Source organism: Cohnella lubricantis (genome assembly GCF_014212015.1).
Taxonomy (GTDB): domain Bacteria; phylum Bacillota; class Bacilli; order Paenibacillales; family Paenibacillaceae; genus Cohnella; species Cohnella lubricantis.
The window spans coordinates 1-56,667 of the sequence record NZ_JACJVN010000012.1 but is presented as its reverse complement, the minus strand read 5'-3'; the positions used below and the strand labels follow the sequence as shown (position 1 = coordinate 56,667).

Sequence of the window (56,667 nt, the reverse complement as noted above, 5' to 3'; positions counted from 1 at the left end):
GAGCGTCTGGCCAAGACGAACAACTTCCCCGAATTCACGGGCCGCGTCTGCCCGGCGCCTTGCGAAGGCTCCTGCACCGTCGGCCTGATCGGCGATCCGGTGACGATTAAGACGATCGAGCAAGCGATCATCGACCGCGCCTTCGAGGAAGGCTGGGTCGTTCCGCAGCCGCCGAAGACGCGCACAGGCAAGAAGGTCGCCGTCGTCGGCTCCGGTCCTGCGGGACTAGCTGCCGCAGCGCAGCTGAACAAAGCGGGACATACGGTTACCGTCTATGAACGCGCCGACCGTCTAGGCGGCTTGCTGACGTACGGCATCCCGACGATGAAGCTTGAGAAGGACATCGTGCAGCGCCGCATCGATCTGCTGGCTGAGGAAGGCATCAAGTTCGTGACGAATACGGAGATCGGCAAGGACATTTCCTCGCAGCAGTTGAAGGACGAATTCGACGCTGTCGTCCTGTGCGGCGGCGCGACGAAGGCACGCGGTATTGGCGATGTGGAAGGCGCGAACCTGAAGGGCATTTATCCTGCGATGGATTTCTTGAACTCGACGATTAAGAGTTATCTGGACAATGGCTTGCAGGAAGGCACTTATCTGTCAGCGCAAGGCAAGCATGTCATCGTCATCGGCGGCGGCGACACCGGCACCGACTGCGTCGCAACGGCGCTGCGCCACGGCTGCACGAGCGTATCGCAATTCGGCACGCACCCGAAGGCGCCGCTCACGCGCGACCAGATCAACAATCCGTGGCCGGAGTATCCGAATGTGTACACGCTCGATTATGCGCACGAAGAGGCGAAGGCGCTGTACGGGGAAGATCCTCGCGCGTTCTCCGTCCTGACGAAGAAGTTCGTCGGCGACGAGAACGGCAACGTGAAGGAGCTGCACACGGTGCAGATCCGCCGCTACGTCGACGAGCAAGGCCGCAAGATCTACGAAGAGATCCCGGGTACGGAGAAAGTGTGGAAGGCCGACATTGTCCTCGTCGCCGTCGGCTTCGAAGGGCCTGAGCGCACGATTATCGACCAGCTGGGTCTCGAGACGGATCGCCGCACGAATGTCAAAGCCGCTTACGGCAAGTATAAGACGAGCGTCGACAAGGTGTTCGCAGCCGGCGATATGCGCCGCGGCCAGAGCCTTATCGTCTGGGCGATCAACGAAGGACGCGAAGCGGCCCGCGAGGTTGACAAGTATCTGATGGGTTCGACGATGCTTCCGTAAGCAGGGAGCGAATGGAAGATGTTTAGATGAGCGCAAAGGCTGTTCCCGGATCAGGCGTAGACCGCCGCCGGGAGCGGCCTTTCGTTGCGAGAAGAGCGTGCGTGGGAGAGTGTGGAGAGCTCACGATAATACTATTAGCGTGAACAAAGCGAGGGCAATTGTGTGCGCAAGAGTATGTACGTAGAGAAGTACGATGTGCGCACAAGCAGAGAGGATGAGGGTTATGATCAAGTACGGAGATGATCAATTTACCGAATTGAAGTTCGTCTCATTCGAGCCGCGTGTGGAGCGGCGCAACGAGCATTGGGTCGACGTCTACTTAAAGTTCGAGACGGACCCGGCGCCGCCGGCGCCGACCGATCTGATCGAGCTGACCGCGCTGGTCGTCTGCACGCCTGCCGGCGCGCCGATTGAGATCGAGCCGCTGGACGAGGGCTGCGACTGCGAATACCAGTTCACCTTCTCGGAGAAGGAGCAGATTAAGGCGTACATCGGCAGTGACCGGATGCAGCAGTCAATCTCTTCGCTGTGCTGCGATTAGAGCATGCGCCTGACAAGCCCGTGCTGAAGCCGCGGTTCACCACCGTCTACATCGCCGATCTTGGCGTTGACGAGAATCGGCGCGGACAAGGGCTGGGCTCCCAGCCGCTGCAACATATCGTAGAATTGGCGAAGCAGCGGGGAGCCGACGACGTGGAACTGCAATCGTCGGAATTCAATGAAGGTGCGATTCGCCTCTACGAGAAGTTCGGCTTCCGAACGAAGACACGCAAGATGGAGCTGCTGCTCTAAACGCACAGTAGATGAACGACAAGCAATGTCTGGAACTGCCTGCAATCAACGGCGTTTGACATGAAGCGAGTATGCGCCGTTAGTCGCTTCCCCCAAATCTTTCCTCTGTGATACACTGATGAGAGTGTTCTTGCCACGGGGAATGGAATTTGGGAGGCAGGGAGTGTCGTATGGAGAACGCCGTGTTGCTGACGCCGACTGACGTTAATGTTATTCGCAGGTATGTCCATACGAAGTACGCGCCTCTGCCAGGCAGCCGTAAGGCTGAGATCGTAGCGGAAGCAGTCCGATCCGCGTTGGAGCGCCGCCTGCCTGAGTTGCCGGCTGCAGTTAAGACGCGAATGACGAACGAGCTCATTCGCCGCTGTCTGGTTACGGAGCAGCGCGAAGTGATCGCGGAGGATGTCCTGACGGTCTATGAATCCGAGCAATGGCCGGAAGAGATCGATTCGGAGCCGCTGGCGCGATGGATCGAAGAGAAGACGCTCGGCAGGTGGACCCGTCAGCAAGTTGAATCACGGATCCGTCGAAGCAGGAGAACGGAAGTGTCAGTCGCCGAGAGCGCAGAACAACGCGAAGCGGCTGAAGTAGCGTCCATATCGGCGGCGGTAGATGGCGCGACAGAGATTCTTGCGACGGAGTTGGTCCAATCGAATGCCGGATCGGAGCCGATGGCTTCGGCATCAACCTCGGCCTTGACCTTAACCTTAACCTCTGTCTTTGCGTCGCCAACCGGTGACACTATCGCCATAGACGCAGACGCGATCTCCGAGCCAGCACGGCCGCCAAGCGGCTGGAGACGTCACGCCGCTTGGCTGGCGCTTGTCCTCTCGCTTGGCGCCGGCGCGGCCATCGGCCTCGCGACAGACGATCGTGCACCCAGCGCGGACCTTGATTCCGGCACGGCAATTCAGGAGGTCGTGACAGGCGAAGAAGAGCAGAAGCCGGATATCGGAATGCCGAAGGAGCTCCGTTACACCGACATTGACGAAGAAGCTGTGAAGGCTTACATGCGCAGCCGCGATTCTATACTGGTGGACGAGCCTTACTTTAGCGCAATTGTCGATAGCGCACACAAGTATGACATCAATCCGCTGCTAATGTTCGCGATCACGGGCCAAGAGCAAGGGTTCGTGCCGCGATCCGGCAAGAACGCTAAGCAGATCGCGAATAATCCGTTTAACGTGTTCCACAGCTGGCAGGAGTACAACACGGACATCGCCGACTCGTCGGCTGTTGCGGCCAAGCTGATCGCGAAGCTCGGCGCTTCACGGCCCGAAGGGGAGGAGCCGTTCACTTGGCTGAACCGCATTTACGCCGAGGACCCGGCTTGGTCGGACGGCGTCAGGCAGCTTTTCGACAAGCTTGCAAATTTGCCTTCTGGACAATGATGACATCAGGAGAGGCGTTGAACGCCTAAGCAACTCAAGATCACGGAAGCAAAACGAAGGAACCCGCGCACTCAAACGCCGGGTTCCTTCGCTTTAACTAAATATTCGTCGATGGCAGGAGGCACATCCGCAAGCTCGGTTAACGTTAGCAGGGCGCCGCGGGGCGGTGTGTCAACGTTCAGTATGTTGAACTTCCATTCGTCCTCGCGCTTCAGGTAGATCGCATGAAGGCCGCATTCGAGAGCGGGGAGCACGTCGGTTCGCAGTGAATTGCCGATCATCCACGTATGATTCTTGTCAAAGCGTCCGTCGTTCAGAATGCCCTTCAGCGCGTCCGTATTCTTGTGCATGCGAATGTAGATCCGATCCTGGAAGTAACGTTCCAGATTCATCCGCTCGATCTTGCGCTGCTGGACTGCAATGTCGCCCCCCGTATATAAGTGCAGCTGATGTCCGTCCTGCACCAGCGAATCGAGCGTCTCGTTCATCGCCGGGTAAGGCTCGACCTCGTGATCGTATACGCTCATGCCCAATTCCCACAGAAGCTTCTCTTCCTTCGGCGACATCGAACGTCCCGTCAGCTTGCTGTAGTACCGGTACGTCTCGACGAACGATTGCGGGAAGTGATCGCTCTTGAAGCCGTGAATCTTGACGCCGGCAATGTCGATCTCCAAATGCTTGGACGCCAGCTCCTCGCGCGTAACGCCGAATGGCGAGAACCAGTCGGTCATCATGTCGGCGAATTGATCGGATACGAGATTGAAATATTTGTTGCAATAGATAAGTGTATCGTCCAAATCAAAAAGAATATTCTGCTTCATCCATTCGAACTCCTTGAACCAATAGTTGTAATCTACATTATGGCTGTGAAAATAACGTTTGTAAATGCGCGCGATGTGGCAAGCTGAAAAGAAAAAGCCTTCGCAGCGCTGCGAAGGGCATAGGGGGTGAATCGATCGCCATGCCGAGGAGCAATAAAATCGACGACCAACAGAACCATTCCCGCAACAAGTCGGAATCCCATTCCATTCATCTGGGGAAGATGTCCCGACTGCCGCCGAGCTTAAATAAGATCAATAAGAACCTGCCTTAACTTAAGCGTACTTCGCCCGCTTAGCCGCCAAGTCCCGCTTAATGAACGCAATGCGCTGCCTCACGTAGAAGTCGTAGCTGCCCCCGCTTAACTCGCGGGGGCTTATCGTATGTCCGGAATCGTTGTCCATGATAATGAGCTTCCCGTCGTTGTAGAATTTGAAGGTTAGATCTCTTGACGGGCGGGCTCCCCTGGAAGGTTCCACAAATCGGAAGTGTTCGCAGTTCGCCATCCCAATCCACCTCATCTTCAGAATAATCGGAACAGGTGTTCTCGTTCTCATTATAGCAAACATTCGTTCGTATGGAAAGGTATTCCGGAATACAATAAACTAATTTAGAATAGAAATTATAATTTAGAGCTGCGAGTCGATAAGGAGCCGGAGTGCGATGATAACGATATCGGGATTGACCCGCAAACTTCCGCAGGGCAAATCGGTGCTTCAAGACATTCATGGACAGCTGGCGCCCGGAACGTTCACGGCGGTCGTCGGCACAAGCGGGAGCGGCAAGTCGACGCTGCTTCGCTGCTTGGCGTTGAAGGAGCCATGGGCTCAAGGGGAATACCGGTTCGACGGCAAGGATCTGATCAAAGGCGGACCGCTCGTTCGGTTGAAGGTTCGCCGCAAGATCGCCTATCTGGAGCAGAAGCCGATTCTGCATGAGAAGAAGACGGCGCTTAAGAATGTCCTCATCGGCGCGATCGGACAAGTGTCCTGGCTGCGGCGGATGACCGGCATGGTGCGCAATGACGATTATATGGATGCGATGGATACGCTCGAAGCGGTCGGCCTGCTCGATTCCGCCAAGAAGCAGCCGGTCGAGAAGATGAGCGGCGGCGAACGCCAACGGGTTGCCGTCGCCAGGGCGATCGCGCACGGCGCGGAGCTGCTCGTGGCGGACGAGCCGGTATCGGGCCTTGACCCGCACTCGGCGGAGGAGATTATGGCGATGCTGAAGAAGCTGTGCCAGGAGCGCGGCACAACGGTCGTCGTCGCCCTGCATCGACTGGAGCTGGCCGAGAAGTTCGCCGACCAGATCTGGGGGCTGGACGACGGCCGCCTCATCCTGGATGTGCGCGGACGCAGGCTGACCTTGGCGGAGAAGATGCGGCTCTCCTGAGCCCCATCCGCGTAGCGCTTGAAGTATGCAAGAGCTAAGCTAAACTGAGCAGCAATACCGCTACATCGCAACACAGCTAGCTACGCCCGGGCATCATCTGACAACGCCCAGCTTCCCGGCCATTGCCGGCGAACGCTGGGCGCTGCTCAGGCCTAGCATTTTACTGAAGTGACATGCCCAATCAGGCGTTCCAGCTGGCAGAGAAGCGTTAAGGCGTAGTGTCCGATGGATTGTCGGCAGTGTTCTCCGCCAGCTGATGGAGCGACGAGATCTTGCCATGAGGCTGCTGGGTTTGCTTGCGCATCTTCCAAGCGTTCTCGCGGCGTCGTTTGGATGTGGTCATAAGCGGCCTCCCCGACTATTAGAATGTAGAGCGCACCGGAATGGGCTCGGGTATAGCGTGAAGCAAGGCCGTCAGACGTATGCGCGGAAGCGAAATGGGAAGGAATGGGGAAGAAGCCATGACGAGAACGACGGAGAAGATAGCCATGGAGCCGAGGCTGCTGGCGGTTAATACGGGTATACCGCAGTCAGCGATGTACAAGGGCAAAGAAGCGAAGTCTGGCATTTTCAAGCAGCCGTCGGACGTGCCTGTAAGACTCGGCTTAACCGGTCTTGAAGGCGACGACCAAGCGGACCAAGTGAATCACGGCGGTCCGGACAAGGCGGTCTGCGTGTACAGCCATGAGCATTATGCCCGCTGGGAGCGCGTGCTGGAACGGAGCTTACCGTTGGGAGCATTCGGGGAGAACTTCACCGTCGCCGGCTTAACGGAAGAGAGCGTTCATATCGGGGACGTCTTCGCAGTCGGATCGGTGAAGCTGCAGGTGAGCCAGCCTCGCGTGCCGTGCTGGAAGCTGGCGATGAAGTGGGGGCTGGACGAGCTGCCCGCGCTTGTCACGCAGTCAGGTGCGTCCGGCTTCTACTTCCGAGTGCTGGAGCCCGGCATCGTCAGCGCTGGCGACATCACGCTGGCGGAGCGGCATCCGGCGCGGGTGTCCGTGAAGGAAGCCAATCGGATCATGCACTTCGACAAGAACGATGCGGAAGGCATCCGGCGGCTGCTCGCTGTGGATGCGCTGGCCGACAGCTGGCGCGGCACACTGGAGCGCCGGCTGGCGAAATGGGAAGCGGAAGGGTGATCTTAATCCATGTTCGGCGATCTAACGGTGGTCATTACCGGCGCGGCCGGCGGAATCGGCCGTGCCTTGTCCCGCGCCTACGCGGAGAACGGCGCTTCGGTGCTGCTGACCGACCTGCCCGGCGAGACCGGCGAGGCGTTGGCGAGAAGTTTAGAGCAGGAAGGCGGGCGAACGAGGTTCTTCGGCGCTGATCTGAGCGAGCCGGAATCTGCGGCGCGCATCATGGCGGCCGCCGTGGATACATTCGGCGGCGTCGACATCTTGATCAACAACGCCGGTCTCGGTATTTGGAAGCCGCCTCTGGAGCTGAGCCTCGATGAATGGGACAGCGTCCTGAACGTTAACCTTCGCGGCACGTTCCTCTGTTCCCGCGAAGCGGCCAAGGTGATGAAGCGGCAGGGCAGAGGCGGCTCGATCGTCAATCTCTCCTCGACGCGCCATCTGCAATCCGAGCCGAATTCCGAAGCATATGCTGCATCCAAAGGCGGCATCGCGTCGCTGACGCATGCGCTGGCGCTATCGCTTGGGGCCGACCGGATTCGCGTCAACGCGATCAGCCCAGGCTGGATTGAGACAGGCGACTACACCGCGCTGAAGCCGGAGGATCATAGCCAGCACCCGGCGGGACGCGTCGGCATGCCGGAGGATATTGTGCGGGCATGCTTCTACTTGACCGACCCGAAGAACAACTTCGTGACAGGCATCAACTTGACCGTTGACGGCGGCATGACCCGCAAGATGATCTACGTCGAATAGCGGATTCAAGGAAGAGTCAACTCTGCCTGCAATCGGAGAGCCAAACCGTCATACAATGTTCTTATCAGGACATTGGGATGGCGGTTTTTTCTTGACGTCTGCCGTCTCGCCGAGCCATGCCGATGCGAATGAATCGAAAGCGTTTTCTCAGAAATGGATTTCTTTGGCAGGAAACGGCGGGACGATGGCGAAATCTAACCATATTTGCATCATGTTCGCTGCATACTCTCCGGCTTGGTCATCTCAATCGATGCGAAAGGGGATCGGACAGCACATGGTCACATTGCCTAAAGTGAATGAGCTCGGCTTCTTTGAACTTCGCTTGGAATCAATCGGCGGTCTCGGCGCCAACTTAGCGGGGAAAATGCTGGCGGAAGCCGGCGTCATGGGCGCCGGGCTTAACGGTGTCAGCTTCAGCTCCTACGGCTCCGAGAAGAAAGGCTCTCCCGTCAAAGCGCACATCCGCTTCTGCGACATCAATGTTCTGATCCGCGACACCTCGCCCGTCGAACGACCGCATGTCATCGGCATTTTCCACGAGAACCTGTCCCGCACCGTCAACGTTATCTCCGGCATGTATGAGGACTCGATTGTCCTCGTCAACTCCAAGAAGTCCCCCGAAGAGCTCAAGTCGCTGCTCAAGCTGAAGAGCGGCACCATCGCCGTCGTCGACGCCACGGGCATTGCCTTGGAGGAGAACAACCGGGTGAACATGGCGATGCTCGGCGGGCTGTTCCGATTGTGTGATTTCCTGGATCCGGAATTCATGAAGGGCGTCATACGCAAGTCGCTGGAGAAGAAGTACCCGCTCGCGGTGCAGCCGGCGCTCAGCACATTCGAACGGGGCTATCAAGAGGTGCACTTCCAATCGTTCGAGCTGCCCGAAGGGGATACGATGCCTTCCTTCGTGCGGATGGACACCCCCGTGCTCGGGTACGAGACGCAGCCTCTCGGCGGCCTGATCGTGAACCCTGGCAACAGCATTCTCAAAGACCTCAGCATCTCGCGCGCGGGGCGGCTGCCGCACTTCGCGGAGGAGAAATGCATTCACTGCGCCGCCTGCGACAATGTCTGTCCGGACTTCTGCTTCGTCTGGGATGAGCAGCCGGACAAGAAGGGACGTCCCCAGATGTTCCTGCAGGGGATCGACTATCAATATTGCAAGGGCTGCCTCAAGTGCGTGCAGGCATGCCCGACCGACGCGCTGTCTTCCGAGCTGGAAGTTGACGGCTACGCGGACGGACACCGGACGCCGCATCGGTTCCGGTTGGCGACGTAATCAGCTCGCTTCAGACCGCACAGCGGCGTACCAGCGAACACACTCCTACATGCAACAATACCCCCGCGCCGTCCAGACGGTCCGAATCTCGTTATCGAAGATACGGAAGAAGGGTGGGTAATGGACTATGGCCATTGATTATCGCAAGGAGCAAGGATTACAAGGCACCGTAGAGCAGCGCGTCGTCTATGAATCCGGCAACGAGATGGCGGCGTATGCGGCGCATCAGATCAATTATCACATTATGGGCTACTTCCCGATCTCGCCTTCGACGGAGGTCGCGCAATTCCTCGATCTGATGAAGGCGAACGGCCAGCACGACATCGTGCTCATCCCGGCGGACGGGGAACACGGTTCCGCCGGCGTCTGCTATGGCGCATCGACCGGCGGCGGCCGCGTCTTCAACGCGACGAGCGCGAACGGCTATCTGTACATGCTGGAGCAGATGCCGGTACAATCCGGCACGCGCTTCCCGATGGTGATGAATCTCGTCTGCCGCTCGGTGTCGGGACCGCTCGACATTCATGGCGACCATTCGGATCTGTACTTCGCGCTGAATACCGGATGGCCAATCGTGCTGTGCCGCGATCCGCAAGCGGTGTATGACATGAACATCATTGCGCTGAAGCTGGCGGAGGATCCCGAGGTGCGGCTGCCGGTGCTGGTGGCCTCCGACGGTTACTTCACGAGCCATCAGAAGCGGCGGGTGATGACGTTCGCGAAGCGCGAGGACGTGCACGCGTTCGTCGGCGAGAAGCCGCCGGAAGGGTTCGCGCATGTGCTCGACCGCGACAATCCGATTACAGTGGGACCGTACATGAACGAGCCGGACTATATCAACAACTGCTATCAGCAGTCGATGGCGATGTATCGGGCGGAAGGCGTCTATGACCGGATTCGCCAGGAATACGCCGCACTGACCGGACGGGATTACCCGGTGCTGGATCTGTATCGGATGGAGGACGCCGAAGCGGCCGTCTTCCTGCTGAACTCGTCCGCCGAGATCGTCAAGGACGTCGTCGACCAATTGCGCGAGCAAGGCGTGAAGGCGGGGGCGATCTCGCCGAACTTGATCCGTCCCTTCCCGGCGAAGGCGATCGCCGAAGCGTTGAAGGGCGTGAAGGCTGTCACGATCGGCGACCGCGCGGATTCGTACGGCGGACACGGCGGCAATATGACAATCGAAGTGAAAGCGGCGCTGCAAACTTACGGCAATACGGAGACGCTGGTCGTCAGCCGGATCTATGGCCTGGGCGGCAAGGACTTCTACGCCGAGGACGGCTTTAAGCTGTTCGAGTATGCGATCGAAGCCGCCGAGAAGGGCTTCGTGGAGAAGCCGTTCGATTACCACGGCCATACGCCGGGCGATCCGGCGAAGGCGCCGAAGCGCGTGCTCGAGCCGATGCGCTACGAGGATCTGAAGACGGGGCTGATTACCGTCACGCCCGACGAGACGACGGGCAAGGTGAACGTGCGTGTCCCGCCGCTGCGGGCGCTGACGAAGAAGCCGAAGCGGATCGCGCCGGGTCACGGCGCTTGTCCGGGCTGCGGCATTTTCTCCGGACTGGAGCTGTTCTTCAAAGGCATCGAAGGCGACATCGTCGCGCTGTTCCAGACAGGCTGCGCAATGGTCGTCACGACGGGCTATCCTTACTCCGCTCACAAGGCGACGTATATCCACAATCTGTTCCAGAACGGCGCGGCCACGCTGTCCGGCGTCGTCGAGATGTTCCACGAGCGGAAGCGGCGCGGCGAGCTCGACCATCTCGGGCTGAAGGACGACTTCACGTTCGTCATGATCACCGGCGACGGGGGCATGGACATCGGCATGGGACCGGCGATCGGCGCGGCGCTGCGAGGCCACAGGATGATTATTCTCGAATACGACAACGAGGGCTACATGAACACCGGCGCGCAGCTGTCTTACTCGACGCCGCTCGGCCACCGCACATCGACGTCGAACGTCGGCAAAGCGCAGACCGGCAAGGTGTTCCACCACAAGGACACGGCGCAGATCATGGCAGCGACGAACATTCCGTACGTGTTCACGGGCAGCGAAGCGTTCGCGCCGGATCTGCTGCGGAAGGCGGCCAAAGCCCAGTGGTACGCGCAGAACGTCGGACTCGTCTATGGGAAAATATTGATCACCTGTCCGCTCAATTGGCTGTCCGAGGACAAGGACGGCTCCACCATTATCGATTACGCGGTGAATACGTGCTTCTTCCCGCTGTACGAAGTGGAGCGCGGGCTTACGAACATCACTTACAATCCGGAAGAGAAGGGCAAGCGGGTCCCGATGCTCGAATGGCTGAAGCTGATGGGCAAGACGCGGCATCTGGCGAAGCCCGAGAACGCGGAGCTTCTTCAGGAGTTCGAGGCGGAGATCGAACGCCGCTGGAACATGCTCAAAGCCAAGCACGAGAGCCCTTATCTGTAAGGCGGGTGAGCGGATATGCCATATGCGCTGATGCATTCGGCGACAGGAGAACTGCTGTCCTGCCCGCAAGTGAATCTCTATCAGCTGAAGTATTACGGCATTATGCTCTGGCACGAGATGCCGGAGGCGGAGGAGAGGCTGGCGGCGCTGCTGCGGGCGGAGCGCTATCGCCTGGAGGAGCTCGAAGCCGGGGCTGCGCCGGCTGCCGGGCTTCACATGGAGGCTGGCGCGGAAGCAGGCGTCGGCGCCGGGCAAGGGTCGACCGGCGAGGCTGCTGACGCGAAGCCCCGCCGCCGCGACCGCCACGAGGCGGAGTGGGAGCAGGTGCTCGAGCTGTCGCGCTGGCAGCCGGTGCTGCTAAGCGAGCATGAAGCGAAGCTGGCCAACGTGCGGCTGCGCGGCGATTCCGGCGTGCGCGTGTTCCTGCGCGAAGGCCGGCTGGAAGCGGAAGCGATACGGCGGGAGCCGTAGACGCGCGACAATCCCCAGAACGCCGGCTTCGGCGGGCTGGGGATGCTTTTTTGTAACAAGCGAATATCCATTGCTTTGAGTTAACCCTTGTTGGAGACAGCTGCCGCCGGCGGACAAGTGCACATTCTTTCGCTGGCGGGGCGCTTTGGCTGACATCTTGACAACCGTTTTATGCTATAATGGTACTCAACTACAAAGAGTGATCCGCTGGAATGTCTCCGGGAGGGAAATATCATGAGTCGACGTTTTGTCATCGAGGCGGTTATGATCGCCACCTATGGCCAGCTGCTTCTGCCGAAACGTCCTGTCGAATACAGGATTCCATACTCCACGATCATGGAGTTGTACGATATGAAGGATAGCCCGGAGCCGATCATGCCGGAGCCGGATGACGACCGTTATGTCAAAGAGAAGATCGCCGAGATGATCCGCTATTTCGAGGATCCGTTCAACAAGAAGAAGCTGGAGCGCGCGTTAATCGCCCCTTGGCGGGAGAGCCCGCCGCTGCCGGTCAACGATCAGGTGACGCTCGTCATCGTGAACGCGGTGGAGAGCATGCAGTACGGCGAGTTGTTCGATCCGATCGAGACGGAGATTCTGCTCACGTCGCTGCGATTGCAATGTCCGGTTCTGACGGATCAGATCGAATTCCAGGACAAGGTCGTGCAGAACAGCATTCCGGTCATTCTATACGATATCGATGATTATGAATTCGCGTTGGAGGAAGATGTGCCGACCTCCGACGGCTATTCGCAATAAGGAGAAGAAGCTGCCGGTCGCCCGGCAGCTTCTTGCGCAAGGAGGGGCCTCATGCGTATTCGTTCGTCATGGTCCAGATGGATGGCTGCCAGGCAGCGCAGGCGGGGCCGTTCCCGTCAATCGCTGCGGTGGTATGAACGGCTCGGCGAATCGCGGATGAAGCCGGAGGAGAAGATCGATTACGCACGGCTGCTGCAAGAGCTCGACCGGCCGGGAGCGGCGCTCCGCATGCTCGACGATTGGATTGCGGACCATCCGCATCCGGATGCTTATGCCTGCCGAGCCGCCATCTATCAAGATATCGGCAGGGATCGGGAGGCCGTGCTTGATCTGACGGAAGCAATCCGCCTACATCCGGCGCCCGGCATCTACTGGTACAGGCGCGCCTTGGCCCACAATGCGCTAGGCGATGTCGAGCAAGCCGTCTTCGACATGCAGGAAGCTGTGAAGCGCGCAGAGGGAGCGCGGATGGCTTCTGCTTATTACGAGCTCGGCTGTATATATCTGCGCGCGAATCGAAGCGAGGAAGCGATTGAAGCGTTCGACCGCGTCCTATCCATGACTGAATATGCGCTCCCGCTCCATCGCTTCCGGCTCGGCGAAGCGCTGGAGGACGCCGGCAGGCGGACGGAAGCGCTGGCGGCCGTCCGCACCGCGGCAGAGGAACAAAGTCTGATCCGGCGTTCCGGGGACCTCGGAGAGGCCTTCTTGCGCGAGCGAACGAACTATTCGGAGACGGCCGTTCATACGCTCATGGCCGTCATTGACTCGGAGTACGGCTTCCGTATGAAGGAATCGCAGCTCCTCGAGGAGGCCGGCAGGACGGAAGAGGCTATCGGGGCGATTGCGCTCGCGCTTCAGGATTATCCGGAGGAGGAGGATCTCCTCCTCCGTCAGGGAGCGTTGCTGCGTCTCGCGAAGCAGCTCGAAGCATCCGCCAGCGTCTTGAAGAGCTTGAATCGCCGCAATCCGGACCGTCTCGCGGCGTATCTCGAATTGTTCGCAACGTACCGCGCCCAGGAGAAGTGGCGTGAGGCGATCGAGACGCTGCGCACAGCGCTGGAACGCCATCCGAATCAGACAGTCATTCACTTCTGGCTAGTGGATGGCTATCGCGACTCGGGCGCGCTGACGGAAGCGTGGGCATTAAGCCTCGAGCTGACGAGACTGGAGCCGGAGGATCCGATGAACTGGCGCCAGCAAGGGGAGCTAGCCATCGATCTGCATCAATTCGCGGAAGCCGACGAGGCTCTCACGAAGGCGCTGGCGTTGGCTGAATCCGCCGAATGTTACTTGAGACGCAGCTTCGCGCGTTACATGGCGGATCGATTCGAGGAAGCCCATATGGATCTTCAGGCTGCCATTGAGATGGACCCCAAACTTCAGGATCAAGCCAAGACCGCTTATGCGGCGGCCGAGATCTACATGGGAATGGACAATCGGGAACTGGCGGAGCAGGAATACGGACGCGCGATTCGGCTGGAACCCGGCAATCCGCATCTCTTCGAGAGGAGAGCGCAGTGCCGGTTCGGCATGAAGCGTCTCCAAGAGGCGCTCGACGATTGCCGCGCGGGACTGGCGCTTGATCCGGGCCACCTGCGGTTAATTCGGCTGCAGGGGTTCATCCATTGGCGGCTGGATGAATATGAGGCTGCTCTTCACGATCTGCAGCATTATATACGCAAGGCCCCGAAGGACGAACAAGGCCATCGGGACCTCGCCACGATCTACTCCCGGCTGAACATGTATGACGAAGCCGTCTCGGCGTTGAATCGCGCACTGGAGATCAGCCCGTTCGAAGCGCCGCTCTACCTGGATCGGGCTTCCCTGTTCTATCATCATCTGTTCGAGCGCGGAAGAGCCTCTGATGATCTGGCGCAATGGCTGTTGTATGCCGGAGGCGACAAGCCGCAGAACGACCGGTTCACGATGCTAGGCGAGCTGGCCGGATTCGACGATGATCTGCGCGAGGACGCGAAGGAGAAATATTTGAACGGATACGGTTCGAGCCGCTACTTATCCTAGTCATTCGCGGACGCAAGAGGCATCGTGGAGCCGGAATGGCAGTTGTGGTAGAATGAGGACGAAACTGAAGGCGACCTTCGGTTATCCATTGGATCGGGAGGCTTACCGAATGCTGGTGACGACGACGAATAACGTGGAAGGCTATCGCATCACGCAATATTATGGCATCGTGAACGGCGAGACGATTATGGGCGCGAATATTTTCCGGGATTTCCTCGCTTCGATTACCGACGTGGTTGGCGGACGTTCAGGCTCTTACGAGAACAAGCTGAAGGAAGCCCGCGAGATTGCCATCGGCGAGATGACGCAGCAAGCTCAGCGGATCGGCGCCAATGCGATCGTCGGCGTAGATGTCGATTACGAAGTCGTTCGCGAAGGCATGCTGATGGTCGCGGTGAGCGGTACCGCTGTCAGAGTCGAATAGGCGGAGATGAATAATTCTGGCAAACTGGAGGATACTGGGACGAGACTAGCTTTGAAGGCGGTGCTCTCCCATGTGTCAACGGTTCTCCCTTACCGCGGAACTCGACGAGCTCGTCCGGCAGTTCCGGATCGGGCATGTCGCGGCTCCCTATGTTCGCAAGTATAATATTTCCCCGACGCAGCCGGTTCCCGTGATCTATGAGTATCGCGGACAGCGAATTCTCGACGACCAGCGCTGGGGACTTATGCCTTACTGGTCCAAGGATGCGGTCAACGCCGATTATCAAGGCATCGGCGGGCGTCCGATCTTCCGCCGCATCGTGAACAAGCAGCGCTGCGTCATTCCGTGCAGCGGCTTCTATGGTTGGCTGAACAATGGCAAGCTGCATCAGCCGATCCGGTTCGTGTTCCGTGACCGAAGGACGTTCGCTGTGCCCGGATTCTATGAGGTCTGGCAGCGCGCCTACGGTGAAGAGACGCGGGCATTCACGATGGCGACGACCGCGCCGAATCGGGTGGTGGAGGGCTATGCGGATCGAATGCCCGCCATGCTGGATGAGGAAGGGATTGACGCCTGGCTTCACGAAGGGAACGTCGAGTACCGGACCATCTACCATCATGTGCGGGAGCTGCCCGCGGACGAGTTGGAGATGTACCCGGTCGGCGGCTATGTGAATGACAGGAACAAGGAATCGCCGGAGTGCGCGGAGCCGATCCGCATCGCCTATGCCGCGATTCGAAGATGATGGAATGGCGAGCCTCCGCGGGCACGACTGCCGCGGAGGCTCTCATGTTTAAAAAGGAGGCTTCGTTCATGGAGAAGGAGAAGGAGAAGGAGATGGGGATGGAGCTAGAAGCGGGGAACGTGATAGGAGCTGAATTCGAGTTGAGCGCGGGGAACGAGAACGAGATCGCTCAAGCAAACGAGAAGACCGTCGCTGTCTACTTGCTGACCGGCTTCTTAGGAAGCGGCAAAACCACGCTGCTGCGCAGGCTGATCGCCGCAACGCAAGAGCGCGGTTTGGAGCCGGCTGTGCTCATGAACGAGGTAGGGGACGTTAACCTGGACGGCATGGCAGTGGACGCCGAAGTGCCGATGGCCGAACTGCTCGGCGGCTGCATCTGCTGCACGATCAAGTCGGACGTCGCGCTGGAGCTCGTTCAGCTGATCAAGCGATACCATCCAGACGTCGTATTCATCGAATCGACCGGGGTGGCGCAGCCGCTGGAGATTCTGGACGCGGTATCGGAAGCATCGCTCTACGCCCGCGCAGAGTTAAGCGGCGTCGCAACTGTCGTCGATGCCCGGCATCTGCTGGACCGGCTCCGGATCGGGACAGGCAAGACGTTCAAGCTGATGCGGGATCAGATTCGGGTCTCGTCGTTCATCCTGCTGAACAAGGCGGATCTGGTTGGGCCTGCAGAGCTGGCCGAATTGAATGAATGGCTGAGAGAATGGAACCCGGCGGCGAGCATCCAACAAACCGTTCGCTGTGAAGCCAAATGGTCGGCGCTGTGGAACAAACTGCAGCAGAATAGCGCAGCCCAGGCGGCGAAGCATCACGCCGGTCCTAGCGTATCTTCTACAGGACAAGCCGTTTCCAAGAGCGCTGACGAGGAAGCGCACGTGCATCACCATCACGACCATGACCACGTCCATGTCATGACCCGATACCTGCCCGGCGCCGTTAACAGCGAGCGGTTCGAACAATTCCTGCGCGATCTGCCGAGCGGCGTCTACCGGGCGAAAGGCATCGTGACGTTCACCGATACCGCGAGCCGATTCTTGTTCCAATACGCCTACCGCGAGAGCGACTTCATGCGCATCACGCCGCAGAAGACAGTTCACGATGTGGCTGTGTTCATCGGCGAGGACTTCTCCGAAGCAGAGCTGGAGTCTAAGCTGAACGTCTTGTTCGCAGACGCGGTGTGACAGCGCAATTGCATAATGCTTCCATTCCCAGGACATCGTATAGGCTAGGCTTGTCCGAGCGATACCAGGAACTGCCTATGAGAGACGCGCCGCTAGGAGACTGCGATGCCCGCTTGCTAGATGAGAATTAAATAAGAAAATCCTCAGATACGGATCCACTCGAGAGATGGCATCTGTTAATATAGGAACAGATCAAATAGGAGACAGGTTAGAAGAGAAGCTGGCAGGGAGGATCATTATCGGTATGAGAATCAACATTCTCGGAGCCCGCACGACGCGCGATGACGCGAACGGGTACGTCGCCCACATTCAATTCGAGGTGGAAGGGCATCGCCAGCCTTATGAGGCGACACTGCAGAGCGACAAAGGCAACGAGTGGAGCCATTCGCTCTTCTTCCTGAACGAATCGGGAAGCGAAGAGGAGATCGACGCGGTGGAAGAAGCGCTCGACACCGACGACGAGCTGTTCGGAACCTTAATCGACGCGGCGGAGGAAGCTTGGGACAAGTCGCAGCAATAACGAGGCATCCGCGCGCGATATCGCACCAAAGCAAATCGGCCGCTCTCTGGATGAGAGCGGCCGATTCCTATTATTTTCATTTCACGATAAGCACGGGGATCTTGGCATGCTGCGCGACATTATGGCTGACGCTGCCGAGCACGAATTCACGGATTGCGCCCAGTCCGCGGCTGCCCATCACGATCAAGTCTGCTCCGGCTCGCTCCGCGCAATCGAGAATGACTTGGGCCGCGTACCCTTCGACGGTTTGGAAGTCTGCGTCGATGCCAGCAGGCACGAGCGTCTTCGCGCTATCGATCTGCTTGTATGCATAATCGACATATTCCTGCGTCCAATTGGAAGGGGCGGTCAGCAGCATATCGCCCGCGTTCAGCATCGGCGTTGCATAAGCGTGTATGACGGTCAGCTTGGAGTTGAACGCTTGCGCGAGCCGAGCGGCATGCTGGAGCGCTTGCTTGGATAGGTTAGAGCCGTCGTAGGCGACAGCAATTTGTTTGTAGGACATGATATCGCACCTCTCTCGTGTCATCTAAATTAGAATCGCCAACATTTACACTTCAAATGTATCGCATTTTGACTTGGCTGGATAGGGTATAGATCATTGACAACGAACGAACAATCTGCTATATTATCTGGCCTGCTGGTAATTAGATCCTATACAATGATCGGGCGAACGGGAGGTACTTAGCGAGTGGCTTCAGACATTGTAGTGCAAGAAGAGAGGCAGCGGCTGAATGAAGTGTTGGCTCAAATTCGGTCGCAGCTGGCGGCGATTGGCCCGCGCTATACAGGCAACGATGTAGCGGAGCAGGTGATTGATGACCTCCGCCAAGAACGCAAGAAGCGATTGGAGGTATCCGAGCGCGAGCCTTACTTCGGGCGGCTCGACTTCCAAGAGGACGGGCACCCGGCGCCAGCCGCGCTCTACATCGGCAAGTCCGGCGTGAACGACGAATCGACGCAGAAGCCGCTCGTCATCGACTGGCGCGCGCCGGTGTCCAGTCTGTTCTACTCGTTCAGCGGAGGGAACCCGGCCGTCGAATATATATCGCCGGAAGGTCCCATTCAAGGGATTGTCTCGTTGAAGCGGAATTTGCTTGTTCGCCAAGGCTCGCTGCAGCGGGTGGTCGACAGCTACACGGAGGGGCAGGAGAGCGGAGAAGCGGTGGCTGACGAATTCCTGCTGCATCGGCTCGGAGAGAGCAAGGACAACAAGCTTCGCGATATCGTCTCCACGATTCAACAGGAGCAGGATGCGATCATTCGAACGGAGAAGAACAAAGCGCTGTTCATTCAAGGGGTAGCGGGCAGCGGCAAGACGACTGTCGCTCTTCACCGTCTCGCTTATTTGCTCTATCAATACCAAGATAAAGTCCGGGCTGATCGGATGATGATCTTAGCGCCTAACCGAATGTTCCTCGACTATATCTCCGGCGTGCTGCCGGAACTCGGCGTCGGCGACATCCGGCAGACGACGTTCGCGGAGTGGGCGCTCGAGCTGCTTGGAGGCTCGGTTGCTCTTCGAAGCTCGTCGGATACGCTGGCGAGATGGTTTGAGCGGAAGGTCACGGAGGAAGAGAAGGAAGAGTCGGCCGGTCGGAGAAAAGGCAGCCGGCGCTTCCTCGCGCGATTAGAGGAAGCGCTGGACCTTGCGGAACGGCACCTTGTTCCGGAGGAGCCGTTCTCACCGGAGCCAGGACTTGTGCTCCGCGCTGAGCAAATTCGCGCTTGGCTTAGCGAAGAGCCTGCCGGGGAGCCAATCATGAAGCGCAGAGAGCGGCTGCTCAATCGGCTCAAGCGCTGGATGGAGATCCAGCTTGGCAAAGCGCGCTGGAGCGACAAGACGATTCGTTCGCGCGCGACGGCGAAGTGGAAGGCTTACGCAGAGAAGCTGCCCAGCCTTAGCGCAGCCGAATTCTACGCGAAGCACTTCCCGGAGGAATTCGCGCTGCCGAAGGGCAAAGGCTCGTCTAAGCGCAAGCGGACGATCGCGGCGCCGGAGGATCTGCCCGTGCTGGCATATATCCATCTTCGGCTGTACGGGGCGGATGAAGCGATGTATGACCACATCGTCATCGACGAAGCGCAGGACTATTCGCCGCTGCAATTGGCTGTGCTTAAGCTGCGGCAGCGCGCGCCTTCCATGACGGTGCTCGGCGACCTGCAGCAGGGCATTCACGATTATGCGGGAATCCGCCGCTGGCAGGAACTGATGGAGCTGTTCGCGCAATCCCAGACCGCCTATTACGAGCTGGATCGCAGCTATCGTTCGACAACCGAGATCATCGAGTTCGCCAACAAGGTTCTGGCCGGTATGGACGGCGGGGTGAAGCCCGCGCAGCCGGTGTTCCGGAGCGGAGACCCGGTCGAGACGGTCGCGCTTGCGGGACGGAGCCGGGGCGATGCGGCAGCCGAGACGCTGAGGCAGTGGAGAGGCGAAGGCGGCTTCGCGACGATCGCGGTGCTCTGCCGGACGGCCGAGGCGAGCGAGCGCATGCATGCCGAGCTTCGAGAGCAGGGGATTGAGGCGGATCTGCTCACGGCCGACCTGCAAGCGTATGGCGGCGGGCTAACCGTCGTGCCCGTCTATCTATCGAAGGGGCTGGAGTTCGATGCCGTTCTCATTCCCGATGCGGACGAGTCGGCCTACGGACCGGCTGACGCCAAGCTGTTGTATGTCGGCTGTACGCGCGCGCTGCACCGGCTGAAGCTGCTCTATGAAGACCGACTCACTTCGCTCGTTGTGGTATAATAGGCGGCAGCAATCATCTAGGTGAAGAGGGGAATTCGCCGCACATGAATAAACGAATGTTGCTCACAGCTATACCGATTCTGCTTATCTTCATCGCTCTAAGTCTGTATGTCGGCTGGCACGGGGCGTTGCTGCTGTCCGCGGTCTCGCCGGGCTATTCACGTCCCGCTTACTGGATCGTCTTCGCGATAGTCGCCTTCTCGTATTTGCTGGGACGGCTGCCGCTGCGGCCTCGGCTGTTCTTCCGATTGCTCAAGGTCATCGGCTCCTATTACTTCGCCGTGTTCGAATTCGCGATTCTTCTGCTAATCGCGATCGACGTGATCGCCGCGATCGTCCGCCTCAGCGGCGCTTATCATGAAGCGTTCGTGCCGATTGCCGGCGGGTGTGTCCTGCTGGTGCTAATCGCGTTGCTTCTCTGGGGCTCGCGTAACGCTTGGAGCCCCGTAATCCGCAGCTACGATATTGAAGTGGACAAGACGGCCGGCGGCTTGTCCACATTGAAGATCGCGATCGTCTCGGATATTCACTTGGGCAATCTGGTCGGCAACCGCCATCTGGATCGGCTGCTGTCTCTCGTGAACGGCTGGCAGCCCGATGTCGTGCTGCTCGCGGGCGACGTCATCGACGATACGATCGAACCGTTCGTGCGCAATGGCATGGCGAAGAAGCTGGCGCAACTGAAAGCTCGCTACGGCGTATACGCGGTGCTGGGCAATCACGAATATTATGGCGGCCATATCGAAGAGTATGTGAAGCGCATGAAGGAGATCGGCATCCCCGTGCTTCGGGACGAGACCGTCTGGATCGCGGACGCGATTCAGCTGGCCGGTCGCAAGGACAAGACCGCCGAATCGATGGATCCGGAAGGCCGGCTTCCGATCGGCGAACTGACCGCATACCTGGACCGCTCGCTGCCGATTGTCGTGATGGACCATCAGCCGTATGGCTACGATCAAGCAGAGGTGGCCGGCGTTGACATTCTGGTGTCGGGACATACGCATCGCGGCCAATTCGCGCCGAACCACTGGATTACCGGCCGGCTGTTCGAGCTGGATTGGGGCTATCTGCGCAAAGGGGACATGCATGCCTTCGTCTCATCCGGCTTCGGCACTTGGGGACCGCCGATTCGACTGGCGAGCCGATCCGAGCTCATTCATCTAACTGTCCGCTTGAAGGGGGAGCCTCATTGAGAAGAACATATCGGCCTTTCACTTCTATCATCCTAAGTATTCTGAGCTTGGTCGGCTTCGGCTGGGCGGCTTATGCCGTGGACCAAGATCGAATGAAGGCATTCGACGATTACTTCATCCGCCATGTCCAAGGACTGGAGACCGAGACGCTTACGAAGCTATTGAAGGCTGTCACGTACATCGGCACAACCGTGCCCGTCATCGTTATTATGCTGATCGTTATCGCCATTCTACTCGCAACGAAGCGGCTGTGGAAGGAATCGTTGTTCCTCGTCTGGGTGATGCTCGGAGAGAAGCTGCTTAATGATGCGGTCAAAAGCTGGTTCGCACGGCCGCGTCCGACGATTCACCGTCTGGTGGAAGAGACAGACTTCAGCTTCCCGAGCGGCCATGCGATGGCATCCATCTGCTTGTACGGCGCTTTGCTCTATTTCACTTGGCGCTTCAGCAGCAGGCGCTCGGGCAGGATCGCAGCGGGCGTGATTGCCGCCGCGATCGTTCTGCTGATCGGCGGAAGCCGCATCTATCTCGGCGTTCATTATCCGAGCGACGTGCTTGGCGGTTATCTGCTCGGCGGCTTCTGGCTGGCGGCTTCGGCCGGTATCTTCCAACGCATCGCCGACCGTACTTCCCGAGCGCAGCGAAGCAAGGAATCCGCCACGACCACATTCTAATTCGAGTACAGTCCTATGTGCGAAGCGGCATGTAGGCGAGGAGTGATATGATGCTAATCGATTTGAAGCCGCAGCTGCGGCAAGAGGACGTTCAAGAGCTGCTGGCTTTGTCGGTCTTCCCGGATCCGGAGCTGCTGGAGGAGGCGACCGTCTCCTATGAGACAGAAGAAGGGAACACGCTGAGAGGCTTGCGCGATGCCGAAGAGGACAAGCTGCTCGGTCTGATCGGCTACCGTTTGAATGAAGGAGGCGAGCTGCTCATTCGCCATATCGCAGTCGCGCCGGATGAGCGGAACCAGGGATACGGCAGAGCGATGGTACTTGAAGCCCTTGCCGAGACGGAACCGGCCGCGATCGTGGCCGAGACGGATGAGGAAGCGATTAACTTTTACCGGAATATCGGATTTACGGTGGAGAGTCTCGGGGAACCATACCCGGGAGCTGAGCGGTTCAAGTGCACCTACGTGACGGAACCGGAGGAAGACGCGGAGTAATTCGAATTCGGCTGCAGCCTGCCGGCTCATCTTCGGATGGAAGGCAGGCTTCTTCGTTATTGCCATCAACTGTCGGCTCGGTTCGGCCCGGCAGCTGTATGAACCTCTTCGCAGGTTGGGAAGCTAATCAGGGCGATACTGAAGGCAGCCTTGGCGAACATCCAATCGAGGAGTGGAGACGGCAAATGAAATTTTTCCTGGATACAGGCAACGTGGAAGAGATCAAGCGCATCATCAAGCTAGGACTGGTGGACGGCGTCACGACCAACCCTTCCTTGATTGCGAAGGAAGGCCGAGACTTCAAGCAGGTCATCCAAGAGATCGCAGGCATGGTATCCGGACCGGTCAGCGCGGAAGTGATCAGCCTGGACGTCCCGGGCATGCTGAAGGAAGCTCATGATATCGCGACTTGGGCGCCTAATGTCGTCATTAAGCTACCGCTCACCGAAGCCGGGCTTGAAGCGACCCATCAGCTCGCCCAGGAGGGCATTAAGACCAACGTCACCCTAATCTTCAGCGCTGCGCAGGGCTTAATGGCTGCCAAAGCGGGCGCAACCTTCATTAGTCCCTTCGTCGGACGGCTGGACGATATCGGCGTAGAAGGGATGGAGCTCGTGTCCAACCTTCGCCAAATTCTAGATATTTACGGATTGCCTACCGAGATTATCGCCGCCAGCATTCGATCGATCGCGCACGTCGAGAACGCAGCGCTCGCCGGAGCGCATATTGCGACTATTCCGGGTTCGCTGCTGCCGTCGCTGTGGAAGCACCCGCTGACCGATAACGGCATCGACCGATTCCTGAAGGATTGGGAGAAGATGGGTCAGAAGTAATCGGAGCATTAGTTATTTGGTCAGAAGTAAGTTGCATCTGGCTCGTTGATCGTTCATCAGGGAATAAACTTATATCCGACGCCCCACACCGTCTTGATGTGCTGGGGCGTCTTCGAATTCGATTCGATCTTGCGGCGCAAGTTGGTGATGTGAACGTCGACGGCGCGTTCATTCACGAACGAGTCGATGCCTCGGACCGAATGAAGCAGCTCTTCGCGCTTAAAGACGCGGCCTGGATTCTGAGTAAATAGCTTCATCATCTCAAACTCGGAGAAGGTCGTCTCGATCGGCCTGCCCTCCAGCAAGATCAATCGGCGTTCCATATCCAGCGACAACCGGACGGAGGGACGCTCTGGCCGTTCGACGGCGGACGAAGGAGGCACCCGGCGCAGCACCGCCATCAATCTTGCCTTCAGCTCTTGCACGCTGTAGGGCTTCGTCAAATAATCGTCCGCCCCGGAGCTAATCGCCCGAATCCGATCCGCAACGGCGCTCTTCATGGACGTGACGATAATCGGAACGTCCGTACGCTCGCGAAACGCCGCGCACAGCGTGCTTCCGTCCGTATCCGGCAGCATTAAGTCCAGTATGATGGCGTTCGGCTTGAAAGAAGAGAGGGACGCGAAGGCATCTGCAGCCGTCACCGCCTTGAGAACTTCAAATCGCTCCTCTTCCAAATACAGCGTAAGCATCTCGCCAAGAATCGGGTCGTCTTCAACGACTAACACCCTAGTCAAAAAGAATCTCCACCTATGTCTGATTTGTTAGGTCTGCTAATATCAGGCTTATATTCCGCAACAGAATGGAGATCGATGGACAGCTCCCGTTCCAGCACGCGAAGCCTCTCCGCCAATATAGGCGACAGTGGCGCACCGGACTCTTCGGCATGCGACAGCGCCTCTTCGCATTGGCTGGCCGCTTCGTACACGCCGTTCGCTCCTAACAGGCTGGAAGCGCCGCGAAGCGAGTGCAAGATGCGCTTGGCCTCTTGCCATTGGCCCTCCTCAAGCAATCGCTCGAGCTTCGAATGGACATCGCCGTAACTCTCGACAAGTTTATGGAGCAAATGCAAATATAATGCGCGATCCCCATTCAGGCGAGCCAACGCTTGTCTAACGTCCAACTGAGCCGATCGAGGAGTTCTCACAGCCATTGGACGGAGAGAGGGCGGGGATGGAGATGTTCGGTCGGACGACTCTGCAGGAAGCCAGCGGCCCAATAGCTGCCGAAGCTGCTGCTTATCGATCGGCTTGGCGATGATCTGTTGAACGCCAGCTTGGTAGCAGCGTGCATGCTGTTCCATCTGCGTATCGGCGGTGAGCATGACGATCGGGATCGAACGCCATCTCGGATCGCCGCGGATCGAGCGAACCGCGGCGATCCCATCCATCTCCGGCATGTGCAGATCCATTAGGATGAGGTCAAACGGCGATTGCCGATCCAGAAGCTGAATCGCATCCTTCGCCCGCGCTGCCGTCTCGACGGAAGCGCCAATGCTCTCCAGCATCCGGCACGTGATGGTCAGATTAATGTCGTGATCGTCCACGAGCAGCACGCGGCCCAGAGAAGGTCCATCCGTTCTCGGCCTATCCTGCCGGTCGGAGAGAGGATTCGCTAGACCCGTCTTGGCGAAAATAGCTTTGAACCGGAATTCCGTGCCTGTACCCGGTTCACTCTCAACCTTCAGGCTTCCGCCCATCAATTCGACAAGACGCTTCGCAATGACGAGTCCGAGTCCGCTGCCGCCATATCGCCGGCTGATCGAAGCGTCCGCCTGATGAAATGGGACAAATAATCGGCTTATTTGATCATCGGTCATGCCGATGCCGGTGTCCCGTACGATGAAGCGCACATGCGCTTCATTGGCGGTGCTGGCGTCCAACTCGGCAATCAGCCGAATCTCGCCTTCCTCGGTGAATTTGACGGCGTTGCCGCCCAAGTTGATCAATACTTGCTCGAGCCTATGGCTATCGCCTGACAGCCATTCCGGGACCGCTGGATCCCGCTCCACCACCAGCCGAATCGCCTTGTCCTTGCCAATCGCTTCGAGCGTATGCATAACATTATGGAGCGCGGCGCTCAGATGGAAAGGCTCGTTCACCAGCACGACCTGATCGGATTCCAGCCTCGAGAATTCCAGAAATTCATTGACGGTCCGAAGCAGGTGCCGCGACAGCAGTTCAATTCGTTCCAAGCCGGCCTTCTGGTCTTCCGGCACGTCTGAACGGTCGAGCATGCTGACAGTGTTCACGACCGCGTGAAGCGGCGTTCGGATCTCATGGCTGACGCGAGCTAGAAATTCACTTCGCGCAAGGTCCAACTGCCTCTCCCGTTCCTTGGCTTCGGCGTATTGCCGTTCCAGCAGCTTCTTCTCCGTAACCTCGCTCGCAACAGCTGAGTAATACATCCCGCGCCTCTGCGAATTCGCCGGCCGCAAGGCGAGATGAACGTCTGCATGGCGTGCGGCCGAACGGGCAGCATCCGGCATAAGCTCAAGCTCCACCTCTGACGCTCCCCGGCGGTAGGCCGCCTTCATGGCTTCCTTCAGCTTCGTCCGGCTGGCTTCCTGAAGACGATCGAATAGGGTAGGGACGGAGGCTGAGACGTCTGTGTCCGGCACGCGGATTCCAAAGAGAGCGCGGCAGGTCTCGTTCGCGTAGAGTAGGCATCCGTCCTGATCGAATGAGAACACCGCTAGCGAGGAACGCTCCACGATCTCGCTTAAACTGTCGGCGGACTGCTTAATCTTAGTCAGCTTGATCTCCATCGGAGAGAGGATACGCCGAATGGACATGAAGATGAACAAAGCAAACAACGCTTCGGCAGCGATCATGATGGCTGCGACGAACGGAGAAGGCGCTTGCGCGGCCATGCCAAACCGTTCTCGCCCATATTCAACGGCGGTTAGGAACAATGACAGGACGATTGTTGGCAACAACACGGCTACTGACGCGAATCGAAGCAACCTGCTCATGCAAACCACCTTAGAGAAGTATGAGCTAAACTAACATTTATCAAACAATTATTAAGCAATTGATTTAATGCTTTACCAGTATGATGTATCTTGAGAGTTCGCTCTCTACATAAAACGCACGAAGGCAGCCAACAAGAGAAAAGGGCGGATACGATAATGAAAATGATCAACAGTTACTTCCAAACGGACGGTCCTAACCAACCGGCATCGTCCGGACTGCTCAATCCGATATTTCAATCCTTCGCCAAGAAACATAAATTGACGCCGCGAGAGTCGCAAGTGATGCGCGTTCTCGTGATTGAAGGGCTTCGCAACGACGAGATTGCCGCTATTCTTCACATATCCCCGAAGACCCTTAAAAATCATATCGCCTGCATGATGAAGAAGACGGACACCGTCTCTTCACGCGGTCTGCAGGCGCTATTCTTCAACTTCGCTATGAAAATGCTGCTCCCGTCCGTCTAATCGGACGGCTTAATCGGAGGCCTTCGCGGCCTCCGATTGTTCATTATAGGGAACTTCAGCCGCGAGAAGCGGAAGCTTGACCTTGAACGTCGTACCGACGCCGAGACGGCTGGACACTTCGATCGTTCCTCCGTGCAGATCGACGATCTTCTTCACGATGGACAAGCCCAGTCCGCTGCCGCCGGCTTGACGGTTGCGCGACTTGTCAACTTTGAAGAATCGCTCGAACAGATGGGGGAGATCGTCCTCGGCGATGCCGATGCCCGTGTCGGATACCGTAACCTCCGCAGCATCGCCGGCCGTCCTCAGCCGAACCGAGATCGTTCCGCCTTCCGGCGTGAACTTGATGCTGTTGTGTAGAAGATTGCCCCATACTTGGCTGAGCCATTCTTCATCCGCTTCGAGCGTTGTCTTGCTCAGCTCCGCATCCATCGTTAGCCGCTTAGCCTCCCAGATCGGCTCGCAGGAGAGCACCGCCTGCCGAATTTGCCGATCGAGGCGGTATGGGCGCGGCCGATAGACGGGCTGCTTCGCTTGCAGCGAGGTCAGCCTCATCAGATTGTCGCTCATGCGGGACATGCGATCGCTCTCGGTCTCGATAATCTGCAAGTAGTGGTCCCGCATCTCAGGCGTCATATCGTTCTGCCGCAGCGCCTGGGCGAAGCCTTTGATCGCGGTGAGCGGCGACTGAATCTCGTGTGAGACGTTCGAGATGAATTCTTGGCGCATCTGCTCCATCTGGCCGAGCTCGGCGGCCATGCGATTTAAATTTTCGACCAGAACAGCGAATTGGCCGGCGTATCGCGGATGCGCTTCGAGGTTGATGTTGAAGTCGCCTTTGGACATTCGCTGCATCGCATCGACCATCATGGTGAACGTGTTCACCGCGCGCTTCTCCGGGTTCACGACGAGCCGCACGACATTCATCAGAACGCCGAAGAGGAGCAGCGCGAGCGCTAGCGAGACATAATCTCGCAGCGAAGGGTGGGTGCGCCCATACGACCAGTAATGATTCAGGAAGTGCGTCGCGTAATGGGCTCCCGTCCAGCAGAGGGTGAAGATGGCGAAGAAGGCGAGTACGCCGAACACGGCGTGGTACCATCTTGGTTGATGCGGCGACCGCAAATGGTTGTGCTGGCGCTCGCGCTGCTGTTCCATGCGTTCCCGATGGCGTGCGCGGCGCTTCTGGTTCTGTTCCCGGTGCCGCCGCTTATGCTCGTAGTGCAGTCGGTCAAGCTCATGCCGCTTGCGCTTGAACTGGCGGCGAATCTCCATCTTGAGCGCACGAATGGCGCCGCGTTGCTCGTGAATGGCATGAAGCCGCTCGTACCAAGGAAGCTGCCGCTTGCGGATATCGCGAAGAGCTTGCTCATGTTCAAGCATGCGCTCCTGTATTTGCTGCATAATGAGTGATTCTCGCTGTGTATCATTCTGCATATCTTTGGAAGATCGGTTCAAGCCAGCACCTCCAGCCGGTACCCGAGTCCTCGAATCGTCGTGATTCGGAATCCGTGCTCTTCTTCGGAGAAACGCTCTCTCAGACGTTTGATATGGACGTCGACCGTCCGCTCGTCGCCTTCGTAGTCATAGCCCCATATTTGCTCGATTAGCTGTTCTCGCGAGAACGTCTTGCCTGGGTAGCTCGCCAGCTTGAACAACAATTCGAACTCCTTAAGCGGAAGCGTCAGCGCTTGATCGTTAATGGCAAGCTCATATGTCTTGCGGTCCAATCGGACATGTCCGACTTGTATGCTCTGGGACAGCGAGATCTTGTACCGCTTCAGCAGCGCTCTCACGCGCATAACCAGCTCCGCGGGCTCGAACGGCTTGACGAGATAATCGTCCGCTCCCAGCTCGAAGCCCTTCACCTTCTGCGACGTCTCGCCTCTGGCGGTCAGCATCAGGATCGGGAAGTCTTCGCTCGCGCGAAGCTCCGAGACCAGCTCCCAGCCGTCCATGTTCGGCATCATGACGTCGACGACCGCCAGATCGAAGCGGACGGTCTCCATCAGCTTCAAAGCCTCCATACCATCGGAAGCTTCATGCGTATCGAAGCCTTCCTTCGATAGAAAAAGCGCGACCAGTTCGCGAATATGCGGATCGTCGTCAACGATTAACAATTTAGCCATTCATCCCATCCTCCTCGTCACAGTATATCATGCGCGTTTGATATGAACTGAATATGAACCGTTCTATGTTACAATGGATAGAAAGAGTAGGGAGAGGAAGAATTCGCGTGAACAGATCATCTGCCAGCATTCGCGGCCGGTTCGCGCCGACGCCTTCCGGCCAGCTGCATCTGGGCAACGCCGCCACCGCGCTGCTTGCCTGGCTGCAAGTCCGCTCCGCAGGAGGCGCGATGATTCTGCGGATCGAAGATCTGGACGCTCCGCGCTGCAAGCCTGGTATGGCGCAGCGGATCATGGATGAGATGCGCTGGCTCGGGCTCGATTGGGATGAGGGTCCTGACGTTGGCGGAGACTTCGAACCGTATGAGCAGAGCGCGCGGCTGGATCGTTATGAAGCGGCGCTTGAACGGCTGCGCCGGGACGGGCTGCTGTATCCGTGCTATTGCAGCCGCGCTGAATTGCAAGCGATCGCCAGCGCGCCGCACGGGCTCGCCGCCGAAGGCGCCGTCTACGACGGCCGCTGCCGCCGGCTGACGCCGGAGGAACGCGCGGATAGGCAGGCGAGAAAGACGCCGTCGTTGCGGTTCGCGATGCCGAATCGAAGCATCGCCTTCACGGACGGCGCAGCTGGTCCGCAGATGTTCGCCGCCGGAGCGGGAGGCGACTTCGTCGTGAAGCGGGCGGACGGCATCATCGGTTACCAGCTGGCTGTCGTCGTGGATGATATCGAGATGCAAGTGACGGATGTGTTCCGCGGCTGGGATCTGCTCGACTCGACACCCCGTCAGCTCGCGCTGTATGAGGCGCTCGGCGCGCCGCCGCCGCGGTTCGCGCATGGTCCGCTGCTGCTTGGTCCGGACGGCAGCCGCTTGTCGAAGCGGCATGGGGACGTGTCAGTATCCTCGCTGCGAGAGCAAGGCGTCGCGCCGGAGCGTCTCGTCGGCTGGCTCGCCTGGCTGACGGGATTGCGGGACGAGCCGTCGCCGGCAACGCCGGAGGCGCTGATCCCGGAGTGGAACCCGGAGCGCATCGCCCATGAGGCGGTCACGCTGCAGGATAATTGGAATCGTCACTTGTTGGATTGTGAATAGATGCAGTAGACGCAGAAGGAGCGCTGTACATGGAGATATGGAAGGATCAACGGCTGTCGCAGCAGATGGACTTCATGAAGGAAGCGGATAAGCTCAAGACCGTTATGCGCCGCACCACCATTATGGACGGCAGCCGGCACGAGAATACGGCCGAGCACTCCTGGCACATCTCGCTGCTGGCGATGGTGCTGCACGAGCATGCGCCGGAGCCGAAGCCGGACTTGTCGCATGTCATTAAGCTGTTGCTCGTGCACGATATCGTCGAGATCGACGCAGGCGATACGTTCGCTTACGATACGGCAGGCTACAGCGACAAAGAGGAACGCGAGATGGCGGCGGCCAACCGGATCTTCGGCTTGCTGCCGGACGATCAAGCCGAGCGGATCATGGCGCTCTGGCGCGAGTTCGAAGAGATGCAGACGCCGGAAGCGATATTCGCCGCCGCCATGGATCGAATGATGCCGCTGCTGCACAACTACTACAACGAAGGCTATTCTTGGAAGCAGCATGGCATCCTGCGCTCGCAAGTGTTAAAGCGGATGGAGCCGATTCGGCTGGCTTCGCCGAAGATTGGCAGCTTCATCGATGAATTACTGCAGCGCGCGGTCGATCGAGGGCTGCTCGCGGACGATCCATCCGATAAGGAGGCGTAAGGCGAATGCCTCATTTGATCGGAGAACGCGTCATGCTGCGCGAATACCGGTTGGAGGATCTAGTGCCGCTGCGCGCATGGGTGAACGATTCGAGAATAGTCGGCTCTCTGTCGGACGATTTCCTGTTCCCGCATACGTTGGAGGCTTCTGAAGCCTACTTGAACGCCATGATGGACCCGAAGCCGGACTGCCGCGGGTTCGTCATCGCGGATGCGGATACGCAGCTGTACATCGGCGAGGCGAATCTCCATACGATCGATTGGAAGAATCGCGTCGGGCGGATCGGCATCGTGATCGGCTCGGTCGACAAGCTCGGACAAGGCTTTGGCACCGAAGCGATGAAGCTGCTCATGGCGTTCGCCTTCCGCGAGATGAATTTGAACCGCCTCGAGCTGGAAGTGTACGACGACAACGAACGCGCGTATCGAAGTTACTTGCGGTGCGGGTTCAAAGAGGAAGGCAGGCTGCGCGAGAGACAGTTCAAGAATGGCGCTTACGTCGACGTCATTCAGATGGGCTTGCTTCGTTCGGAATGGGTAGCCTCATTGTAATCGGATATCAACTGTACAGAAGCTGCTGCGAGGAGACGCGGCGGCTTTCTTTGTGTAGCTTGGCGAACAACTTAGGTCTTGCGCTAGATTACTAGAGTTCTATTAATTCTGTTATAATCTAGTGGATTGTACTAGAGTCTTAACGATGAAGCAGCCGGGAAGGGAGAATCGTACGTGAACAAGCACCATTGGGGGAGAACAGCTGCGGCAGCCGTATTGGCAGCCTCTCTGTATGCGGCAGCGCCAGCGGGATATTCGCACGCAGCAGCAGCGGGGACGGGCAGCGACGCGGTCCAAATCTTGTTGGACGGGTATGCGCTGCCGTTCGATTCAGCGCCGATCATCAAGCAAGGCGTGACGATGGTTCCATTCCGCGCTATAGCGGAGGCGCTAGGCGTCTCGGTCGTGTGGAATCAGACCGCGAAGACGATTACCGCATCCGGTTTAAGCGGTGACGGACAGCCGGTTCAATTGAAGCTGACCGTCGGGCAGAAGACGGCTGCAGTTGACGGAACGAATATTGAACTGTTAGAGGCTCCCGTCAATCAACAAGGACATGTGCTGATTCCGCTGCGGGTGTTCGCCGATCAGTTCGGCGCGAAGACCGGCTGGAATCAAACGGCGCATACCGTCTCTATTGAATCGCCGCAGCGAGAGATGCGCTTGCTAGGCTTCTATGCAATCAGCTCCTACGATCAACTGGATCGCACGAATTCTCTTAACGCGGTGGCTTTCGGTTGGAGCGAGATTAATGAGAACAGCCAGTTCACGACGGGCGGCAAAGTTTATAAGTGGCCGCAGCCAGCTGGCGATGTTACGCCGCAGTCGATCGTTAAGGACGTTAATGATTCGAACAAGGATACGTATCTCATGGTCTCCGGAGTCGACGGCAGTCGGCAACTGACGAAGGTGATGACGGATCCGCAATTACGCTCAAGCTCGATCGGCGAGATGATTGAGGTCGCTTCGGAGAGAGGCTTTGGCGGCATTATGCTCGATTATGAAGGTCTTGGGCTGAAGGATGATCCGGCAGTCGCCAAGAAGCAATTGAACGAATATGTGAAGGAGCTGGACGAGAAGGCGGCGCCGCTCGGCCTTAAGCTCTCGCTCGCAATTCATGCGCCGAACAGCTCGTACAAGGGCTATGACTATGGAACGCTGGCGAAGTACGCGGATGAGATCGTTCTGATGGCCTATGATTATACCGCTGATAAGAAGTCTCAGCCGCTAGCGTTGATCGATGAAGCTATCCAGCAGACGCTTCAAGCCGGCGTCTCGAAAGAGCAGCTGCTGCTTGGCGTGAATATGGACAGCGAAGACGAGACTTCGATCGCCAGCAAGCTGGGGCTCGCCAAGCGCTATGGCTTGAGCGGCGTCGCCTTCTGGCGTCTCGGAATCTTCACCGACGCCGAGCTTCAAGCGATCGACGCTTCGGTGACCCCCTCGTCGTGAGCTCAGCTACGGCTATCGCTTCAGCGCTGCGCCGCTACTTCGCCGATGGGGAATGGACCTTCCTGAGCGGAGGGGAGAGCGGCTGGAACAATACGACCCGGTACGTCCAATCAGACGGCGAGACCTACGTGCTTCGCTTGTATGAGACGCATCGGGACGAGGCCAAGGTTCGCTTCGAGCATGAGACGCTGCTCGCGCTCGCTGCGGAACGGCTGCCGTTCGCGGTTCCGCAGCCCGTTCGCGACCGGACAGGCGAGACGCACTTCCGGCTGAACGACGGCACGGAGCGATATGGATGCCTGTTCGCGTATTTGCCCGGCAGAAGGCCGGACAGCTTGAGTCCGGCTGGCGCCCGAGCTGTCGGCCGCGCCGCGGGCCAGCTAAGCAGCGCGCTAGCCCGTATTCGAGTGAACGCGCCGCCGGTATACCCGCCGTATTATAAGCTGGACCTGGCGCATCCTTCCTGTCCGCCCGAGAAGGTGGCGGACTTCTGCGAGCGTCCGCCGGCCGCGTTCCGATCGCTCGCAGCAGAGCTGCGTACGATTCACGAAGAATGGAGCCGCTTCCGGAGCCGATTGTCGCGGCTTGGCGAACTGCCGCATCAGCTCGTGCACGGCGATATCAACGATTCCAACATGCTGGCGGAAGAGGGGAATCCGAACGCGGTCACAGCCGTGATCGACTTTGAATTCTGCACGCGGGATCTGCGGGCGATGGAGCCGGCGGTCGTGCTGTCGGCATTGCTGGATGGAGAAGCCGCGAACGATACCGTTCCAGCGTTTCTGGAAGGCTACGCGGAGAACTTGAAGCTTAGCGGAGACGAGCAGGAGGCAATTCCGGCTCTTGTCAAACTGAGGAAATTGGACGTGTTCGTCCACTTCCTCGGCCGATATCTGGACGGCGTAGACGGGGAAGAGACGCTGCGAATCCAGACCGTTAGCGCGGCGACGGGATTGAATCGGCTGCGGGAGCATGAGAAGCAGCTCGCCGTCTGGATCGAACGGGAGCTGCGGTAACGCTCGCAAGCCTGCTGTTCACGCCATGCTTCGCTTCGTCATTCAGCTTCTCGGCGGCGGTCGATCGCTTCTTCCATCGTCTTGTCGGTGAGATGCGCATAGATCTGCGTCGTCTCCGGCGAGGCGTGGCCAAGCTGCTCTTGCGTCTTGTACAGGTCGTTGCGCAAGTAGTAGTCCGTCGCGAACGAATGCCGGAGCTTGTGGACGGAGAGATAGGGCTTGCCAAATCGCTTGGCGTATTTGATAACCATCTCTTGAATCGCCCGCTTCGTCATGCGGGAGCCCTCGTTCTTGCCGTTCGCCACGGCGAGGAAGAGGGCTTTCTCGCGTTTGGGCGCCTTGTACCGAAGCTCGCGCAGGCGCAAATACTCTTCCAGATCTTCGACGGCATCATGGCGGAAGAAGACCGGCGTCTTGAACGTGTCGTCGTTCTTACCTTTGCGGTAGACGTAGGTCAGCTTCTTCTTCAGATCGAGATCGTCGACGTTCAGGTTCACCAGCTCCGACACGCGCAGGCCGGAGTTCAGAATGAGGCTCACGATGCAGGCGTCCCGCGTATGGTTCAGCTCATGCGCGTGGAGCGCTTGCTTATTGGAAGCGACATCGTGCGCATAATCATGTTTAATATAGTTAATGAATTCGAGAATCTCTTCCTCCTGCAGCAGCTTGCCCTCTAGCTTGGCGGCCGTATCCTTCGGCTTCTGGGTGCGCTTGATCGACACCTTGGCCATGACGTTGCGCTTCAGGAGCGGGTAGAAGTCGTCATCCTCCGCGATCTGGCTCAAATAGTGGAACAGGGAGCGAAGAGACGACAGCTTGCGCGAGATCGTCGTCCGGCTGTTCGCGTTCTCGGTCCGCGTCGACAGGTACATGCGGTAATTGTCGACGCTCTCCATATGAAGCCGTTCCAGATCCGCAAGCGGGATCTCGGTCATCTTGGCAGCCTGCGTCAGTCCTTCCGCCATCAGCCAAGAGAAGAACGTCTCGTAATCGCGAACGTACTCGAGCAGGGAGGAAGGAGAGAGGTCGGGCAGCTTGTAGTTCACGAACTTCTCAACATACCAGGGCATGCTCGGCACGCGGCGATCCAGTTCCTCGCGGTCTTTCTTCTTCTGGAGATTCATATCTATCACCCGTTAATCAAAATATCAAAACTTGAAATTCGAAATATGTATACATAATATTGATTATGTTAACTATGATCTGACAATCTCTAAATCCTCATTAGTATAACATGGAAACGATCGTCTCGCGTGTCCCCTCTCCCTACACTTCTCCTTAATAATTAATGAGCTAAATTATAATGCTTCCCTTTAAAATGAATTTGAGAGAACCTCAACCGCCAAGAAGGAGTGTGCTGTTATGGCTATCGTACAAGTGACCGTCGTTCGGCGGCTGCGGTCATGAACAAGCTAAATCTGCCTTCCTGTCGGAAGGCGAGCCGGATTTTAACGCACTGTCCCATTGATAGCAGGCCATCGGATTCTGTCTGGTTGAGGGGGATCGAGTCGACATCTGGGACATCGGGTATGCGCTCACTCCGAATCAGCTCGTCGCCACTCGAATCGAAAAAATATCTTAAGACCTAATCTTGCAGCGGACGCCTCTAGCGGTGTCGCTGCTTTGCTTTGATAGGAGCGGATCCGCGGATTCGGTCCGCAATTCCCAAAATAGTTCCTGGGACTCATCGACATTTTTCTCAGCGAATACACGGTTGACTTCCCTATATCTTGGTGCTAGATTTATTACATCAACTACATATAGTTAATCCGAATCCGGGAAGCCGACATTTCGACCGGGTTCGATGATGGGAGCGCGAACATTTGTCGTACTTCCGTACCTAATGTCAGACCCTGACTAGCATTCCGGCATTAGAGAGACGTTTTCGGTATTGGCTTTCCAGATCGTTCCGGATTCGTCTTTTGTTGTTATTTGATGTGGAGAGGAGACGTCCCCCAGATGCTGATTGCATACGATTCCCGTACCGGCAATGTGAAGCGGTTCATTCGCAAGCTCGATCTCCCATCGATCCAAATCGAGGAGTCGACCTTGCTGGATGAGCCGTTTGTGCTTGTTACATACACGACGGGATTCGGGAATCCGCCGGAGAAGGTGATGTCGTTCCTGGAACGCAATCACGCGAAGATGGTTGGCGTCTCCGCCAGCGGCAACCGCAACTGGGGAGATCGCTTCGCGCGCAGCGCGGATCACATCTCATCGAAGTACGGCGTTCCTATTCTGTCCAAGTTCGAGCTGTCGGGTACAGCCAAAGACGTGGAGACATTCTTAAAAGAGGTGAAGGCAGTTGCGTCATATTGAACTCAATAATTTGCTGATGCAGCGCGATGAGGAAGGCTTCTTCCAACTGGACAAGGATCGCGAAGCCGTCGAAGCGTTCATGGCGGAAGTCGAGCGCAAGAGCTTGAAGTTTGAGAATACGGCCGCCAAGGTGCGGTATATGATCGATAACGATTACTATGAGAACGTATATGAGCAGTACACGGAAGCCGAGGTTGATCAGGTATATGCGCTGACGCATAACAGCGACTTCCGCTTCCAGTCCTTCATGGCGGCATCCAAGTTCTACACGGACTACGCCGTGAAGAGCGACGACAAGTCGCTGTACCTCGAGCATTACGCGGACCGCGTGGCGATCGTTGCCCTGCACTTGGGTCGAGGCGACGTATCCGTCGCGCTCAGCTTGGCGAATGCGATGATGGAGCAGCGCGTGCAGCCGGCAACGCCGACGTTCCTGAACGCGGGCAAGAGCCGCCGCGGCGAGCTCGTCTCGTGCTTCCTGCTGGAGATGGACGACGCGCTCAATTCGATCAACTATGTGCTCGGCACCTGCATGCAGCTGTCGAAGATCGGCGGCGGCGTCGCCGTCAACCTGTCCAAGCTGCGCGGGCGCGGCGAGCCGATCAAAGGCGTGGAAGGCGCGGCCAAAGGCATTATGCCGGTGCTGAAGCTGATGGAGGACGCGTTCTCCTATGCGGATCAGATGGGCCAGCGCAAGGGATCTGGCGCGGGGTACTACAACATTTTCGGATGGGACGTCATGGAGTTCTTGGACAGCAAGAAGATCAACGCCGACGAGAAGACGCGTCTGAAGACGCTGTCGATCGGCTTGATCGTGCCGAACAAGTTCTACGAGCTTGCGGAACGCAATGAGATGCTGTATGTGTTCGGACCGTACTCGGTGTACAAGGCGTACGGCCAGCACCTCGACGACATGAACATCGACGAGATGTACGAGACGCTGCTCGCCGACGAGCGGGTGAAGAAGAAGGCTGTTCTCAGCGCGCGCGACATGCTGACGAAGATCGCGACGATTCAGCTGGAATCCGGCTATCCCTATATTATGAACCGTTCGAATGCGAACCGCGATCATGCGCTGAAGGGAATCGGCAACATTAAGATGTCCAACCTGTGCACGGAGATCTTCCAGCTGCAGGAGACGTCCGAGATCGGCGATTACGGCCAAGAGGACATCATTCGCCGCGACATCAGCTGCAATCTGGCATCGCTGAACATCGCCAATGTCATGGACCGCCGCAAGATTCGCGAGTCGGTGCACGAAGGCATTACCGCGCTGACCGCTGTCAGCGACATGTCGAGCATCCAGAATGCGCCCGGCGTCGCTAAGGCGAACGCTGAGCTGCACTCGGTCGGCCTCGGCGCGATGAACCTGCACGGGTACCTGGCGAAGAACCGCATCTCCTACGAGAGCCCGGAAGCGCTTGACTTCGTCCGTACGTTCTTCATGATGGTGAATTACTATTCCATCGAACGAAGCATGGAGATCGCCCGCGATAAGGGTCAAACATTCGCCGGCTTCGAACGTTCGGAGTATGCGAGCGGCGCGTACTTCGAACGTTATAAGAACACCGACTACAGACCAAGGTTGGAGAAAGTCAAAGCGCTGTTCGAAGGGATGGCCATTCCGACGACGGAGGACTGGGCGAAGCTGCAACAAGGCGTGCAGAAGCACGGCTTGTACCACGCTTATCGATTGGCAACCGCTCCTACCGGAAGCATCTCTTACCTGCAGAACGCTACGGCAAGCGTCATGCCTGTCGTGGAACCGATCGAGACGCGCACGTATGCGAACTCGACGACGTATTATCCGATGCCGTTCTTGAGCAAGGACAACTTCTTCTACTACAAATCCGCTTATTCGATGAACCAATTCAAGATCATCGACTTGATCGCGGAGATACAAGCGCATGTCGACCAAGGCATCTCGACCATTCTGCACGTTAACAGCGACGTAACGACACGCGAACTGTCGCGGTATTACGTGTATGCTGCGAAGAAGGGGCTCAAGTCTCTGTATTACACGCGGACGAACATTCTGTCCGTCGAGAACTGCGTTAGCTGCGCCGTCTGATTGGACGGGACGACGGAACCCGCAGGAAGTCCGAGCGGCAATCGCTCGCGGATGGACGCAGATGAAAGGGGAAGAACACCATGTGCGCGATGAAAGCCGTTAACTGGAATCGTCCGGACGATGATTTCACCAATATGTTCTGGCAGCAGAACATTATGCAGTTCTGGACAGACGAGGAGATTCCGCTGTCGGACGACAAGATGTCATGGATTGAGCTGAACGATGCGGAGCGCACGCTCTATAAGAAGGTGCTGGGCGGCTTGACGCTGCTCGACACGGTGCAGGGCGGCATCGGCATGCCGAAGATTCTCGAGCATGTAGACGGCCTGCAGCGCAAGGCGGTGCTCGGGTTCATGGCGATGATGGAGCAGATCCATGCGAAGAGCTACAGCAGCATATTCACAACGCTGGCGACGACGGAAGAGATCGACGCGGTGTTCCGCTGGGTCGAAGAGAACCGCTACCTGCAGACGAAGGCGGACACGATCGCCGAGTATTACAAGAACATCACGACTCGCAAGAGACTGTATCTCGCGATGGCGGCTTCCGTTCTGCTCGAGAGCTATCTGTTCTACAGCGGCTTCTTCTATCCGTTGTATCTGGCCGGACAGGGCAAGATGACGAGCAGCGGCGAGATCATCGACCTCATCCTGCGCGACGAGAGCATCCACGGCGTGTACGTCGGCGTGCTCGCCCAGGAAGTGTTCGCGGAGCTCGACGAGGATGAGCAGAAGGACGCGTACGAGACGCTGCGCGGGCTGCTGCAGTTCCTGCATCAGAACGAGATGAACTACACCGAGGAGCTGTACGGCGAGGTTGGCCTGACGGCTGATGTGAAGACGTTCGTTCGCTACAACGCCAACAAGGCGATGATGAACCTGGGGCTTGATCCGGTGTTCCCGGAAGAGGATGTCAACCCGATCGTGTTCAACGGTATCAGCACGAAGACGAAGCAGCACGACTTCTTCTCGAAGAAGGGCAACGGCTACGTGCGCACGCTGAACGTCGAGCCGCTGACGGACGACGACTTCAAGTTCGAGTTCTAAGGTGAAAATAATACAGAAACCGCATGCGTCCCGCCTAGAGCGGAGGCATGCGGTTTCTTTTCTAGCGTTATGGTCGGGGACGAGGGCCGCCGTTAAGCGGTAATATAGAAGATCATGTCGCGCCCGTTCTTCTCAGGCTCCTGCGCCATCGTGTAGCCATGCTTGAGCACTTCCTCCGGGACGTTGCGGAAGGCGGAGGGACAATCGACGATGACCTGCAGCAGCTGCCCCTGCTTCATTCCCTTTAACGTCTCGAGCGTGTAGACGACGGGGTAGGGACATGATTCGCCGCGAATATCCAGCGTGTAATCAATTGACATGGTGCGATTCTCCTCTCTTAAATCCGGTGCCGAAGCGATAATGCTTCTGCCAGTAAGCGGCGATGGCGAAGACTAGCCCCAAGACGATGAGCGTAGCCGCGATCGCGCCGGCAGGTCCCCAAGCGGTGAACAGGTTGATCTTCGAGCCGCTCGCCACGAGCGCATCGTATACGCCCATATGGTCCCAAGCATAGGCGAGGAAGCTCGCGCCGATGACGTTGCCGAGGAAGACGGGCAGGAACACGATCTGGCCTTCCATGAGCCGGTACATCATGCCGGTCTCGCAGCCGCCGGCCATGACGATGCCGAGGCCGAACAGGATGCCGCCGATGAGCGTGCTCGGAGCCGCGATCTTCGTGATCGGGTCCATGCCGTTGACGAGCAGAATGATCAGCGTCGCGACCGAACTGACCGCCATACCGGCGAGGATCGCCTTCGTCATCGTCGCGCGTCCGCTGATCCACATATCGCGGAAGGCCGAGGTGAAGCAGATCTGGCCTCGCTCGATGCAGATGCCGAAGAACGCGCCGAACAGCGCGGCGACGCCGAGCATCGGATGGCCGGTGGCGAAGAAGCAGACGATCAGCGCGGCATACAGCAGAGCGGCGATGCCGCCGAGAATAGGCTGAACCTTACGCTTAGTTGGTTGAGACGCTGTGTCGATCGAACCTTTCGATAGGGCAGGCTTGCCTTTCCACCACTTCGTGCCGATCAGCTTCACGCCGAGATACGTGCCGATACCGGTCGCCGCCATGAAGATCCACGCATGAAGCGAGAATTGCGGCACGCCGGTGAAGAAGGCGGCCAAGTTGCACCCGAGCGCCATCCGAGCACCGAAGCCGGCGACGATCCCGCCCGCGAAGCCTTGGATCCAGCGGCGCTTCTGCCGGGGAACCCGAATCTTAAAGTTATTGTTCAAGAGGACCATGATCAGGGCCCCCACGAACATGCCCCAGACGATCCAACCGTCCGTCCGCGTCCATGTCGTGCCGTTCATGCCGACCAGTCCGAAGTAGCTCCAGTCCGACAAGTCCGCGCCGAACCACTCCAGCACATGCCCGCCAAGACGGGTGAACTCGCCGGTGACGGCCCACACGGTCTTCGTGATCCCGAAGTAAACAGCGCTCAAGATACCCGCCAGCGCCATAGCGGCATAAGGACTCCAGTAGCTCAACACCCATCTTCGATACAATGCTCTCATCTTCTTGCGCCTTGCCTTTCATATGTAGTTAGATTGCCAAATTCTATCTTACTACATCACAGATCATGATAGGTGCGGAATTTGGGAAAATGTACGGTGATCCTCGTCCCCGCGCCGGCTTCGGATTGAACGGACAGGCCGTGGCCCAGCTTGATCGCCGTCTGCCTGGCCAGATAGAGCCCCTGCCGGTCGACTTGGCGGGCTGCAGCCAGCCGTTAGCGCCGGCGAAGCCGCGGCCGAACACGCGGCCGATCTCCTCCGGCGCGATGCCGATGCCCGTGTCCGCGATCGTCAGCCGGCGCGAGATCAGCACATCGCTGGCCGCGCAGACGCTGTTCGCGTTCACGCTCCCGCTGCTGGTATGAATGGTTGATTCGGAGTTCTTGCCTGCGTCCGAGATGCCAGATGAAGTGTTAGTCTGCGCTCTAGATTCGGCCTAACGCCCTGGCGTAACGAAGAATTCTGCGGAAGGATCGACGATCTTTAAGGTGCTTAAATAAATAATGATCAGGGCTGGTGTTAACCTCGATAATCCATGGGCGGTATCGCTGGTCGAGCCCGACATCGACGCCGATCGTATCGATGCCCGGATACGTTCGGCTTAGCGCGGCTGCTGCCCGCCGGCCGATTGACGCCAGCGATTGAGCGATAGCGGCCGTTCGCGCTTCGCCGATCTTGGGGCTGAGCAGCGCGTTCAGCGGAGTTGGCGCGCCTCCGTTGTGATAGTTGGTGACGACCTTGCCTACTTCCGCCACGCGACCGATGATGCCGGTCGTCTCCCAATGCCCGCTCGGATTGCGCTGAACCATGACGCGGATATCGAACATCCTCCCGTTGTGCTTCAGAAGGCGAATGCCTCTCTGAACGAGGTACGGTCTCCTTCCGGCAAGCTTGAGCAGTGAATCGCTCATCTCTTGGTACGAACGGAACGTTCGAAGCTCCCGCTTGTAGTGGTAACAGTAAGGCTGGCGGGATGAGGAATCCGGAAGATGCTCCACGCGAACGACGCCATTGCCATGCATGCCGGATACGGGCTTAACGTACACCATGCCGTATTTGTGCAGCAGCTCGCGCAGCGAGGAAGACGACAACGGTCTCGTCTCCGGCACATGGATTCGCAGGCGCTCATCCTTCACAATGGCGTTCGTCTTGCTCAGCTTGCTGGCCACGTACTTCCTGGATTTGCTAACGCGTCTCAACGCTCTTCGCCTCCACTATACGTAAGTTGCATTGCCGCCGCGGTTACGGGTCACAGGAAGGCGTCGGCGTTCGATTCGTCGCGTCCGTATGGCTCGCGTACGAATCTACTCTTCCTTATCCACGCATCGATCGCCGCTCCTCGGCGCTCCCATGTGTTCTGCAATGCGAATTGTCTGCGCGGCGTCTCGCCGCCCGGTTCCTCCAGCCTCCGGGCGACCATCCGAATGAACGTTCGGCGGTCCGCCGCCACATCAACATACGGCTCCATAAGCCGGCATTCTGGCAAGTCCGTCGAGACGACAGGCTTGCCTGCTGCCATATATTCGTATGCTTTGATCGGATTCGCGGCGAGGGCGATCGGCAGCTTGCGGAACGGGATGAGGCAGACATCGAATCGGCGAATCCATTCGGCCAGTTCGTCGTGCCGCTTCAGCCCTAGGAAGCGGATCGGGTCTCGGCTGGCGGCTGTGCCAAGCTTGCGCCCGAAGGAGGGGCCGATGACGGTCACTTCCGCACCCAGCCGCTTCGCCATCTCACGCACGAGCGATTCATCGATCCAGCGGGCCCAGGCGCCGACATAACCGATCTGACTCCGTCCGCCATCCGGCGCCGAACGCGAGAGCGGCCGATCGGCCTGCTCTTCTCCGTCGGAGGGAAGGTGCAGCCGCATCGCCGGATCGTATCCATTGCGCACGAGCAGGATGTCACGCTTCGGGTAATGTCTGCGCAGCCGTTGCAGCAGCGGCTCGGACGAGCACACGATCAGATCCGCCGCCGCAGCCAGCTCGCGTTCCGACGCGTACCATTCGGGGCAGTCATCCGCACAGTCGTAGATCAGAGCGTCGGGTTGGTAATCGAGATAGAGTTGACTCGGCGAACGGGGAAGACAGCACCAGACGAGGACGGGCTGCTGAAGCTCTCGGCGCAGAGACGGCCATTGTTCGCGCAGCCATCGCTCGTGATCGAACACTCGGAAGAGCCGAGGCTCGATCTCCTGCGCGGCCGATACGTGCTCATCCGAACGGGTCAGGTCGCAGTAGCAAACCGTATGTCCCCGCGCGGCCAATTGGCTCATGAGATGCTGAGGACGCTGCTTCATCCAGTTCCAGTCAAGCGTCGGCGGGACAACAATAATGCTCAATAGCTCACCTTCTTCGCCTAGCTGTCATAGGTTGTAGCGTAGCGATCTATTCCCATATTGACGGAGGTTGCGATGCTCGTCTTCATATGGAACGCGTTCGGCGATCAAGCGGTGCGGCGAGCCGAAGCGTGCGTCACTGCCGCTTGGCCGCGAAGCCGCATCGTTCGGCTGGGCGCGCACCCGGCGAAGGAGCTCCGTCGGGAGCTGGCCGGCTGCTCCGACCCGTTCTTCGCAGTGCTCGCGGCCGGGGATGCCGCGGAACCGGAATGGTTCGCGAATGTCCCGGCTTGGCTCGCTTCGCTTGACGATCAGGAAGCCGGAATCATCTTCCAGCCTGAAGAGCAGATAGACGCGCCTGCCGCTGTGTTCGCGGCGCCGCGCGTCCGGCTGCCCGAGATACCGCAGCTCTGGCGAACCGCGGCTGTTCGCGATGGAACGCCGCCGGCCTTCGTGGAACAAGAGCTTGGGCCGTTCGCCGGTTATGGATTAATTGAGATGAAGAGCCGGCTGGCGCGCGGATGGTCGTGGAAGACCGTTCGCTCAGCCGCATACCATCCAGCTTCTGTTCATCAGCGCTTCCCGAGCTGGCGGCGATACGCGCGGGAATGGGAACTGCTCTCTCCGCTATTGGGAGCCCAACCCTCCGATCCGCCGCCCTCAGGGAATCCGCTGTTCACGGTCGTAATCTGTTCTTACAACGATGCCGACTATCTGCTATGGGCCGTCCGCAGCGTCATGGTGCAGACGCGTTCGGATTGGGAGCTCCTTATCGTCGACGACGGTTCAACCGACAATACCGAGCAGGTGCTGCGGCAATCGCCGCTCCTTCGCGACGCGCGAATTCGGTTGCTGCGACACGAGACGAATAGGGGCAAGTCCGTCTGTCTCAACCATGCGCTCGCGCTCGCGAAGGGACGCTGGCTGCTCGAATTGGATGCCGACGACTGGCTGTCTCTCGATTGTCTTGCGAAGCTGGCGGATTCAGCCAGCGCAGCCGAAGTCGAAGCTGAATCCGCCGTGTCCGGACAAGACACGGGCGTGCTGGTAGCTGATCACGTCGAATGGCAAGAGCGCGCCGATCGGTCGCTGATTCCAGCTCGCTTGCAGCGTGCGCCCGATTCGATTGATGTCTACCGATTGCTGGATCATCCCGTTGCAATCGCGCCAAGAGCGTATCATGTGCCGTTACTGAAGCGGCTTCAAGGGTGGAGAACGACCGATCCGTACGGCGGCCGTCTGTACGAGGATGTACAGATGCTGATCCGCATCGGCCGCATTCAGACGATTCGCCGGATTCCGGCGCCGCTGTATCATCGGCGAGTCCGCCGCACAAGTGTCACGCAGCGCAATAAGGCGTTGTATCCGGTATGGCATGATTGGATGGCAGCGTCGTTGGCGTCAGATAGCTAGACGACGCTTATTCAGATCAGGCCGCCAGCACGCGCACGAGCGACAGATTGGCGATCGGGACGCTGACCGGTCCGGACGGCGACGTATAACCGGAGCTGACGGCTTCGATGGACAGAAGGCCGCTGCCAGTGCCCAGAAGCGTGCCTTGGACGAAGCTGTTCGGCGATATCGCTTCGATCGATCGGCCGACGTACGCGGCTAACGCTTGTTCAAGATCCATGTCATCTTCTCCTCTCGATTAGGCAATTTGACTAATGCTGTCGATCAGGACGAACACCATATCGCCGGTCGGTTCCAGCAGTTGGGCGAAGTCCGTCCCGACCGCGATGAGCGTGCCGGCGACCGGTCCCGCGTCCGTCTCGATCGTAACGACGCTGCCTTGACGGCTCTCCAGCGTCGAGCGCACTTCGGCGTAAGGATCGGCCAGTTCGCCGACTTGGGCTTGCAGCGTACGGAATTGATTGTCGAGCGCGGCGACGAGCTCTTGCAGCTGAGCGGATCGAGCGACCCATGTGCTCAACTGGGAGAGAACCGTGTTCATGTCGCCGCGGTAGCCGTCCATTCGCGATTCCAGCGCAGCCGTCTCCGCCTGGAGCGTCGACTGATTCCGCCGCAAGAGACGAATCTGCCTTCTAAGCGAACGGTTCGTTCGGAGAAGGGAATTGAACCTATTTCGAGGACGCCTTGAGATGCGTAGACGTCTGCGTCTAACCCGCTTCGTCCTGCATTGCTGTACTTCCGCCAACATGGATGTCATCTCTCCTTTCGAGGATACAAGTCCAATGTAGATTATGTAGACGGTTGATGGCGGGAAGCTAGTCTATGCCAACTTGATGAAACAACCTATAGCCGCGCGACAGGCAAGAGATCAAATGCCCATCTGCCGCATGATGCCGTCAGCGATCGTCTCGGATCGGGCTGGGTGACTGACGTTGCCGCAGCAGACGAAGGCACATACATATAGTAGCATCACCCGGCCGCTAGGCGGTCCGGCTGGCATTGGAGGCTTCCCGATGAGTACGCTTCGTCCCGATTACCGATTCATCTATGCCGACCGGCAAACAGAGTACCGGAGGAGATTACAGGAAGAGCCCCGCGGACTTGTGTGCGAAGCGATGCATCTGCTCGGCCGAGAGCACCGCGCGATCGCCGTCTGTCCCGAGGCTGTCCATGAGGCGACGAACGAGCGAGCGCGACGCTGGCTTAGCGAGATGGGGCGACGCGGCTATCTGTGCTTCTTCTGTGATCCGGAGGGAGAAGAGGACCTTCGCGAGGCAGAACCCAACGTCTTCGCGATTCGCGATCAGGGAGCGCTGCTGCCCGCACTCCGAAGCCAAGCGGCAATCGTGCTGATATCACGTATGACGCAGATGATCTGGGCAGATCTGCTCCCCCACAAGGCCGTCTGGTACGACATGACGGACGCCGACTTACCTGTCGGTCCATACGACGAAGCTATGCTTGAGAAGCGTCGGCAGGTGATCGCTTCGGCGGATATCGTCACCTATTCGGCTCAGCCGTTGAGTGCATATTTGGCCGGCCGGCCGGATGCCCTGTATCTTCCGAGCGCGGAGAAGACCTGGTCCGATCTCTTCGATCAGGTCGAGCGGCAATTCGCGGCCGCGCCTGCCATGTGGATGGCCTACGCCAACGACCGTCCTGCTGGCAAAGTCGCCATCATGACGACGACCTTCCTCGATTACGATGGCGATAGCTTCTATTCCGGCGGCGCGGAGAGGTACTTGCTTGATCTGCACCGATTGTGCCGGAGAATAGGGCTCGAGTGCGTGATCTACCAATACGGCAACTACCCGTGGCGGAGACGCTACCAGGACATTGACGTCGTCTCCTTATCCCGTGGAGGACAGACCGCCAAGTACTACAATGTGCCCACAGTGAGCATGTTCAGCCGCTTGTTCGCCGAACAGACAGACGAACGGGCTGCGCTGACGATCTACTCAGCTCACTTCAATGCATGGCCGCACGGCAGCCGCTGCCCGAGCATCGGCATTATTCACGGCGTCAGCTGGGATGGGCCGAATGTTCGCGCGACGAACGGCAATGCGTTCTGGGAGCGCAACCGCCGGTTCATCGAAGGTGTCCGGCTGTGCGATCGGCTCGTCTCCGTGGATACGAACTCCGCGAATTGGTTCCAGACGATTCAGCACGATTACGGCCATAGCATTCAAGTCATTCCGAATTACGTAGAAGAGTCGGACTTCTCTCCTCGCGACGGCTATCTCGAGACGAGAGAGAGGCTCGTCATTCTGTATCCGCGAAGGCTGTACAGCCCTCGCGGTCTGTATATGGTACTGGACGTCCTCGACGGCATTCTGGAGGCTTATCCGAACGTTGACTTCCACTTCGTCGGCTATGGAGACAGCGCGGATACGGCCCGGGTAGACGAGAAGCGAGCGCGGTGGGGCAACCGTATCCGGCGATACTCGCTTCCGATGAAGGAGATGGCTCAAGCCTATCACGCCGCCGATATTACGCTGATACCGACGCTGCACAGCGAAGGGACCAGCTTGTCCTGCCTGGAGGCAATGGCATGCGGCAACGCCGTGATCGCCACTCGGATCGGAGGGTTGTCCGATCTCGTCATACACGATTACAACGGCCTGCTGATTGAGCCGAACGCGGAAGCATTGAAGGATGCGATTCGCGGATTGCTGGATCGGCCCGATAAGCTCGCAGAGCTGAAGCGGAAGGCGACCGAAGTCGCCCGAGTGTTCTCGAAGCGTCGCTGGGAACACAAGTGGACGGAGGTGCTTCAGTCGGCGCTGGGAGATCAGCCGAATCGGCAACCGTCAGCAGGAAGCGGGCGATTGGTCGAGTTGTACCTGTCCAGTGAACTCGCGCTTGACGGAAGGATGGGGGAGACGATTGTCCGCCTGCTGGAGCGGGGCGATCTCGTGTATGTGCGCATCCAGAATGATCGGTCGACGCGGGCGCGTTCCTACGGCAGATTGCAATGGATGGATTGGAGAGCAATTCCGTTCGCCGAACCGGATGTGGTTCTCGCGGATCGCTCATCCGTCGGCGACGCGCCAAGGCCGGTAGACGCGATATGGAACGAAGAGGGGGAATGGGAATGGACGTCATCATCTCGGGCATCACTCTTCGGACAGGATCGACGCTCGTCCAACGAATCTTCAATACTCGGCGAGGGACACTGATCTGGGGAGAGCAAGGCGGCATCGTCAGCGAATTCGTCCGCATCCGTACGTTAGCGGCTCACTTCTCGATCCATGGCAGGCCGGAGAAGGAAGCTTACTTCGCCAAAGGCGAGAATCCGAATACGTGGATCGCGAATATGTCCCCCGAACCGGAGCGGGTCGCCGAAGGCGTCGTTCAGGCGCTTCGCGTCTACCATGCGGTCGCTTATTCGGAATTCCGCGCCGGCCATGATCGGATCGGCTTCAAGGAAGTCCGCTACGGCAAGCCGGAGATCGAGCTGCTGAAGACGTGCTATCCGAAGGCGAAGATCGTGCTGCTCGTCCGCCATCCGATTCCTGTCTGGCAGAGCGCATCAACCTTCTGGGCGGGAGATGCGGCCAAGTTCGCGAATGTGTGGAACGAGCGGGCCCTCCATTACGCCGAGCTTTATGATCCGCAGAGGAACATCTATCTGTTCCGCTACGAGGATATCGTCTTGCGCGACGAATCCACGCTGAATCTGCTCGCTGGCCTGGCGGAAGTGAACCGGGCCGAGATGGACAACGTGCTGAACGTCAAGCTTAACAGCACGCCGGCCGATCAGCCCGAGGAGGACCTGAATCTCATCCGCACAGTATGCCTGGATGGGCTGGAGAAGCTCGGATATGAAGCTTAATCCATCCGACGGATAAGGAATAGATTGGGCAGCACAACGAAAGCCCCTCGTCGTGAGGGGCTTTCGTTGTTGCGGCAGCCTTGCCTAATCCATCATACGCTTCCGAACGGTCGTCATGGAGAAGCCGGAGCCCTGCAGCAGCGTGTCAATGAACCGGTCTAAGCCTTGATGTCCCGACTTCGGAACCCTTGTGCGAATGAGCTGATTGCCGTACGCCCGAAGCAGTTGATCGGTCAAATACCGGTTGATCCAGCCGAGGATGAGATTGGCCGCCATGCGCGACTTTGGCGAATCGATCTCTGCGAACGCGTCGTTGAATTCGTCTCCCCAGTGGCGGCTATTCCTAATGTTCTGGATATGCAGCAACGGCCGGAGCGGGAAGGGGAAGGCCTGTATGATCTCGAAAAGAGGGGAGAAACGATCCGCAATATCCTCCAGCGGCTCAACCCCGATATGCCCTTCCGTATAGACATATTGACGGATCGGATCGTTCGGGTCCTTCGGATTGCAATTCCAGTAATCGATCGCTCCCGTCTCGATGCCGTGGAAGCCTAATCCGCCAGGCTTGGTCACCCGGTGAATGTCCGCGATGATCGCGTCCTTGGATCGGAATTCAATATGGCCGAAGAAGTCGATCGTATAGACAAGATCGAATTGATCGTCGCCATAAGGCAAGCCCTCGGCAGCGTCATATACGACGGCTTCGTCGAATCCGTTCCGCTTCGCGATCTCGATGCAGCTTGAGCTCATATCGACTCCGAACAGTTGAATATGAGAATCAAAGCGCTTCACCCTGGAGCCGAAGGCGCCGGAGCCGCAGCCGACCTCGAGCACCTGCAGCCTCCGGTCGCCGGCTTCACGCTTCAGGAGCCGAAGCGTCTCGAGCAATTGGCGCGCCTTCTGATAGGCTAGCGAACTGCGTACGGCGCTCCCTTCTTTGTCGGCGATGCCGACGACGTCGCGATGAGCATATCTCTCTTGATAGTAGACGGCCGGGTCTAGCTCGAACAGCTCGTACGTAATGCCGTTCTTGTCTTGAAGCGAACGTTCAGCCATGCGCTTCGCAGCCTCCTTCATCAGTTGGCATAAGTTACGGTATTCCGGAGGCTCGGCGAGCGCAACCGGCACTTGGCTAGACCCGTAGGATTTGATATCGCCGCCAGTATAAACTATAATCACATTGGTAACAGTTAGAGATGAGAAGAAGGAAGGGACCTACATGCAATCGTTGCAGGGCAAAGTTGCTCTCATCACAGGAGCAGGCCGCGGCATCGGCCGCGCAGCGGCTATCGCTCTCGCGCAGGAAGGCGTTCATGTCGGACTGATCGGCCGGACGATGTCCAATCTGGTGAAGGTTCAACAAGAAGCCCAAGCACTCGGCGTTAAGGCGGCGGCAGCGGCAGCTGACGTGAAGGATCTGAATTCTGTCACACAAGCGGCGGAGCGGATTCAAGGCGAGCTCGGCGAGATCGACATCGTCATCAACAACGCCGGCACCGCCAAGTTCGGCAAGTTCCTGGAGCTGACGCCGGAAGAGTGGGAGAATATCATTCGCGTCAATGTCATGGGCGTCTATAACGTGACGAGAGCCGTTCTCCCCGGCATGATCGAGAGACAGTCCGGCCACATCGTGAACATCTCGTCCACGGCCGGCGAACGCGGCGCAGCGCTGACCAGCTCGTACAGCGCATCGAAGTTCGCCGTGCTGGGCTTGACCGAATCGCTCATGCAGGAGGTTCGCAAGCACAACATCCGCGTCACGGCGCTGACGCCTAGCACGATCGCAACCGATCTGGCGATCGAGCAGAAGCTGACCGACGGCAATCCGGAGAAGGTCGCGCAGCCGGAAGATCTGGCGGAGCTGATCGTGGCGAACCTGAAGCTGAATCCGCGCGTCTTCGTGAAGTCCGCAGGATTGTGGTCAACGAATCCGTAAGGCCAAGCAAGAGGGTGCTCATAGGCGATGCAGAACAACCTTTTTCCCCATATGGAGAGGGGTTGTTCTTACATTACTGGCTTGCCAAGCATTATCATTGTCCTGTGACTCTCTAACTATTGAACGGCTGAGGGCGCTGAACTATGATGAAGGCGATCCTTAAAGCGAAGGCAGTGATAAGATGAGACGCATCGTCGTGAACCGTACACCCTCGTTGCATGGAGCGATAACCGTTCCCGGTTCCAAAAATAGTTCGCTCGCTCTGCTGGCAGCTGCGTGCTTAGCGGACGAGCCTGTCGTCCTTCACGGCATACCGCGCATCTCCGACATCGAAATCTTCTTCCGGATTGCGGCCGATATCGGAGCCGTAATCCATCGGGACGAGAATGACGCCGTCTACATAGACCCCCGCAACATCCATTCAGCTTCGATCGATCCGATCAACGCGGGAGCGTTCCGGACCGCCTATTACTTCGCAGGCGCGCTGTTGGCTAAATTCGGCAAAGTGAGCGTCGGATATCCAGGAGGGGACGACTTCGTCAGCCGGCCGATTGATCAGCACGTCAAGGCGCTGGAAGCGATGGGGGCAAGTTTCGCCAATTATACGGATTATTACGAGGTGGAAGCTTCGGAGCTTCGAGGCGCCGATATCTACTTCGACACGATCACTTCAGGCGGGACGATCAACGCGATGCTGGCCGCTTCTCGAGCGAGAGGGCGGACGATTCTGCGCAACGCGGCGCGGGATCCCGAGGTGGTCGATACGGCGAATATGCTGATCCAGATGGGAGCCCGAATTAGAGGGGCGGGCACCGACATGATCCGAATCGAAGGCGTGCCGTATCTCGTCGGGTGCCAATATACGGCGATTCCCGATCGGCTGATCGCAGGCTCGTTCTTGATCGCGGCAGGAGCGACGGGCGGCGTCGTTACGGTGAAGGATGTTATCCCGGAGCATCTCGATTCTTGCCTAGCCAAGCTTAGCGAGATCGGACTGCAGGTGGAGACGTCGGAGTCGACCGTCACCGTTATCGGCGACGGCAAGCTGAAGGCTACGCGGGTGAGAACTGGCATGTATCCCGGGTTCCCGACCGATCTCCAGCAGCCGCTGACCGCCTTGCTCACGCAAGCGTCCGGAAGAAGCCTCATCGCCGATCGCGTCTACCCGAAGAGATTCCACCACGCGGCGCAGCTGAGCCGCATGGGAGCGAACATCGAGGTGCGCTCCGGCGTCGCGACGATTAAGGGAGGTGCACCTCTCCGAGGCGCTGCCGTTCACGCGTCTGATGTGCGAGCCGGCATCTGCTTGCTGATCGCGGGACTTGTGGCTGATGGGACAACTACCATCGCAGGAGTTCAACATATCGAGCGGGGGTACGAGAATATTGTGTCCTCGTTCCAGGCGTTAGGCGCGAGCGTATGCGAAGAGACCTTCACAAGTGAAGATTGGCTTGAAGCGGCCGGCAAGGAGTAAGCGCAGGAATAGAGGAGCTGTATAATGATGGATAAAGAGACATTGACTGAACTCATAGAGAGGGTGGAGGAGAATGGGGAAAGTTCTAGTCATCGGCGGCACTCGATTTTTCGGCAGGAAGCTTGTGAAGCGGCTGCTTGATATGCAGATGGAGGTCACGATCTTAACTCGAGGACGGGCGGCCGATGACTTCGGCAGTAAGGTCACGCGGTTAATTGCGGATCGGGATGATCCGGTTGACTTCAAGCGGGCACTTCATTCGCAGTCATACGATCTTGTCTACGATAACATTTGCTATTCAGCTAGAGAGGCAACATCCGCTGCGAGTTTGTTCCAAGGCACGAATACCCGGTATATCCTTACATCCACGCTCAGTGTGTACCCGTTCGGAGAATCCGGGATGAGAGAGAGGGATTATGACCCGTTCGTATATCCCGTCCCAAACCCGGATATGCCAAGAGGGGACGATTACGCGGAAGGCAAACGATTGGCCGAAGCCGTCCTTTTCCAGCGAGCGGACTTTCCTGTGGCGGCGGTTCGTTTCCCGATCGTATTAGGGATGGATGATTACACCAAGCGATTGCACTTTCACGTAGAACGTGTGCTGCGCGGGGTACCGATCGGGATCCCGAATCCGGATGCGCGGATATCCTTTATCAGCTCGGACGAAGCGGCGTCTTTCTTGGCTTGGATCGGACAATCGTCTTTGATTGGGCCGGTTAACGCTTGTTCTCGCGGCGAGATCACGCCTAGACAGATCCTAGCGATCATTGAACGTGCTGCTGGACGACAAGCTCTTATGCGCGATGAGACGGAGCCGTCGAATATGTCGCCTTTCGGGGTGCCTGAATCGTGGTATATGGATACGACGAAGGCGGAATCCGCGGGATATGTCTTCCAAGCTTTAGAGACATGGCTTCCCAAGCTGGTCGAGGATATTGTGGAGAAGGACTTCAAATCAGACGAATTGACATAAATTATATTATGTAAAGTCGTTGCTGATTTTAAAGCTGTTTATCGAATGTGATACAAATCACAAGCTTCCAGTTGAAACTCGGTTACAATCATTATGTTAGCAGTTCAACTGGAGGTGCTGATCATGAGCACAAGAAAGATAAGCTATTATCGCATACACACCAAATTCGATATTACGCCCACGAGAGCAACTGCGTGGCTAAGCTGCATGTCAGCGGCTATGGACGAGATCGGACTTCAAGGACACCCGCGACAACTGTTGCTTCAGCTGTTAACTAACGCTGAGCATCGGTTTGTAAACTCAACGGAATCATTGACCAAGGAACAACCGACGTCTGCGGCAGAGGCTTGAAGCTAATCATGCATGGTAATAACGAATGATGAACGAAGATAATAGCAGCACATACAACTACACATGATGGATTCAGCGATGCCAACTAATTAATAAGGCAGCTGGATCCATCATTGTGATTTAAATCTTAGATTCTTCTTCACAAAACCCGTATTTTATACAGATGTCAGTAAATCCGGATAATGCCTTGATATAGCTTAGTTTGTATATACAGAGAGCAACTTATGAATGAAATAAATGAACGCATGTTCGAGATGAACTCTGATGAGTTAAAAAAGATCCGATTTCTTATTTCAGAATTTTTTCCGAATAAATAAATGCCACTCTCCACTTAGCGGAGGTGGCATTTGTCATATTACCTTAGTGCAGCCATTCTTGAACAGGCGGTGTCTTGATTCTGCTAACGGATTCAATGCTTCTTTGGATAGCTGCTACGATATCCTCCATACTCTCCGCTTCATCCTCAACTTTCTTGTCTGGAAGGTCATGGGGAATTATTTGATTGTTTATTTTTGAATTGATCACTTTTATTAATTCGTCGTGGTGACGGTTCTTATATTGAGCATGATCGAAATGAACAGTTAGTTTTGAGACGAGCTTACTAATTGCTTTCAAAGCACTTTGAGAAAATGCATCTGGAAGTACTTCATCATATTCGTATATAGACTTTGTCGATCGTACTTCGTCTGCAAAGTACAATGTACTCAATGCTATCCCTTCCTCCATCGCTCGTACTGCTGCGAGGTATTCGGTGGAGCGTAAGGTAATATATCCGATTCCTATTCGTTTGCTTTTTCGCAAACTGTTCTGTAATATTTGAAAGGTTTGCTGACCGACCTGTTCAGGTCCAACATAGTAATGTTTTTTTAAATATATCGGATCAATGTCCATATGTAATTTCTCAACGATAACGCAATTAAACATTTGCCATCTAATTGACCGTATTTTTTATAAATTCCTACTTTACGAAAACCAAGGCTACGGCAAAGTTGCCGGCTTCCGACGTTAAAATCAAATATGCGTGAGAGTAATATCAAATAGCCGAGTTTCTTACATTCTTCAACGAGTGCATCTAAAAGACTGGAGACGGTCGGGAAGCTTAAGAAAACCGGAGTTTGTCCGGTTCGTAGAATAAATCAAAACTGGGGGTCCAACAGACCTCCGGTTTTTTGTGCCAATCCTTTTACCTCGTGGGCTCCTCTGGATTATCTTGGCGAGGTGAATCTGGAGTTGAATACTTTTGCTTTTTGATCCATTCACCTAATTGCTGAATGGTTTGGAGTTGACTTAATTCTTGATGTCTCAGAAGGTTATGAACCAATTCTTTAATTAATAGCAGTGCTGCATCAAGTCCATGTCTACCGTCCAGCGCAGTCCGCTTTGGATGTAGCCCTGGGCTTCTTTTACAGCGTCGTGCGCGCGCTTACCCGGCCGAAAGCCGTGGCTGTGCGGGGAGAATAGAGCCTCTCGACTCTGGTTACGAAGTGACTTCGCTTATTCCGCATGCCTCCCCAGATAAGAACGTCACCTTTCCGCCCGCGCTCGCCCAAGTCTACGGCTACAGCCTTTGGCAGCTTTGGATTTCGTCATGTTTTGGTGACTCATCCGACTGCAACCGCCTCAAATTGGATTCGTGTACCTCAAGCCGTACGTTTGCCTCAAGCATCCTTCGGATTCCACCTCGCGACGGACACCCTTGCTCTTGGCTAATGGTAGGCGCTTGCCAGCCCCCATTCCGGACTTTCACCGTATAGATGACGCCCATGCTGGGCGTACAAAGAAAAGTCATAACCACCGGTTATCGGTGATTATGACTTTTCATTAGTTACATTTATGGTCTGTGTGGAAGTGCAGCCTTGATCATTACTAGCTTGTATAACAAGGTGATCCCGAATTTTCCCATGATATTTCCAAACAAGATCCCAATGCCCATTATGAAAAGTACCAGTCGGCTTTTTAGATCTCTTTCTCTGTTTTCGGAAATAACAGAAAATCATCGCCATATCGCACAAATCGGATGCCGTGTTCCTCCAGCTTACAATCCAATTCGTTTAGGTACAAGTTGGCTAGAAGCGGTGATATGACGCCCCCTTGCGGGGTCCCTGCATCCACTTCATGGTACTTTCCTTCTTCAATGTATCCTAGTATTGCCAATCCTAAAGGAGGAAGAATCTCAGATTTTTGAAGCGCTTCATAATGTAGCCTTCGGCTAACAATGCAAGTTCTTATCTTCAATATGAATGTTTGTTCTTGTCCTCCGACACCAGACTTTCGAGTGGACCGGTTTAGTGCCTCGTTATTTCTATTAGTTTACCTTTTTCATGGATTCAGCGATTTTTATCAATGATTCTTTTGATAATTCTGGTGCATTTAATTCAATATATGTTCCCGATTGAATCCATCTAAGAACGCCCCCTGTGGCATTCTTTCCTACATACGCTTCATAACGGCCTTCTGACCCGTTAATTTTAACAAGTTCTCCACGTGCTTCTAATCTCACTTTATGTTTGATGTACTGTTTTTTGATTTCTTTACTTTGAACGTTTATGTTAGTCAACTCTTGAGTTATTACAGAGTTATTTTTTTGCTGGCTTAATGCAAACTTAAATTTACCATTATTTCCAAAATAACTAAGCAAAACAGTATCAAAGCTGGTAGAACCATCTTTATTGTTTGGCAGCTTAATCTCATAAGACAAGCCTGACTCTAAATTTTGTGGTTCAAAGAGATCGAAGCTTGTTTGGCGAGATAATTGACTAAGATTTGGATTTGCATAAGCGTTCCCTAAAGGAATTGCAAAAAGCAAAGTGAGAATTAAGAATGTCATTTTTGACATGTGTACCTTCCTTCTTTCTATGTCAAATTTGGGTTTATGGTTATTAGTGTCCAGAGGTCCTTTACTTTATTCATGAACTAAAATTTTTCGGCTGTCCATACTGAAAGCGGATTATCAGATGAAATTGTTGTAATAAAGTGTAAAAAAGTTAGATCGATTATCCTATGGGAAATATGGAATAAAAATACTAGTATAAAGGCGTGGCGCCACAAAAAATCCAACAACTCTTGTTTTGTTCTTGTTCTCTCCCCTGCTTCACCTCCAGTTGATGCTTATATCGAAGTCTTAGTTATTCTCGGCCAAGGTTGCCTGGTTAGATCAATCCCGCGGTAGCATTGGGAGTGCAGTTTAATCCGTTTTTTAACAGCCAGTACTAAATCAGAAACGGAACATTCCGGCGGTGACCAGTGATCGTTTTTTCATCTGTCGGCAACCGGCCAATGTTCTTATCACTAGACACCAAAAGCCGTATGCACTTTGATAACACTGCTCAAGGTGAAGACTGTCGGCTTAGATGGATATATTAAAATTTAGTATTTATATGGATTTTATTCCACAAAAAAGGATTTAACTTTATAATGCAGAATACATTTACATGTAAGCATCTTATTTGAAAGGGTGATCGTTTTGAAATTACGTCTTTTAATGTTTTCTTTGGTTTTCGCTCTTGTACTTTTGCTTCCCATGAACGTTTTCGCCGAATCCTCGCCTGCGTTAGTTCAGATCACCGATTGTCAAGATGAACTTTCTGTTTTTAACATTGAATCTAATAATTTTTCTGCTAGCAGTATCGATGCAACCAAATACTTAACGAATACCCCACAACCACAAGTTTCATGCAAAGGAACTTCGGGTGTATCTAGAATTGACCCATTTGAGTCTATTATTGGAGCTATTCCTGTAATGAA

58 protein-coding genes and 1 pseudogene (1 of these 59 only partly in view) are annotated in these 56,667 nt (G+C 56.9%); 39 read left to right on the top strand and 20 right to left on the bottom strand.

Going from position 1 to position 56,667, the window contains the following annotated elements:
- The 4 genes from H4Q31_RS02405 to H4Q31_RS02390 all read left to right on the top strand — a co-directional run.
- On the top strand, window positions 1-1,224 hold the 3' portion of the coding sequence (locus H4Q31_RS02405; protein WP_185177473.1) for a glutamate synthase subunit beta. The gene continues 267 nt to the left of window position 1, outside the view; 1,224 of the gene's 1,491 nt are visible here — the last part of the coding sequence; the start codon falls outside the window, past its left edge; its stop codon occupies window positions 1,222-1,224.
- Between the two features lie 223 nt (window positions 1,225-1,447).
- Entirely contained in the window at window positions 1,448-1,765 is a 318-nt protein-coding gene (locus H4Q31_RS02400; RefSeq protein WP_185177472.1) for a hypothetical protein, read from the top strand.
- On the top strand, window positions 1,753-2,016 hold the full coding sequence (locus tag H4Q31_RS02395; RefSeq protein WP_185177471.1) for a GNAT family N-acetyltransferase: 264 nt from the start codon (window positions 1,753-1,755) through the stop codon (window positions 2,014-2,016). Before H4Q31_RS02400 ends, H4Q31_RS02395 begins: the two co-directional genes overlap by 13 nt.
- A 170-nt stretch (window positions 2,017-2,186) precedes the next feature.
- Complete coding sequence (locus H4Q31_RS02390; RefSeq protein WP_185177470.1) at window positions 2,187-3,407, top strand: glucosaminidase domain-containing protein; 1,221 nt, start codon at window positions 2,187-2,189, stop codon at window positions 3,405-3,407.
- A 71-nt stretch (window positions 3,408-3,478) separates the two neighbouring features.
- On the opposite strand, the gene H4Q31_RS02385 is transcribed toward H4Q31_RS02390, so the two are convergent.
- Window positions 3,479-4,228 carry an HAD family hydrolase gene (locus tag H4Q31_RS02385; RefSeq protein ID WP_185177469.1) on the bottom strand — a complete coding sequence of 250 codons (750 nt, stop codon included), beginning with the start codon at window positions 4,226-4,228 and terminating at the stop codon, window positions 3,479-3,481.
- Window positions 4,229-4,501: 273 nt separating this feature from the next.
- Window positions 4,502-4,630, bottom strand: coding sequence for a hypothetical protein (locus tag H4Q31_RS21500; protein ID WP_260440090.1), 129 nt, complete (start codon window positions 4,628-4,630; stop codon window positions 4,502-4,504).
- A 259-nt stretch (window positions 4,631-4,889) separates the two neighbouring features.
- On the opposite strand from H4Q31_RS21500, the gene H4Q31_RS02375 reads away from it, so the two are divergent.
- Complete coding sequence (locus tag H4Q31_RS02375) at window positions 4,890-5,621, top strand: phosphonate ABC transporter ATP-binding protein (protein WP_185177467.1); 732 nt, start codon at window positions 4,890-4,892, stop codon at window positions 5,619-5,621.
- Window positions 5,622-5,829: 208 nt separating this feature from the next.
- Here H4Q31_RS02375 and H4Q31_RS21320 read toward each other — a convergent pair whose 3' ends face one another.
- Window positions 5,830-5,964, bottom strand: coding sequence for a DUF6254 family protein (locus H4Q31_RS21320; protein ID WP_221626705.1), 135 nt, complete (start codon window positions 5,962-5,964; stop codon window positions 5,830-5,832).
- A gap of 118 nt (window positions 5,965-6,082) precedes the next feature.
- Between H4Q31_RS21320 and H4Q31_RS02370 the strand changes: the two genes are divergently transcribed.
- From H4Q31_RS02370 to H4Q31_RS02320, 11 genes are all read left to right on the top strand, one after another.
- Window positions 6,083-6,763 (top strand): MOSC domain-containing protein, encoded by a 681-nt coding sequence (locus tag H4Q31_RS02370; protein ID WP_245347342.1) that lies wholly within the window; start codon window positions 6,083-6,085, stop codon window positions 6,761-6,763.
- Between the two features lie 9 nt (window positions 6,764-6,772).
- Window positions 6,773-7,519 carry an SDR family NAD(P)-dependent oxidoreductase gene (locus tag H4Q31_RS02365; protein ID WP_185177466.1) on the top strand — a complete coding sequence of 249 codons (747 nt, stop codon included), beginning with the start codon at window positions 6,773-6,775 and terminating at the stop codon, window positions 7,517-7,519.
- 274 nt (window positions 7,520-7,793) lie between these two features.
- On the top strand, window positions 7,794-8,798 hold the full coding sequence (locus tag H4Q31_RS02360; RefSeq protein WP_185177465.1) for a 2-oxoacid:acceptor oxidoreductase family protein: 1,005 nt from the start codon (window positions 7,794-7,796) through the stop codon (window positions 8,796-8,798).
- Window positions 8,799-8,925: 127 nt separating this feature from the next.
- Window positions 8,926-11,235 (top strand): thiamine pyrophosphate-dependent enzyme, encoded by a 2,310-nt coding sequence (locus tag H4Q31_RS02355; protein WP_185177464.1) that lies wholly within the window; start codon window positions 8,926-8,928, stop codon window positions 11,233-11,235.
- A gap of 15 nt (window positions 11,236-11,250) precedes the next feature.
- Window positions 11,251-11,706, top strand: coding sequence for a hypothetical protein (locus H4Q31_RS02350; protein ID WP_185177463.1), 456 nt, complete (start codon window positions 11,251-11,253; stop codon window positions 11,704-11,706).
- A gap of 234 nt (window positions 11,707-11,940) precedes the next feature.
- Window positions 11,941-12,465, top strand: a complete 525-nt coding sequence (locus H4Q31_RS02345) for an ADP-heptose synthase (RefSeq protein WP_185177462.1) — start codon at window positions 11,941-11,943, stop codon at window positions 12,463-12,465.
- 51 nt (window positions 12,466-12,516) lie between these two features.
- On the top strand, window positions 12,517-14,490 hold the full coding sequence (locus H4Q31_RS02340) for a tetratricopeptide repeat protein (protein ID WP_185177461.1): 1,974 nt from the start codon (window positions 12,517-12,519) through the stop codon (window positions 14,488-14,490).
- Window positions 14,491-14,599: 109 nt separating this feature from the next.
- A complete protein-coding gene (locus tag H4Q31_RS02335; RefSeq protein WP_185177500.1) occupies window positions 14,600-14,914 on the top strand; it encodes a YbjQ family protein in 315 nt (104 codons plus the stop codon).
- Window positions 14,915-14,984: 70 nt separating this feature from the next.
- Window positions 14,985-15,659: an SOS response-associated peptidase gene (locus H4Q31_RS02330; RefSeq protein ID WP_185177460.1), complete on the top strand. Its 675-nt coding sequence runs from the start codon at window positions 14,985-14,987 to the stop codon at window positions 15,657-15,659.
- Between the two features lie 68 nt (window positions 15,660-15,727).
- On the top strand, window positions 15,728-16,846 hold the full coding sequence (locus H4Q31_RS02325; protein WP_245347343.1) for a CobW family GTP-binding protein: 1,119 nt from the start codon (window positions 15,728-15,730) through the stop codon (window positions 16,844-16,846).
- Between the two features lie 244 nt (window positions 16,847-17,090).
- Complete coding sequence (locus H4Q31_RS02320; protein ID WP_185177459.1) at window positions 17,091-17,366, top strand: hypothetical protein; 276 nt, start codon at window positions 17,091-17,093, stop codon at window positions 17,364-17,366.
- Between the two features lie 76 nt (window positions 17,367-17,442).
- Here the strand turns inward: H4Q31_RS02320 and H4Q31_RS02315 are convergent, their stop codons facing one another.
- The gene (locus H4Q31_RS02315) at window positions 17,443-17,871 is read right to left on the bottom strand and encodes a universal stress protein (RefSeq protein ID WP_245347344.1); all 429 of its coding nucleotides are present in this window, start codon (window positions 17,869-17,871) and stop codon (window positions 17,443-17,445) included.
- Window positions 17,872-18,057: 186 nt separating this feature from the next.
- Between H4Q31_RS02315 and H4Q31_RS02310 the strand changes: the two genes are divergently transcribed.
- The 5 genes from H4Q31_RS02310 to fsa all read left to right on the top strand — a co-directional run bounded on the left by H4Q31_RS02310 (window position 18,058) and on the right by fsa (window position 23,312).
- Window positions 18,058-20,118 carry a HelD family protein gene (locus H4Q31_RS02310; protein ID WP_185177458.1) on the top strand — a complete coding sequence of 687 codons (2,061 nt, stop codon included), beginning with the start codon at window positions 18,058-18,060 and terminating at the stop codon, window positions 20,116-20,118.
- A 44-nt stretch (window positions 20,119-20,162) separates the two neighbouring features.
- On the top strand, window positions 20,163-21,311 hold the full coding sequence (locus tag H4Q31_RS02305) for a metallophosphoesterase (protein ID WP_185177457.1): 1,149 nt from the start codon (window positions 20,163-20,165) through the stop codon (window positions 21,309-21,311).
- Window positions 21,308-21,985, top strand: coding sequence for a phosphatase PAP2 family protein (locus tag H4Q31_RS02300; protein WP_185177456.1), 678 nt, complete (start codon window positions 21,308-21,310; stop codon window positions 21,983-21,985). The genes H4Q31_RS02305 and H4Q31_RS02300 overlap by 4 nt, the downstream gene beginning before the upstream one ends.
- Window positions 21,986-22,035: 50 nt before the next feature.
- Entirely contained in the window at window positions 22,036-22,479 is a 444-nt protein-coding gene (locus tag H4Q31_RS02295) for a GNAT family N-acetyltransferase (protein ID WP_185177455.1), read from the top strand.
- 185 nt (window positions 22,480-22,664) lie between these two features.
- On the top strand, window positions 22,665-23,312 hold the full coding sequence (gene fsa, locus H4Q31_RS02290; RefSeq protein WP_185177454.1) for a fructose-6-phosphate aldolase: 648 nt from the start codon (window positions 22,665-22,667) through the stop codon (window positions 23,310-23,312).
- Between the two features lie 56 nt (window positions 23,313-23,368).
- Here the strand turns inward: fsa and H4Q31_RS02285 are convergent, their stop codons facing one another.
- Both H4Q31_RS02285 and H4Q31_RS02280 read right to left on the bottom strand, forming a co-directional pair.
- On the bottom strand, window positions 23,369-24,040 hold the full coding sequence (locus tag H4Q31_RS02285; RefSeq protein ID WP_311771668.1) for a response regulator transcription factor: 672 nt from the start codon (window positions 24,038-24,040) through the stop codon (window positions 23,369-23,371).
- A gap of 5 nt (window positions 24,041-24,045) precedes the next feature.
- Entirely contained in the window at window positions 24,046-26,286 is a 2,241-nt protein-coding gene (locus H4Q31_RS02280; protein ID WP_185177452.1) for an ATP-binding protein, read from the bottom strand.
- 156 nt (window positions 26,287-26,442) lie between these two features.
- On the opposite strand from H4Q31_RS02280, the gene H4Q31_RS02275 reads away from it, so the two are divergent.
- On the top strand, window positions 26,443-26,751 hold the full coding sequence (locus H4Q31_RS02275) for a response regulator transcription factor (RefSeq protein WP_185177451.1): 309 nt from the start codon (window positions 26,443-26,445) through the stop codon (window positions 26,749-26,751).
- 9 nt (window positions 26,752-26,760) lie between these two features.
- Here the strand turns inward: H4Q31_RS02275 and H4Q31_RS02270 are convergent, their stop codons facing one another.
- Both H4Q31_RS02270 and H4Q31_RS02265 read right to left on the bottom strand, forming a co-directional pair.
- On the bottom strand, window positions 26,761-28,209 hold the full coding sequence (locus tag H4Q31_RS02270) for a sensor histidine kinase (protein WP_245347345.1): 1,449 nt from the start codon (window positions 28,207-28,209) through the stop codon (window positions 26,761-26,763).
- A complete protein-coding gene (locus tag H4Q31_RS02265) occupies window positions 28,206-28,880 on the bottom strand; it encodes a response regulator transcription factor (RefSeq protein WP_185177450.1) in 675 nt (224 codons plus the stop codon). The genes H4Q31_RS02270 and H4Q31_RS02265 overlap by 4 nt, the downstream gene beginning before the upstream one ends.
- A gap of 107 nt (window positions 28,881-28,987) precedes the next feature.
- On the opposite strand from H4Q31_RS02265, the gene gluQRS reads away from it, so the two are divergent.
- The 5 genes from gluQRS to H4Q31_RS02240 all read left to right on the top strand — a co-directional run bounded on the left by gluQRS (window position 28,988) and on the right by H4Q31_RS02240 (window position 33,643).
- Complete coding sequence (gluQRS, locus tag H4Q31_RS02260; RefSeq protein ID WP_311771666.1) at window positions 28,988-29,971, top strand: tRNA glutamyl-Q(34) synthetase GluQRS; 984 nt, start codon at window positions 28,988-28,990, stop codon at window positions 29,969-29,971.
- A 29-nt stretch (window positions 29,972-30,000) separates the two neighbouring features.
- The gene (locus H4Q31_RS02255) at window positions 30,001-30,624 is read left to right on the top strand and encodes an HD domain-containing protein (RefSeq protein WP_185177448.1); all 624 of its coding nucleotides are present in this window, start codon (window positions 30,001-30,003) and stop codon (window positions 30,622-30,624) included.
- Window positions 30,625-30,629: 5 nt separating this feature from the next.
- Window positions 30,630-31,175 carry a GNAT family N-acetyltransferase gene (locus tag H4Q31_RS02250; protein WP_185177447.1) on the top strand — a complete coding sequence of 182 codons (546 nt, stop codon included), beginning with the start codon at window positions 30,630-30,632 and terminating at the stop codon, window positions 31,173-31,175.
- Window positions 31,176-31,349: 174 nt separating this feature from the next.
- On the top strand, window positions 31,350-32,627 hold the full coding sequence (locus tag H4Q31_RS02245) for a stalk domain-containing protein (protein ID WP_185177446.1): 1,278 nt from the start codon (window positions 31,350-31,352) through the stop codon (window positions 32,625-32,627).
- Window positions 32,624-33,643 (top strand): phosphotransferase, encoded by a 1,020-nt coding sequence (locus H4Q31_RS02240; RefSeq protein WP_185177445.1) that lies wholly within the window; start codon window positions 32,624-32,626, stop codon window positions 33,641-33,643. Before H4Q31_RS02245 ends, H4Q31_RS02240 begins: the two co-directional genes overlap by 4 nt.
- Window positions 33,644-33,681: 38 nt before the next feature.
- Here the strand turns inward: H4Q31_RS02240 and xerS are convergent, their stop codons facing one another.
- A complete protein-coding gene (gene xerS / locus H4Q31_RS02235) occupies window positions 33,682-34,767 on the bottom strand; it encodes a tyrosine recombinase XerS (RefSeq protein WP_185177444.1) in 1,086 nt (361 codons plus the stop codon).
- Between the two features lie 835 nt (window positions 34,768-35,602).
- Here xerS and nrdI point away from each other — a divergent pair.
- The 3 genes from nrdI to nrdF all read left to right on the top strand — a co-directional run bounded on the left by nrdI (window position 35,603) and on the right by nrdF (window position 39,079).
- Entirely contained in the window at window positions 35,603-35,962 is a 360-nt protein-coding gene (gene nrdI / locus H4Q31_RS02230; RefSeq protein WP_185177443.1) for a class Ib ribonucleoside-diphosphate reductase assembly flavoprotein NrdI, read from the top strand.
- On the top strand, window positions 35,949-38,033 hold the full coding sequence (gene nrdE, locus H4Q31_RS02225) for a class 1b ribonucleoside-diphosphate reductase subunit alpha (protein ID WP_185177442.1): 2,085 nt from the start codon (window positions 35,949-35,951) through the stop codon (window positions 38,031-38,033). The genes nrdI and nrdE overlap by 14 nt, the downstream gene beginning before the upstream one ends.
- Window positions 38,034-38,113: 80 nt before the next feature.
- Entirely contained in the window at window positions 38,114-39,079 is a 966-nt protein-coding gene (nrdF, locus tag H4Q31_RS02220) for a class 1b ribonucleoside-diphosphate reductase subunit beta (RefSeq protein ID WP_185177441.1), read from the top strand.
- A gap of 92 nt (window positions 39,080-39,171) precedes the next feature.
- Here the strand turns inward: nrdF and yedF are convergent, their stop codons facing one another.
- Entirely contained in the window at window positions 39,172-39,399 is a 228-nt protein-coding gene (gene yedF / locus H4Q31_RS02215) for a sulfurtransferase-like selenium metabolism protein YedF (protein ID WP_185177440.1), read from the bottom strand.
- The gene (gene yedE / locus H4Q31_RS02210; protein ID WP_185177439.1) at window positions 39,389-40,600 is read right to left on the bottom strand and encodes a selenium metabolism membrane protein YedE/FdhT; all 1,212 of its coding nucleotides are present in this window, start codon (window positions 40,598-40,600) and stop codon (window positions 39,389-39,391) included. The genes yedF and yedE overlap by 11 nt, the downstream gene beginning before the upstream one ends.
- Before the next feature lie 89 nt (window positions 40,601-40,689).
- Here yedE and H4Q31_RS02205 point away from each other — a divergent pair, with 89 nt between their 5' ends.
- On the top strand, window positions 40,690-40,965 hold the full coding sequence (locus tag H4Q31_RS02205) for a hypothetical protein (protein WP_185177438.1): 276 nt from the start codon (window positions 40,690-40,692) through the stop codon (window positions 40,963-40,965).
- A 60-nt stretch (window positions 40,966-41,025) separates the two neighbouring features.
- On the opposite strand, the gene H4Q31_RS02200 is transcribed toward H4Q31_RS02205, so the two are convergent.
- Both H4Q31_RS02200 and H4Q31_RS02195 read right to left on the bottom strand, forming a co-directional pair.
- Window positions 41,026-41,799, bottom strand: a complete 774-nt coding sequence (locus H4Q31_RS02200; RefSeq protein WP_185177437.1) for a YheC/YheD family protein — start codon at window positions 41,797-41,799, stop codon at window positions 41,026-41,028.
- A 50-nt stretch (window positions 41,800-41,849) separates the two neighbouring features.
- Complete coding sequence (locus H4Q31_RS02195) at window positions 41,850-42,941, bottom strand: glycosyltransferase (RefSeq protein WP_185177436.1); 1,092 nt, start codon at window positions 42,939-42,941, stop codon at window positions 41,850-41,852.
- A gap of 72 nt (window positions 42,942-43,013) precedes the next feature.
- Between H4Q31_RS02195 and H4Q31_RS02190 the strand changes: the two genes are divergently transcribed.
- Window positions 43,014-44,351 (top strand): glycosyltransferase family 2 protein, encoded by a 1,338-nt coding sequence (locus H4Q31_RS02190; RefSeq protein ID WP_185177435.1) that lies wholly within the window; start codon window positions 43,014-43,016, stop codon window positions 44,349-44,351.
- A 16-nt stretch (window positions 44,352-44,367) separates the two neighbouring features.
- Here H4Q31_RS02190 and H4Q31_RS02185 read toward each other — a convergent pair whose 3' ends face one another.
- The 3 genes from H4Q31_RS02185 to H4Q31_RS21495 all read right to left on the bottom strand — a co-directional run bounded on the left by H4Q31_RS02185 (window position 44,368) and on the right by H4Q31_RS21495 (window position 45,351).
- Window positions 44,368-44,571, bottom strand: coding sequence for a hypothetical protein (locus tag H4Q31_RS02185; RefSeq protein WP_185177434.1), 204 nt, complete (start codon window positions 44,569-44,571; stop codon window positions 44,368-44,370).
- A gap of 18 nt (window positions 44,572-44,589) precedes the next feature.
- Complete coding sequence (locus tag H4Q31_RS02180) at window positions 44,590-44,967, bottom strand: DUF2642 domain-containing protein (protein WP_185177433.1); 378 nt, start codon at window positions 44,965-44,967, stop codon at window positions 44,590-44,592.
- Window positions 44,968-45,219: 252 nt separating this feature from the next.
- On the bottom strand, window positions 45,220-45,351 hold the full coding sequence (locus H4Q31_RS21495) for a hypothetical protein (protein ID WP_260440088.1): 132 nt from the start codon (window positions 45,349-45,351) through the stop codon (window positions 45,220-45,222).
- Window positions 45,352-45,364: 13 nt separating this feature from the next.
- Between H4Q31_RS21495 and H4Q31_RS02175 the strand changes: the two genes are divergently transcribed.
- Window positions 45,365-47,530, top strand: coding sequence for a glycosyltransferase family 4 protein (locus H4Q31_RS02175; RefSeq protein WP_185177432.1), 2,166 nt, complete (start codon window positions 45,365-45,367; stop codon window positions 47,528-47,530).
- Window positions 47,446-48,186 (top strand): sulfotransferase, encoded by a 741-nt coding sequence (locus H4Q31_RS02170; RefSeq protein ID WP_185177431.1) that lies wholly within the window; start codon window positions 47,446-47,448, stop codon window positions 48,184-48,186. Before H4Q31_RS02175 ends, H4Q31_RS02170 begins: the two co-directional genes overlap by 85 nt.
- A gap of 84 nt (window positions 48,187-48,270) precedes the next feature.
- On the opposite strand, the gene H4Q31_RS02165 is transcribed toward H4Q31_RS02170, so the two are convergent.
- A complete protein-coding gene (locus H4Q31_RS02165; RefSeq protein ID WP_185177430.1) occupies window positions 48,271-49,242 on the bottom strand; it encodes a class I SAM-dependent methyltransferase in 972 nt (323 codons plus the stop codon).
- Between the two features lie 163 nt (window positions 49,243-49,405).
- Between H4Q31_RS02165 and H4Q31_RS02160 the strand changes: the two genes are divergently transcribed.
- From H4Q31_RS02160 to H4Q31_RS02145, 4 genes are all read left to right on the top strand, one after another.
- A complete protein-coding gene (locus H4Q31_RS02160; protein WP_185177429.1) occupies window positions 49,406-50,122 on the top strand; it encodes a 3-ketoacyl-ACP reductase in 717 nt (238 codons plus the stop codon).
- Between the two features lie 181 nt (window positions 50,123-50,303).
- Window positions 50,304-51,596 (top strand): UDP-N-acetylglucosamine 1-carboxyvinyltransferase, encoded by a 1,293-nt coding sequence (murA, locus tag H4Q31_RS02155; RefSeq protein WP_185177428.1) that lies wholly within the window; start codon window positions 50,304-50,306, stop codon window positions 51,594-51,596.
- A 73-nt stretch (window positions 51,597-51,669) separates the two neighbouring features.
- Entirely contained in the window at window positions 51,670-52,572 is a 903-nt protein-coding gene (locus tag H4Q31_RS02150; RefSeq protein ID WP_185177427.1) for an NAD-dependent epimerase/dehydratase family protein, read from the top strand.
- Window positions 52,573-52,665: 93 nt separating this feature from the next.
- Window positions 52,666-52,923, top strand: a complete 258-nt coding sequence (locus H4Q31_RS02145; protein WP_185177426.1) for a globin domain-containing protein — start codon at window positions 52,666-52,668, stop codon at window positions 52,921-52,923.
- Between the two features lie 360 nt (window positions 52,924-53,283).
- Here the strand turns inward: H4Q31_RS02145 and H4Q31_RS02140 are convergent, their stop codons facing one another.
- The 3 genes and pseudogenes from H4Q31_RS02140 to H4Q31_RS02125 all read right to left on the bottom strand — a co-directional run bounded on the left by H4Q31_RS02140 (window position 53,284) and on the right by H4Q31_RS02125 (window position 55,759).
- Entirely contained in the window at window positions 53,284-53,814 is a 531-nt protein-coding gene (locus H4Q31_RS02140; RefSeq protein ID WP_185177425.1) for a Ku protein, read from the bottom strand.
- 1,074 nt (window positions 53,815-54,888) lie between these two features.
- A pseudogene (locus tag H4Q31_RS21490) lies at window positions 54,889-55,050 on the bottom strand (reverse transcriptase domain-containing protein); the annotation flags it as partial.
- 178 nt (window positions 55,051-55,228) lie between these two features.
- Window positions 55,229-55,759: a DUF4367 domain-containing protein gene (locus H4Q31_RS02125; RefSeq protein WP_185177424.1), complete on the bottom strand. Its 531-nt coding sequence runs from the start codon at window positions 55,757-55,759 to the stop codon at window positions 55,229-55,231.
- A 627-nt stretch (window positions 55,760-56,386) separates the two neighbouring features.
- Here H4Q31_RS02125 and H4Q31_RS21315 point away from each other — a divergent pair.
- On the top strand, window positions 56,387-56,667 hold a 281-nt coding region (locus H4Q31_RS21315), incomplete at its 3' end, for a hypothetical protein (protein WP_221626702.1).

Bases quoted from the DNA above. Each gene is read 5' to 3' on its own strand.
- H4Q31_RS02400 (WP_185177472.1), top strand. From the start codon at position 1,448: ATGATCAAGTACGGAGATGATCAATTTACCGAATTGAAGTTCGTCTCA.
- H4Q31_RS02350 (WP_185177463.1), top strand. From the start codon at position 11,251: ATGCCATATGCGCTGATGCATTCGGCGACAGGAGAACTGCTGTCCTGC.
- H4Q31_RS02250 (WP_185177447.1), top strand. From the start codon at position 30,630: ATGCCTCATTTGATCGGAGAACGCGTCATGCTGCGCGAATACCGGTTG.
- H4Q31_RS02345 (WP_185177462.1), top strand. From the start codon at position 11,941: ATGAGTCGACGTTTTGTCATCGAGGCGGTTATGATCGCCACCTATGGC.
- nrdF (WP_185177441.1), top strand. From the start codon at position 38,114: ATGTGCGCGATGAAAGCCGTTAACTGGAATCGTCCGGACGATGATTTC.
- H4Q31_RS02365 (WP_185177466.1), top strand. From the start codon at position 6,773: ATGTTCGGCGATCTAACGGTGGTCATTACCGGCGCGGCCGGCGGAATC.
- H4Q31_RS21500 (WP_260440090.1), bottom strand. From the start codon at position 4,630: ATGGACAACGATTCCGGACATACGATAAGCCCCCGCGAGTTAAGCGGG.
- yedF (WP_185177440.1), bottom strand. From the start codon at position 39,399: ATGTCAATTGATTACACGCTGGATATTCGCGGCGAATCATGTCCCTAC.
- H4Q31_RS02320 (WP_185177459.1), top strand. From the start codon at position 17,091: ATGAGAATCAACATTCTCGGAGCCCGCACGACGCGCGATGACGCGAAC.
- H4Q31_RS02160 (WP_185177429.1), top strand. From the start codon at position 49,406: ATGCAATCGTTGCAGGGCAAAGTTGCTCTCATCACAGGAGCAGGCCGC.
- H4Q31_RS02375 (WP_185177467.1), top strand. From the start codon at position 4,890: ATGATAACGATATCGGGATTGACCCGCAAACTTCCGCAGGGCAAATCG.
- xerS (WP_185177444.1), bottom strand. From the start codon at position 34,767: ATGAATCTCCAGAAGAAGAAAGACCGCGAGGAACTGGATCGCCGCGTG.
- H4Q31_RS02150 (WP_185177427.1), top strand. From the start codon at position 51,670: ATGGGGAAAGTTCTAGTCATCGGCGGCACTCGATTTTTCGGCAGGAAG.
- fsa (WP_185177454.1), top strand. From the start codon at position 22,665: ATGAAATTTTTCCTGGATACAGGCAACGTGGAAGAGATCAAGCGCATC.
- murA (WP_185177428.1), top strand. From the start codon at position 50,304: ATGAGACGCATCGTCGTGAACCGTACACCCTCGTTGCATGGAGCGATA.
- H4Q31_RS02355 (WP_185177464.1), top strand. From the start codon at position 8,926: ATGGCCATTGATTATCGCAAGGAGCAAGGATTACAAGGCACCGTAGAG.
- yedE (WP_185177439.1), bottom strand. From the start codon at position 40,600: ATGAGAGCATTGTATCGAAGATGGGTGTTGAGCTACTGGAGTCCTTAT.
- H4Q31_RS02170 (WP_185177431.1), top strand. From the start codon at position 47,446: ATGGACGTCATCATCTCGGGCATCACTCTTCGGACAGGATCGACGCTC.
- H4Q31_RS02265 (WP_185177450.1), bottom strand. From the start codon at position 28,880: ATGGCTAAATTGTTAATCGTTGACGACGATCCGCATATTCGCGAACTG.
- H4Q31_RS02185 (WP_185177434.1), bottom strand. From the start codon at position 44,571: ATGGATCTTGAACAAGCGTTAGCCGCGTACGTCGGCCGATCGATCGAA.
- H4Q31_RS02390 (WP_185177470.1), top strand. From the start codon at position 2,187: ATGGAGAACGCCGTGTTGCTGACGCCGACTGACGTTAATGTTATTCGC.
- H4Q31_RS02325 (WP_245347343.1), top strand. From the start codon at position 15,728: ATGGAGAAGGAGAAGGAGAAGGAGATGGGGATGGAGCTAGAAGCGGGG.
- H4Q31_RS02275 (WP_185177451.1), top strand. From the start codon at position 26,443: ATGAAAATGATCAACAGTTACTTCCAAACGGACGGTCCTAACCAACCG.
- H4Q31_RS02205 (WP_185177438.1), top strand. From the start codon at position 40,690: ATGTACGGTGATCCTCGTCCCCGCGCCGGCTTCGGATTGAACGGACAG.
- H4Q31_RS21320 (WP_221626705.1), bottom strand. From the start codon at position 5,964: ATGACCACATCCAAACGACGCCGCGAGAACGCTTGGAAGATGCGCAAG.
- H4Q31_RS02125 (WP_185177424.1), bottom strand. From the start codon at position 55,759: ATGTCAAAAATGACATTCTTAATTCTCACTTTGCTTTTTGCAATTCCT.
- H4Q31_RS02370 (WP_245347342.1), top strand. From the start codon at position 6,083: ATGACGAGAACGACGGAGAAGATAGCCATGGAGCCGAGGCTGCTGGCG.
- nrdI (WP_185177443.1), top strand. From the start codon at position 35,603: ATGCTGATTGCATACGATTCCCGTACCGGCAATGTGAAGCGGTTCATT.
- H4Q31_RS02330 (WP_185177460.1), top strand. From the start codon at position 14,985: ATGTGTCAACGGTTCTCCCTTACCGCGGAACTCGACGAGCTCGTCCGG.
- H4Q31_RS02385 (WP_185177469.1), bottom strand. From the start codon at position 4,228: ATGAAGCAGAATATTCTTTTTGATTTGGACGATACACTTATCTATTGC.
- H4Q31_RS02315 (WP_245347344.1), bottom strand. From the start codon at position 17,871: ATGTCCTACAAACAAATTGCTGTCGCCTACGACGGCTCTAACCTATCC.
- H4Q31_RS02305 (WP_185177457.1), top strand. From the start codon at position 20,163: ATGAATAAACGAATGTTGCTCACAGCTATACCGATTCTGCTTATCTTC.
- H4Q31_RS02190 (WP_185177435.1), top strand. From the start codon at position 43,014: ATGCTCGTCTTCATATGGAACGCGTTCGGCGATCAAGCGGTGCGGCGA.
- H4Q31_RS02335 (WP_185177500.1), top strand. From the start codon at position 14,600: ATGCTGGTGACGACGACGAATAACGTGGAAGGCTATCGCATCACGCAA.
- H4Q31_RS02175 (WP_185177432.1), top strand. From the start codon at position 45,365: ATGAGTACGCTTCGTCCCGATTACCGATTCATCTATGCCGACCGGCAA.
- H4Q31_RS02145 (WP_185177426.1), top strand. From the start codon at position 52,666: ATGTTAGCAGTTCAACTGGAGGTGCTGATCATGAGCACAAGAAAGATA.
- H4Q31_RS02280 (WP_185177452.1), bottom strand. From the start codon at position 26,286: ATGAGCAGGTTGCTTCGATTCGCGTCAGTAGCCGTGTTGTTGCCAACA.
- H4Q31_RS02295 (WP_185177455.1), top strand. From the start codon at position 22,036: ATGCTAATCGATTTGAAGCCGCAGCTGCGGCAAGAGGACGTTCAAGAG.
- H4Q31_RS21495 (WP_260440088.1), bottom strand. From the start codon at position 45,351: ATGCCAGCCGGACCGCCTAGCGGCCGGGTGATGCTACTATATGTATGT.
- H4Q31_RS02140 (WP_185177425.1), bottom strand. From the start codon at position 53,814: ATGGACATTGATCCGATATATTTAAAAAAACATTACTATGTTGGACCT.
- H4Q31_RS02165 (WP_185177430.1), bottom strand. From the start codon at position 49,242: ATGGCTGAACGTTCGCTTCAAGACAAGAACGGCATTACGTACGAGCTG.
- H4Q31_RS02255 (WP_185177448.1), top strand. From the start codon at position 30,001: ATGGAGATATGGAAGGATCAACGGCTGTCGCAGCAGATGGACTTCATG.
- H4Q31_RS02360 (WP_185177465.1), top strand. From the start codon at position 7,794: ATGGTCACATTGCCTAAAGTGAATGAGCTCGGCTTCTTTGAACTTCGC.
- H4Q31_RS02340 (WP_185177461.1), top strand. From the start codon at position 12,517: ATGCGTATTCGTTCGTCATGGTCCAGATGGATGGCTGCCAGGCAGCGC.